Here is a 54,384-nt window from a genome sequence, read left to right on the forward strand (position 1 = left end):
CTAAATTCGAAACCGGCTAAAAAAACCGTCCCATACCCACGGGGTGGGCGGAAACGGCCTGTTCAACCAATCAAAATAAATTGGTATCAATAAACTTGGCACACTATTGAGTTCTCAAACAACAGACGCAATCCGAAAATACTCGGGAAAACAATGTTTTCCTTTTCTTCTTCGCTGCAATGTTTTATATCTTATTCCATTCCGGCGTTATTTGCAATTCGCGGTTTCCGTGATCCGGACCACCGTGAAAAGCGTTTCCGCCGTTCCGGCCCAGCAAAATCCGGGAGTCTTTCCGCCGGCCCCGCGAAGGGCGCGCACCGGTTGGACTCAGGTTTTTTGGTGGGTTTGGCCGCCATGCTCGGGCGCTTTTCCAGCGTCCCGGCCGCGGCGACTTAGAAGACTTTACACAGGTTTGCCCGCCGCTGCAACTCGGATTCGGGGTGACGCCGGACACCCGTTTCCGCCTCTGTTCCACTGCCTGCTTCCTGCCCTCTTCCCGCCCCTGCCGGCCAGAATCACGTCTGCATCGCGCCAGGATTGTGCCTGCATCCGTCCTGTTCCGAGCCGGATTCCGCCCGCTGCTCTCATCAAGCCGGCATCAGGTCTTCTTCCCTCCCCTGCGGCCTGGACGCACCTGCCTTGTCGGCGGTCACAGTGACCTGCGGATGAAGCTGGAGGAGAGAGGCCGGGCAATCCGTGCACAGACCGGTCAACGCGCTCCAGGGATGGCGCCAGCGGCAAGGACCTCGTGGCCACCCCAGCGCGGGGTCCGGCCGCTCCCGATGAGGACCTCTATGCATCCGGCGGCTCCCGGATGAGCACCTCTACAAGGAGGACCTCTATAAAGGAGGCGCCAGAGGCGCCAAGCCCAGTGTCGTCGGGGACTGTATATAGAGGGCGAGGTTAGCCGTAGCGCCGCCGTCCGGGGGTCTCGCTGCCGGGGATGCTGTATTCGGGCAGCCTGTGATGGGAGTGCTTGTGTTTGGGGCTGCCTGTTGTCGGGGTGCCTATCGTTGGGGTGCCTATCGTTGGGGTGCCTATCGTTGGGGTGCCTATCGTTGGGGTGCCTATCGTTGGGGTGCCTATCGTTGGGGTGCCTATCGTTGGGGTGCCTATCGTTGGGGTGCCTATATAGGGAGGAAATCATCGGCTTCCTTTCACCACGCCCACAGCGAGAGGCACTGCCTCGGGAACCGCCGTCGGTCTGCGCAGCATAGATAGGACGGCGCTGCACCCGCTCTCCGTCACCAGGCTCGCTTCTCCGGCGGTTGTCCAGTTTGGCCTCCCGCCGGGTTCGAGGCTCCCCTTCCCCTGGAAACTGGCCGGAATCCGCTACGAGTCAGTGCCCGGAATTTTCGGGTAGACTGGTTCCCGGCCCCTCATGTGGTGTCATCCTGTGAACTCCCCCAGGACCGGAAGGTAGCAAGGGTAAGCGGGCTCTGGCAGGTGCATGGGGGGTCTTTAATTTTTTGTGGAAGTGGTGTTTCCGCCGTGCCGGCCGCCGGAGGAAAAACCGTCAGTGCCAACCGATAGGCTTCTATCTGTGAGTACAGCCCTTTACCGCCGCTACCGTCCCGAGAGTTTCGCAGACGTGATCGGCCAGGAGCACGTCACGGAGCCGCTGATGGCGGCCCTGCAAAAGAACCGCGTGAACCACGCGTACCTCTTCTCCGGCCCCCGCGGCTGCGGCAAAACCACCTCTGCGCGCATCCTGGCCCGCTGCCTGAACTGCGCTGAAGGTCCCACCCCGGTTCCCTGCGGCAAGTGCGACAGCTGCGTCGAACTTGCGCGCGACGGTTCCGGAAGCCTCGATGTGATCGAGATTGACGCGGCCAGCCACGGTGGCGTCGACGACGCCCGTGATCTCCGGGAGCGTGCCACCTTTGCACCGGTCCGGGACCGCTACAAGATCTTCATCATCGACGAGGCCCACATGGTCACGTCTGCCGGCTTCAACGCCCTCCTGAAGATCGTGGAAGAGCCGCCGGAACACATCAAGTTCATCTTCGCCACCACGGAACCGGACAAGGTCATTGGCACCATCCGGTCCCGGACCCACCACTATCCCTTCCGGCTGGTTCCCCCGGAGCCGCTGCTGGCGTATCTGGAGAAGCTTTGCGCCCAGGAAAACGTCGCGGTGGCACCCGGCGTACTTTCGCTGGTGATCCGTGCCGGAGGCGGTTCCGTGCGGGACACCCTTTCCGTCCTTGACCAGCTGATGGCCGGCGCGGGACCGGACGGCCTGGATTATGAACTAGCCGTGTCGCTGCTGGGCTACACCCCCGTGTCCCTGCTCGACGACGTCGTCGACGCCGTGGCCGCCGCAGATGCGGCCACCGTGTTCCGCGCCGTGGACCGGGTTATCCAGACCGGCCAGGATCCGCGCCGGTTTGTTGAAGACCTGCTGGAGCGTTTCCGTGACCTGATCATCGTCAACGCCATGCCGGACAGTGCAGCCTCCGTGCTCCGCGGCATGCCCGAAGACCAGATCAGCCGCATGCAGACACAGGCCGCACAACTGGGCGGCAGTGAACTTTCCCGCGCTGCAGATATCACCAACACGGCGCTCACCGAGATGACGGGCGCCACGTCGCCCCGGCTGCACCTTGAACTGCTCTGCGCCCGCATCCTGCTCCCGGCCGCGGATCAGGCCGAGCGCGGAACGGCTGCCCGGGTGGACCGCCTGGAGCGCCGCCTCAGCTATGCAGGTGATCCCACCGAGGCGATGGGCCGTGCCGCCGCTGCCGCATCCCCGGTGAACACCATTCCCGCAGCCGCGCCCACAGCATCGCAGGCGGGCTCGGCACCTGCTGTCGACGAAGCCCCGTCAGCACCCCGGGGTATCGACGTCGCAGCCACTCCTTCCCCCGACGCAGCACCGGCAACGGACAGTCCCGTTCCCGCAGCCGCCCGTGAGGACAGCAAGCCGGCGGGCAGTTCCCTGGACTGGGGCGGCACCTGGTCCACTCCTGCCCAGACACCTGCACCGGCTGCACCCTCCGAACCGGGCTCAATCGGTTCCCGTCCCGCCGCCAGCCGCCCTGCCGAGGCTGCATCCGCAGGGGCGCCGGCCGCCAATACGGCGGCAGCCTCTGCCGCCTCAGCGTCCCGTCCGGCCGCATCGCCGCAGGGTCCGAATCAGCAGCAGCAGGCGCCCGCACAGCAGGCGCCTTCGCAGCAGCCCCCCGCCCAGCAGAGGCCGGCGGCCTCCGGTGCGCAGGGTGCCGCCGCCGGACAGGGTGCCGCCGCCGGAACCGGGCAGATCGAGATGATCCGCCGGGCCTGGCCGGAAATCATGGATGCCCTAACCGGCATCCGACGTGCCACCTGGCTGAACGTCAGCAAGAACTCCAGCCCGCGCGCCTTCGACGGCAAGGTCCTTGAACTTGCCTTCACCAATCCCGGCGCTGCCACCAACTTCAACCGCCCAGACCACTTGGAGAACCTGCGCAAGGCGATCCATCAGGTCCTGGCGCTGGACTGCCAGATCAATCCGATCCATGACAGCTCGGCGTCAGCGGGTGAGTCGGGCCCAAAAGCTGGTAGCCGGCGACCGCCGGCATCCGCACCGGCCGCCAAGCCGCCGGTAACTCAGGCTCCGGCTGCCCCAGGACAGCCGGCCGAGGTTCCGACAGCCCGGGAAACGCCTGCCCAGGCTCCGGCTGCCCAGCCAGCAGCCGCCCCGCAGGCACAGACGGCACCTGCACCGGCTGCAGCGCCAGGCGCTGCCCCGGCTGAACCAGTGCGCCCCGCTCGGCCCGTTCCCGCCGCGCACGTGCCCGGACCGCAAGCAACTGCCCCGGTGAATGCCGCCACCGCTGCCCTCCGGCGGCGCGCCAGCAACCCGGGCGCCGGCAACCCGGGCGGCGCCCCGGGCGGGGGTACGAAAAACGCCGGTCGGCCCGCCGGACGGCCTGCAGGGCGTCCTGAGGGAAACCGATCATCGGATGAGCCCTGGCCGGACGAGCCCAGCGACCCGTTCAACGATGCGCCGGAAAGCAATGCCTGGGAAACCGCCGAGGCTCCTGCGGATGTGTACTCCGGCGGCCACCTCTCGGATTCCGAGTGGGCCAGCACCGACTGGGCCGGCACCGGATCCATCTCCCGGCCGGTTGCTTCGGCGGCGGATACCCGCTCCGGCGGTGCAGCTGCCTCGAAGCCGCCGGAAGCAGCAGCCGGGGCCCCGGGGGCGGAATGGTCGACGTCGGCCCCGCCCAGCGGAGGTACCGCCGGGACCGGCAGCAAAACCACGCCCCGAAGCGGGCAGGGTGCATCGGCTCCGGTGCGGACTGCCGCTCCCCCGGCGTCGGCTGCTACCGGCGGCGGTACACCGAACCAGCCGCTGAGCCGTTACCAGAAACTGCTCAACGAAGCTGCCCAGCGCGGCGGCAGTGCCGCCGTCCGGGGGAGCCGGCCGGTAGACTCGCCCTACGTTGAAGACGTTCCCAGCGCAGATGACATCACGCTGGAAGACTCCGGCCTGGTCGGGCGTAAGGCGATCGAACGAATACTGGGCGGGCGCCTGATCGAGGAACGCAGCCTGGACGGACGCTGACCGCCGCGGGCCCCGCCCGGAGTACCGGCAGCAGCGGGAAAGCCGCAGCCGTCTAGCCACCATCAGCCAAAACGCAGTCCAACCCAGCAGAGAAGGTTACGTGTACGAAGGTGCCGTTCAGGAACTCATCGATGAACTAGGCCGTCTTCCCGGCGTCGGACCCAAGTCCGCCCAGCGCATCGCGTTCCACATCCTTGAGTCGGATCCCGATGACATGAAGAAACTGGCCACGGCCATCGTCACGGTCAAGGAGCGGGTCAAGTTCTGCACCGTATGCGGCAACGTCACGGAGCAGGAAACCTGCAGTATCTGCCGCGACCCGCGGCGGGATCCCACCATGATCTGCGTGGTGGAAGAATCCAAGGACGTGATTGCCGTGGAGCGCACGCGGTCCTTCCGCGGCCGTTACCACGTGCTCGGCGGGGCCATCAATCCCATCGCCGGCATCGGCCCGGACCAGCTGCGCATCCGCGAGCTGCTGAGCCGGCTGTCGGATGAACAGATCTCCGAAATCATCATCGCAACGGACCCGAACCTCGAGGGCGAAGCCACGGCCACCTACCTGGTGCGGATGCTCAAGACCCTGGGAATCAAGGTCACCCGGCTGGCCTCCGGCCTGCCCGTGGGCGGAGACCTCGAATACGCGGACGAGATCACCCTCGGCCGTGCCTTCGAGGGCCGCCGAAGCATGTCCTAACCGGAACCGCGGAGGCCGGCCCGGAACCCTAGGCGATCCGGGTTCCGGCGGTGAGGCTGCGGACCGGCGTCCGGAGCCTACGCCGGCCCAGTAGCACCAGCAGCGCTGCGAGCGCCCCCTGCAGCCCGAGCCCCAAGGGCCAGATAGGCGGCACATCGAGCTCGCCGGTGTTTCCTGCCTCGCCGTTGAGGCACGGCATGGTGTGCTCGGGTCCGGCCTGGGCCTGCCGCACCAGGGTGCTGATCCCTTCCATGACGCCCGTAGTGCTGAACCCGTTTTCGTCCCGCACCGGTGCGGTGGGAATCGAATCCGCCACCACCACGAAAGGGTTCGCGGCAAGGATCCAGGCGATCCGCTCCGTGCGGGCAACGGAAACATCGGTGAGTGGACCCGAACAGCTGTACTCCTCCACGCCGTTGCTGCCATAGGAATAGCTGGTCGAGCTGCTGGCCTTGACGGTCTCTATGGTGAGGAAGCTGCTCAGCCCAAACGTAATCAGTGTGCCCAGCCCCAGCAGCGCCACCAGCATGTAGGTCACCACAATGGAGAACAGCGGACGGGCCGCCAACGCGGACATTCCCACGCCCACGGCACAGACAATCCCCAGCTCGACGCCGAGCATCACCACCGCCACCACCGCCGAAAGCGGCTCGACTCCCCCAAGGGCCAGGGCCCACAGCAGGAAGGGAAGGCTGGCCACCAGGAACCCCATGGACGCCACCCAGGATGCCAGCCACTTACCGGCCAGGATCTGCCCGGGGCGCAGCAGCGTGATCTGCAGGATGGCCAGGGTTCCGGCGGCACGGTCCCCGTTGACCGCATTGGCCGAGAGTGCCGGCGCCAACAGCAGGCCGAAGAACAGAATGAACCCCACCATCAGCTCATAGAGCACCGGCCCCTGCGGCCCCATGGCAGCGGAGGAGCTCAGGGCAGTGAGCGCAGCCACCAGCCCGATCACTACAAACCAGACAACGAGCAGCACATACCAGCCGCGGGAACGCAGCCGCTGTTTGATCTCCAGGGCGAAAACCGTCCGCACGCCGGTCCAGTATCCAAGCGTCCGTGCCTCGGGGGAAAGCGCCTGTGTACTCATCGGCGATCAGCGTCCAAACTCATGTAGGTCTCTTCGAGGGCGCCGCCGGCGGGGGCGAACGCGGTGACGGCGACGTCGGCCTGCACAAGGGAGCGCAGCAGCTGTGCTGCGGCGGTTTCCCCGGCCAGCCGGACCTGCACCTCGGGCCGGTCCGCGCCGCCCCGCTGCCGGTAGGGGATGCGCAACTCATCGACCTGCCGCAGCAGGGACCCGGTGTTCAGGGACCGGATGGAGTACCAGCGCTCCTGCGCACCGGCGTCGGCCAGCGACTGGGTCTTGACGGTTTCACCGCGGGCAACGAACACCGCGCCGTCCACCATTTCATCCAGTTCCGAGAGCACGTGCGAGGAGACCACCACGGTCTTCCCTTCGTCCGCGAGCCGGCGGAGCAGCGCCCGAAGGTCCACCCGTGATCCGGGATCAAGGCCCGACGCCGGTTCATCCAGCAGCAGGACCGACGGGTCATGGATCAGCGCCCGGGCCAGGCTGAGCCGCTGCTGCTGGCCGCGGGAGAACACCCGGGCCGGCTTGTCCGCGAAATCGGTGAGATGCACGGTTTCCAGCAGCCCGGCAGCCCGCACTCCGGCCACGGACCGCTCTATGCCGTACAGGCCGGCCACCGTGACCAGGATTTCCCGTGCGGTCAGGGATCCCCAGGTGCCCAGTGTGTCCGGCATCCAGCCGATACCCGCCCGCACCTCAAGCGGATTTGCCACCGGATCGTACCCGTTGATCCGCACCGAACCGGCGTCCGGGGCCAGCAGGGACGCGAGGATCAGCAGCAAAGTGGTCTTGCCGGAGCCATTGGGCCCAATCAACGCGGTGACCTCACCGGCGGGCGCCGTGAAGTCCATCCTGCGGACGGCTTCGACACTTCCGAAGCTACGCCTGATGCCCGCTGCGACCACGCCGGTGCCGGCGCTGTGGTCCCCCGCACTGTTGTCCATGGGGCCACCATAGGAACAGCGGCTCCCCCGGCGCCGCAGACTCGCCGGAAAAGCAGATTAAGCACCGATGTCCTCGACATTTCGGGAGTTCCCGGCGGCGGCGATAGACTTTCGGAACGGGGTCCTGCGGATATTACCGCCAACTTTCCCGGGGACACCGTTTCTGCCGCGCCGAGGATGCCGGACCCATTACAGTCACAACTAGATTCGAGAAAGCGTACGCATGAGCCTGATAGTGCAGAAGTTCGGCGGGTCCTCCGTGGCCGACGCCGAAGGTATCAAGCGCGTCGCCAAACGCGTGGTTGACACCCATGCCGCCGGAAACGAAGTAGTAGTTGTCGTCTCTGCCATGGGAGACAGCACAGATGAACTGCTGGACCTCGCCGGCCAGATCACCACGCTGGGCAATGCCCGCGAAATGGACATGCTCCTCAGCGCCGGAGAGCGCATTTCGATGGCACTGCTGGCCATGGCCATCAACGAACTCGGCGGGTCAGCGCAGTCCTTCACCGGCAGCCAGGCCGGCATGATCACCGACGCCTTCCACGGCAAGGCCCGGATCATTGACGTTTCCCCGCACCGCATCAAAACCGCCATCGAGCGGGGCGACATTGCCATCGTTGCGGGTTTCCAGGGCGTCAGCCAGGACAGCCATGACATCACCACCTTGGGCCGGGGCGGTTCGGACACGACGGCGGTGGCCCTGGCCGCGGCACTGGATGCCGATGTCTGCGAGATCTACACCGACGTCGACGGCGTGTACACCGCCGATCCGCGGGTGGTGTCGAGCGCCCAGAAGATTGAGAAGATCTCCAGCGAGGAAATGCTGGAACTGGCAGCCTCGGGCGCCAAGATCCTGCACCTGCGCTGTGTCGAGTACGCCCGCCGCTTCGGCGTTCCCCTGCACGTCCGCTCGTCCTTCAGCGCACATGAGGGAACCTGGGTGCTGCCCAGCCCCGATGACAAGATCAAGATTCAAGAGGGAGAACCCTTGGAACAGCCCATCATCTCCGGCGTCGCCCATGACCGCTCTGAAGCCAAGGTCACCGTGGTGGGCGTGCCCGACATCCCCGGCAAGGCCGCGGAGATTTTCGGCATTGTGGCCGGTGCCAATACGAACATCGACATGATCGTGCAGAACGTCTCCACCAAGGGATCCGGGCGGACGGACATCTCCTTCACCCTGCCCATCATTGACGGCAAGGAAGCGATTGACGCGCTCAACGCCGCCCAGGCCGTGGTGGGATTCGACACGATCCAGTACAACGAGCAGATCGGCAAGCTCTCCCTCATCGGGGCCGGCATGCGCTCGAACCCGGGCGTCTCGCACCGCTTCTTCGAAGCGCTGCACAACGCCGGGGTGAACATCGATATGATCTCCACCTCCGAGATCCGCATCTCCGTAGTCACCAGTGCCAAGCTGCTGGATACGGCCGTGCGCGCGGTCCACGCTGCCTTCGGACTCGACGGCGAAGACGCAGCCACGGTCTACGGCGGCACCGGCCGCTAAGCCCGGAGCCTACTCGGGCTTGCGCGAAACGATGTAACTGCTGCCGTCAGGCCGGGTGACGGTTTCCCACATCGCTTTTTCCTGTGCCTGCTGCGCCTTGAGCAGGGCCTGGTTCTCCTCCGTCATCGGATGATCCAGCGATCCCTGCTGCGCGGGTCCGAAGATCAGCCGCACCTTTCCCGTGGCCCGCATGAACCGGGTTACAAAGCTTTCCTTTTCAACCATGCTGCACCTTTCCAAGGCATCCGGTTCCTATGGTACTAACGAGCGGCCGCTGATTTCTCCGGAACGGATTCTCCTGCGCCGCCGGGTGCCGGCCGGGCGGCCGTCCGCGATAATGGAACCGTGATTGCTTCCGCCGCCCGCCCCGCCGTCCTGACCGAGGACCAGTGGCTTCCCCGCCAGGCGGCGCATGAAAACCGTGTCCGGCCCTTCACCGAAGGATTCCTCGCCCGACGCTCGGCCGGGCAGAAACACCCGGTGGAGGATTTCCTCTTTACCTACTACTCCCAGAAACCGGGGCAGCTGCTGCGCTGGCACCCGGGCGCCGGCGTCGTCCTCACCGGTGAGGCCGTCCGCGAGCGCGCAGCCTGGAAGTTCTACCGGACTCTGACGGATCCGGAATGGGAAGCCGCGGGAATCGGCCCCGGTACACCGGCGGTTGCCGTAGATGTGGACGGGTTCGCCGCGGTGCGCGGCGATGCCCTGGGATTCACCACCATGCTGCTTTCCCGCACGGCCGCCCGGAAGCCCGTGCTGGGCTGCTTCGGGATGCATGAGTGGGCCATGGCCTACAAATCGGAGGAGAACGGCATCCGGCACGACTACCTGCAGCTGCGGCTGGGGCCTCAGGGCACCGATGACCTGGTGGAGCGCAGCAAAATCCGTTGCACCCATTTCGACGCCTTCCGGTTCTACACCCCCGAAGCCGTTCCCCTGAACGAACTCACCCCGACCCGTGAGAACCAACGGGACCTGGAGCAGCCCGGGTGCCTGCATGCCAACATGGACCTGTACAAGTGGGCCTACAAACTGGTGCCGCTGCTTCCCAGCGAGGTGGTGATGGATGCCTTCGAACTTTCCTGGCGCATCCGGGAAATGGACATGCAGGCTTCCCCCTATGACCTGGCCGATTGGGGCTACACCCCGATTGCGGTGGAAACTCCCGCAGGACGGGCCCGGTACGCGGCCGCACAACGGGGCTTCGCCGAGGAATCCCAGCAGCTGCGGGCCCGCATCCTGGGCCTGCTGGCACCCTTCGGAGGACAGCTGCAGGAGGCCGCGGACCGCGCGGCTTCGGCCATGCCTTGACGGGGGAACTAGGCTGGGTGCCACCCACAGCTGGAGGTCTCACCGTGACACGCACCCGCCGTACCGTCTTCCCCCTGCTCCTGCTCTGCTCCGTGCTTGCCCTGGCGGCCTGCGGCACCGGTTCCGGTTCCGGCAGTGATCCCGATCCCTCTCCCTCGGTCACCGACTTCGGCTATATCGGCTCTTCACCCCCCGCAGGCCCCCCGTCCTCGGCGGCCCCGGCCGCGGCGCCCGTGTCCCTCACTGTTGGGTTCAAAGCGGACGGAACGGCGACGAGCAGCACCTGGACGCTGCTGTGCGACGGCGCCGAGCCGTTGGACGGATCAACTGTTCCAGACGCGGCCGCGGCCTGTGCCCTGCTTGCGGAACAAGGCGCGGCTGCCCTCGCCGAGCCGGCACCGGACCAGATGTGCACCCAGCAGATCCGCGGCATGCAGCGCGCCCACGTCACCGGCACGGTCAACGGAGAAGCGGTGGACACAACTTTTTCGCTGACGGACGGCTGCCAGATTTCCCGGTGGGAACGGCTAACCGCGCTGCTGGGTCCCGCCGACGGAGCCCTCTAGCTTCGGCCGCGCTTTTCCCCGCCGGTCCAGCAGCACCAACGTGCACACCGGCCCCAGCACGGGGAACATAAGACAGAAAATCAACAGTCCGAGCCGCTCGCCGGCGGTCACGACCCTCGACCGGGCCAGCCGAATCACTGCCCACACCAGCAGGAGCACCAGCACCGCGGCAATGCCCGAAACCAGGAAGGTATCCGCCGCCGGGACTAACGGGTTGGCACCGTCATTCATGGGTTGCCTCCAAAAGGTTGGGCTCCGGCAGGACGTTCGGGTCCCGCTTTTGCCGCACGTAGACCTGCTTGCGGACCCGCGCCACCACATCGCCGGTGCTGTCGACGACGTCGGCGGAAAACCATTCCAGCACCTTCGCCCCGCCCGAAGCCAGCGTGCGCAGGCGTTCGACGTCGGCCGGGTCCAGGGCAAACTCAACCCGGACCTCGCCCTTGCCCGGCTTCAGGAACTCCACCTCCGCCGCCCGGTCCCACACCACGTGGTCCCGTCCGAGGTGATGGAGCAGCAGCATCATCCAGAACGGATCCGTCATGGCGAACAGCGACCCGCCGAAATGCACGCCGGCCACGTTCTTGTTCCACCAGTAAGACCGCAACCGGACACAGGCGCCCCAATAGCCGGGGTCCAGACGCGTGATCCGGATGCCGGTAAAGGCAAAGGGCGGCCACACATTCATGAACCGGCGGACGGTGGCCGGTTTTGCTTGCAGGAGTCTCACGGGCCCACTGTAACCGGAATCACACCGGCCCTGCGGAAAGCGGCCCCTGCACAACGTGCGCCCGGCGGTGCCCTAGTATTGAGTAAGTATGCTTACTATTTCCGGGCAATCATGTTCCGGGATTCAACCCGAAAGCGAAGAATGTCAATCGAAGCAAGCCCCGAGGACCAATACCTCTGGGCACGCGGGCTCTTTGAGGACGCCGACTACATGCACTGCGGCGAAGCCATGCAGCCCAGGGACACCCGGCAGCGCTCGATCTTCGAACCCATCACGGTGGACTCCATGCCGCACGAACCTGCAGAAGTGCAGCTGGACATCACCGTGCTGCGCTGCGCCTGCGGGTTCCAGCTGGAGATCCCGGCCTAAGCGGGGACCCGTCCGCGTAACATACGTAACGCCGCTAGAATGAGTCGTGCAAGCTCGCGGAGCGCTGAATCAGCGTGAGACGGCAAGGTCCGCGGCCACCCATCTCGTTCACAGGAGTTGCCGGATGCCCCGGATCGTTGTTGATGTCATGCCCAAGCCCGAAATCCTCGATCCGCAGGGCAAAGCCATTGCCGGCGCCCTGCCCCGCCTCGGACTGACGGGATTTTCCGCAGTCCGCCAGGGCAAACGCTTTGAACTCACCGTGGACGGTGACGTGACCCCCGAAGTCCTGGAACAGGCACGCACTGCTGCCGCGACTGTGCTGTCCAATCCCGTGATTGAAGATGTCACCCGCGTTGAAGTAATCCCGGAGGCCTGATCTTGAGCACTCCCCTGATCGGCGACTTCTCCGTCGCCCCGGAAAACGACGCGCTCCGCGCCGTACGGATCGGTGTCATCACCTTCCCCGGCACGCTGGATGACCGCGACGCCGCCCGCGCCGTGACCATCGCCGGCGGCACCGCCGTCGGGCTCTGGCACGCCGAAGCAAACCTGCAGTCGGTGGATGCCGTGATCATCCCCGGCGGATTCTCCTACGGGGATTACCTGCGGGCCGGCGCCATTGCCCGCTTCGCGCCGCTGATGGAAAAGGTAGTGGACGCTGCGGCCGGCGGCATGCCCGTGCTGGGCATCTGCAACGGCTTCCAGATCCTCACCGAAGCCCATCTGCTGCCCGGATCCATGGTCAAGAACAACCACCTGAAATTCTCCTGCGCGGACCAGCTGCTGCGGGTGGAGAACAACAGCACCGCCTGGACCTCCGCCTATGAACAGGGTGCGGGCATGGTTGTTCCGCTGAAGAACCAGGACGGCCAGTACGTCGCGGACGAAAAGACCCTGGACGAACTCGAAGGTGAAGGCCGGGTGGTCTTCCGTTACGACGGCGACAACCCCAACGGCTCGCGCCGCGGCATTGCGGGCATCACCAACGCTGCCGGAAACGTCGTCGGCCTGATGCCGCACCCCGAACACGCCGTGGAGCCCGGCTTCGGCCCGGATTCCTCCGCCTACGGAGAGGTCGGGCTAGGCTACGGCACCGACGGGCTCCGCATCTTCAGCTCCGTACTCAACTCGCTCGTTGCCGGAGGCAAGTCATGACCGTTTCCCCCAGTGCTGCCGCTGAGCAGAAGAAATTCCGCATCGACACCGTCGAGCACGCCGCCGCCACCCCCGGCACCGAGCTGCCCTGGGCCGAACTCGGCCTGAAGGAAGACGAGTTTAACCGTGTGGTGGAGATCCTGGGCCGCCGCCCCACCGCTGCGGAACTGGCCATGTACTCCGTCATGTGGTCCGAACACTGCTCCTACAAGTCCTCCAAGGTGCACCTCAAACAGTTCGGTGAGAAAGTCACCGACAAGATGAAGGAACACCTGCTGGTGGGCATCGGGGAGAACGCCGGCGTCGTCGACATCGGCGAGGGCTGGGCCGTGACCTTCAAGGTGGAATCCCACAACCACCCCTCCTTCGTGGAGCCGTACCAGGGCGCCGCGACCGGCGTCGGCGGCATTGTCCGCGACATCATTTCCATGGGAGCCCGGCCGGTGGCCGTGATGGATCCGCTGCGTTTCGGCGCCATCGACCATCCGGACACCGCCCGCCTGGTGCACGGCATCGTCTCCGGCATCGGCGGCTACGGCAACTCCCTCGGCCTGCCGAACATCGGCGGTGAACTGGTCTTCGACTCCGTCTACCAGGGCAACCCGCTGGTCAACGCCCTGGCCGTGGGTGTACTGCGGCACGAGGACATCCGGCTGGCCAATGCCTCCGGTGCCGGCAACAAGGTGGTGCTCTTTGGCGCCCGCACCGGCGGCGACGGCATCGGCGGCGCCTCCGTGCTCGCCTCGGAATCCTTTGACGCCACCAAGCCGTCCAAGCGCCCCGCCGTCCAGGTGGGAGACCCGTTCGCGGAAAAGGTGCTCATCGAGTGCTGCCTGGAACTGTTCAAGTCCTCCGTGGTGGAGGGCATCCAGGACCTGGGCGCCGCCGGCATTTCCTGCGCGACGTCGGAACTGGCCTCCAACGGCGACGGCGGCATGCACGTGGAACTGACCAACGTGCTGCTGCGCGATCCCACCCTGACGCCGGGCGAAATCCTGATGTCCGAGTCGCAGGAACGCATGATGGCCGTGGTCACGCCGGAGAACGCGGACGCGTTCGAGGCCATCATGGCCAAGTGGAACGTGGAGTACTCCTGGCTCGGTGAGGTCACCGACACCGGCCGCCTGATCATTGACTGGGCCGGTGAAACCATCGTGGACGTGGATCCGCGGACAGTGGCGCACGAGGGCCCGGTCTACCAGCGCCCCATGGCCCGTCCCGCTGCGCAGGACAGCATCGAGGCCAATTCCTTCAACGCGGAACGCCCCTTCGGCAGCGCCGCGGTCAAGGACGCCATCCTGGAACTCATGGCCAGCCCGAACATGTGCGACAAGTCGTGGGTCACCAACCAGTACGACCGTTATGTGCAGGGCAACACCGCCCTGGCCATGCCGGACGACGCCGGGGTGATCCGGGTGGATGAAACCACCGGACTCGGCGTGGCCATCTCCACCGATGCGAACGGCCGCTACTCCTACCTGAACCCGTATGAGGGCGCGAAGCTGGCCCTGGCCGAGTCCTACCGCAACGTGTCCACCGCCGGCGCCACCCCGCTGGCCGTCACCGACTGCCTCAACTTCGGCTCCCCGGAGGATCCCGGGGTCATGTGGCAGTTCGCCGAGTCCGTCCGCGGGCTGGCCGACGGCTGCCGCGAACTCGGCGTGCCCGTCACCGGCGGCAACGTGTCGCTGTACAACCAGACCGGCGGCGTCGCCATCCATCCCACCCCCGTGGTGGGCGTGCTGGGCGTGTTCGACGACGTCGCCCGGCGCACGCCGTCGGGGTGGCGGCAGGACGGCCAGGCCATCTACCTGATGGGCACCACGCAGGATGAGCTGGACGGCTCGGAATACGCGAACCTGCGCGGACATCTGGGCGGAAAACCGCCGAAGGTGGACCTGCAGGCGGAAAAACTGCTGGGTGAACTCCTGGTCAACGCCTCCCGCGACGGCATGATCGACGCCGCGCATGACGTCTCCGAAGGCGGCCTCGCCGCGGCCCTGTCCGAGATGGCTCTGCGCTTTGGCGTCGGCGCCCGGATTGGCCTCGGCGAGGTCTGCGAGCGGGACGGGGTGGACCTGTTCACCCTGCTGTTCTCCGAGTCCCAGGCCCGCGCCGTCGTCGCCGTGGCCCGCAGCGAGGAAGTCCGGTTCAAGGACATGTGCTCGGCCCGCGGTTTCGCCCATGCCCGGATCGGCGTGGTGGACACGGAGATCGGCGCCCTGGACTTCCAGAGCAACTTCGTGCTGCCCCTGGACGAATTGAAGGCGGCCCACGAGGGCACCCTGCCCCGGCACTTCGGCTAGACGCTCACCTGCACGGGCGGACCGGCTCCCCCGCCCGCCCGTGTAGGCTCCGGGGTATGGAGAAGACTAAGCAAACCCTCCGTGCCCAGGTGCTGTGCGGGCTGGTGCTTCTGGCGATGGGCGCAGTGCCTCTGGTGATGAATGGCCGGTATCTGTTCGGCTCAGGCACCGAGGACGGCATTTCAGCGTGGCTGGCCGTTGCCGCGGGTCTCGCCGTCATCGGCAGCGGAATCCATCTTCTGACCGGTCGGCGGCGCCGCGGCGAGGCACGGGTGTTGACGGACGAGGAATCGCGGCGCACCTATGCACTGGTTATGTCCGGCCTTTGTGTGCTCCTATTGATCGGCGCACTTTTCGTGCAGCAGCCATCTGTCAGTACGGCCGTCCCGGGACTGCTGCTGGCCGGCACTTTCCCACGTCTTTTCGTCACCGACCAGAACAAAAGCGGCTAGCGCCCGCGGGTCGGGAGCGACGAATCATGCAAACCCCGGAGGTGTGTGCAGAATTGTCTCGTGAGCATAATTCCCGAAAACCGTGCTGCAGACGCAGACGCAGGCATCTCCACCGAGCGGCTATCACTGGACCTGATGACAGTTGCCGAGGTGGACGCCCTCATCATCCAGACACGGCGGCCGGACTGGGCGGAGGACTTCCCACGGCCTGAGGATTACGACGCCGCACGCCGGGCTTTCGAAGCCGGACTCCTGACCCCCGCGGCAGCCCGGTTCGGCATGCGAATGATCCGCGAACGTGCCACGTCCCTGGTGGTGGGAACCATCGGTTTCGACGGCGTTCCCCTGGAAAAGGCCGTGGAGGTCACCTACAACGTGGTGCCGTCCCACCGGGCACAGGGATATGCCGCGGAGGCCCTGAGAGCCATCACCCGCTTCATCCTGGCCCAGCCTCACGTGGACGAAGTCATTGCCTACACGGAACCCGCGAATGAAATCTCCCAGTCCGTCCTGCTGGCTGCAGGTTTCATCCCCCAGGAGGAAAGCGACATAGTCCTCCGCTTTACCCTGAGCCGGTCTCAGCTCCCGGACGCCAGCGCGTAAGCAGCCGCGAAGTACCGGGTGGTGTAAAACTGCTGGACCCGCACGTTGACGGGGTTCGCCGCAGCCACCAGCCGGTTGCCCGGCCGGCTGTACGCCGCGATCCGGAAATACAACCCGCCGTCCTCATCGAGCTCGGCATAAAAACCCTCTTCACCGCACTCCGGGTGTCCCGGCAGGGTGCCGTAGCCAAAGCCGCTGCGCTGGCCGGGAACCGGTGCCCCGGCGTCGTCAAGCACTGCCTCAGCAGCCCAGATGACCCGGCACGGCGCCCAGTAGCGCAGCCGGCGGAACCCCACCCCCGAGGCCATCTCCACTCCAGGGGCGGCCCGCGGCGTTCCGGGGGCCACGGCCAGTCCCGCCCGGCGGTGCAGGTCCCAGTCCAGCAGGCCGGAGGCCAGGCGAAGAAACCCCGCCCGGGCCTCGTCCACCTTGAGTTCCTCCTTGCGCAGTACCAGCCGGTAGCCGTCCGGCCAGCGGTCCGTCATGGGCGCCGGATAGGGGCGTTCGGTTTGCCCCTGCTCGGCATAGGTAAATCCGGCGTGTCTCTTCATCTGCCCGCCAACCCCTTCCACGCAAGGGACTCCCGGTCTTTCCGGGGAAGTGACGCCACTACCAAGTCGTAGGAATCCTCCACCAGGTCCCGGATCATGCCGCGCGGCAGTCCGGATTCAACCTCCACCTGGTTCCAGTGCCTCTTGTTCATGTGCCAGGCCCCGGTGATCTCCGGATGTGCCGCCCGCAGCTGAAGAGCCAGCTCCGGCTCGCACTTCAAACTGATCATCAGGGGCCGGCCGGCAAGCGCCGCCAGCGCGAACATCTTCGCCTTACCGCCGGCGGCACGAACCTTGAACACCGACGAATCCGGCCCGAAGGGGAAATCCTCGAAGGCCCCGGGCAGGGCAAGGCACAACCGCCGAAGTTCACCCGCATCCATAAGGCAAAGCCTAGCGCCGCCGCCGGGGCCATGGCACGGCTGCTGCCCGGGGATGGGAGGATGGGCGGAACAGATTCAGTGCTGCGGGCATACCGGCAGCGGAGCGAAGGACAAACGGTTTGAATTCGAACAGCCGCAGCGGCCGGCCCGTCAGCGAGGCGGCGGAACGCGCCGCCGATTCCACGGCCTTCGAGCGGTTCGCACGCGTTGGCTATGTGGCAAGCGGCCTTGTGCACATCGTCATCGGGCTGATCGCCCTGCAGATTAATTCCGGTGGTTCCGGCAACGCGGATACCAGCGGAGCTGTTGCCGCCGTGGCCGAGCAGCCCGCAGGCTATGCGCTGGTCTGGTTCTGCTTCCTCGGCTGCTACGCCCTGGCCCTGTTCCAGCTCAGCCGCATTTTCCTCGCCGGGCAGCAGCTTCAGGATAAGGAGCTGTGGAAGGACCGTGCCCGCAATGCGGGACAGGTGCTGGTGTACGGGGCCATCGGCACGTCCTTTGCCTCCTTCGCCCTCGGCCGCGGCAGCAACAACGGCAGCTCGTCCTCGGTCGGCTGGACGGCCCGCCTGCTCGCCGTTCCCGCTGGCCAATGGATCCTGGGACTCACCGGCCTGGTGGTGGTGGGAGTCGGCGGTTACTTCATCTTCAAGGGGGCAACCCGCCGCTTCCGGCGGAACCTCACCGGCGTCCCGTCGGGCCTCTGGCAACGGGCCGTGGACATCACCGGCGTGGCCGGTTTCATTGCCAAGGGGATCTCACTGGGCATTCTGGGGGTGCTGATTACGGTGGCCGCCGTACGCGCAGATCCGGAGCAGTCCACCGGACTCGACGGGGCGCTGCACACCCTGCACAACCAACCCTTCGGCCCGGTGGCGCTGGCTGCGGTGGGAATCGGTCTGACGCTCTACGGACTGTACATCGGGATCATCCGCGCGAGGTTCGCCAAACTCTAGAGGCCAAACCGCGGTGCTTCGATCACCGGACAGCGGTCCATCACGACGTCGAGCCCTGCCGCCGCGGCACGGGCAGCGGCGGCTTCGTCCACCACGCCGAGCTGCAGCCAGACGGCCTTGGCCCCCGCCTCAATCGCCTGGTCCACAATGTCCCCCACCCGGTCGGAGTTCACGAAGCAGTCCACCACGTCAATGCTTCCCGGGATCTCGCCCAGCTTCCGGTACCCCTTGTTGCCGTGGACGTCATCGCCTTTCAGGCTGACCGGAATGATCTCCATGCCGAGCTGGTCCTGGACAAAGCGGGAGACGCCGACGGCGGGGCGCAGCGGATTGTTCGACAGGCCCACTACCGCCCACCGTGCCGCCCTGTTCCGGAGCAGCCGTTCGATTACCGCAGGGTCATTGACGTGTGCCACTGTTTCTTCCTTCGCCGGAGACGGTGATTGGCAACCAGCTTACGCTCCCGCCCCGCGGCGGACGGGGCACCGCACGCCCGCGACGTGCAGGGCCCTAGGCCAGGAAAGACTCGATGGCATCCGTCAGCGCCGCATCCGGAATTCCCTGCGTATCCGATTCCACCAGCAGGAACTCTCCGGAATCCAGGGCGTCGGCGGTCTGCCGTGCCAGGTCCTGGGCCTCGTCCCCGCTGCCGGTCCCCGCCATCACCAGGACGGGGATACGGACTCCGGCAAGACCCTCGATCTCGGTCTGCAGGACCATTAGTTCATCATCACCGTCCGCGAGGGAAAGTGTGGGTTCCAGAGCCACCACTCGGCTGACCACCGTGGATTCCTCCGCCGCGCGGAGGGCCAGGAAAGCCCCCTCATCGAAGCCGTACAGGTCAGTTGATTCTCCGGCGATTTCGAGGACGGCAAGCAGGTCATCCACGTCCGATTCCGAGGTGTATTCCTCTCCCATGCCGCTTTCGCCGATCCCCCGGCGGTCATAGGTGTAGACAGTGTGGTTCTGCGAAAGGGCATCCGCAAGGACCACCGTTGCCGGGCTGCTCCGGTGCGCGAGCAGGGGGCCGACAATCGCCAGCGGCGGCCCGCTGCCCTGCCGGGACCACGCAATGGGTGTTCCGTCGGCGGAAATCGCTTTCCCTGATGCGGCGTCTGATGTGGCCATAACAACCCCTTGAACGGTGGGATGGGACAGGACCCGGCCGGACCCGGTGTACAGGGCCCTTATGGCAGGTTAGGAGTGCCCCTCCGCGGGGGTCAACGGGTACCGGCCGCACTCCTGCCGGTAACTGACATACGGGGCGGCGGACCTTGGGATCTGACCGCTGTCCAGGTCTCCACGGCAGCGTGCTGCCTCTTTGCGGGCATTCCGGGCGAAGGCGGCATCGGCCGTAATATTTCCCGGAGGGCTTGTTGGACGAGCTCTTGGCGGAGTTTAGTAGTGCCTGACCATCCCGAGCGGCTGAGAGACCTGGATCGTTGAAGCCGCAGCAACCCCGCCTGCCGGATGTCCTCCACGAAGGAACGGCGATGACGAGGCTGGTGCCGCAGGACGCCGTTACCCCGGCTCACGGCACCTTCCGTTGGGTGCTACTGCCAGGATCGATGGAGATGCTTCTATGACCTCAGTCCTGCGTACGCCCACGTCCGGCTCCGGCACAGCCCTGCCGGTGTCCTTCGCCGGGCTCGGCCGCAGTTTCGGCACCGGCCCGGACGAACAGGTGGTCCTTCGGGACATCAGCGTCGACGTCCGTCCCGGGGAGGTCCTGGCTGTCCTGGGACCGGTCGGCTGCGGCAAGTCCACCCTGCTGCGGGCTGCCGCCGGACTGGACCTGCCTACGGCCGGAACCATCCTCATCGACGGGAAGCCGGTTTTGGGCGCCGATGACCGCTGCGCCGTGGCCGGGCGGGAACCCCGGCTGCTTCCGTCGCAGACGCTGCAGGCCAACATCGCCGTCGGGTTGCCGAAATCCTCGAGCGCCAGCCGCGGGAAGGCCAAGGTTGCCGAGCTCCTGGACCTGGTGGGACTGGCCGCCTTTGCCAAGCACCTGCCGCGGGCGGTCTCCCGTGGCCTGGCCCAGCGGACCTCGCTGGCGCGGGCCTTCGCACGGGAACCGGGTGTCCTGCTGCTGGATGAACCCTTTGGCGCCCTGGATGCGCTGACGCGGCTCAAGATGCGGGAGCTGCTTCAGTCCCTGCACCGGGCGGCGCCCGCCACCGTACTGCTGGTCACCGATGATGTGGATGAAGCCCTGCAGCTGGCGGACCGCGTCGCGGTCCTTGGCACGGAGGACGGCGTTCCCGGCGCAACCGTCACCGAGGTGCAGAATGTTCCGGGCGGCCGGCCATGGGACCGGGACCGGGCTTCGTCGGAGCTGGCCCGAATACGCGGACATCTCGTCGCCCTGCTGGGCGTCGGGCACCGCTAACCCTCCGACGTCCTTCACCACCCGGTCTCTCCGGTTGGCTGGGGATCAGCGCAGGCGGCGCGTCAGGGTCACCCGGTCCAGCACCACGGCTCCTCCCATGGCCTGATGGACCTGAATAAATTCCGTGGGAGAGACCTCCAGGATGGAGCTATCCGTCCGGGACGGCAGGAGATCCTCGCGCTGACCCTCCCTGATGTCAAGAAACAGCCGGGTGGCCTCGCGCAGGTCCATCGGCTCGGTGAAGGCCACCCGGTGGGCGGCGGAAGCCATCTTGTAGCCCGTCTCCACAACAATCACGTATTCGTCCACTGCGGCCTCCTGAGTGCCTGCGGAGCACGCGTTCCACCTGCAACCTAAGCCCATGCCCGGCGCCCACCGCAACGGTGAAGGACGGATTCGTCGCCCCGGCGCCGGAGAAGAAGGAGCGTCTGCCTACCGGTCCCGGCCGGACAGACCGCGCCCGGGAGCGCCGTCGGCGCCCCACCCCTTGCCGCGGCTGGAATCCCCGTGCGGGGCGCCGCGTCCACCGGGCATGCCCGCGCCCTTGGGATTCTGCGTGCCGTCGTCGGCGTGCGGGCCGTCGTCGTGCAGCCCAGGTCCCGGCGGCGGGCCTTGGACAATTCCTCGACCTTTACCGCCCCCGGCGCCCGGATCGGCTCCGGCTCCCGGCGGCATCCGGCTGCCCGGCTTTGCGACCGGAGCGGGGGCGACGGTGATTGCTTCCGTTTCCGGTTCAGGCTCCGGTGCCGGTTCAAGGTCCGTTGGCGGTGCCGGCTCGTGGTCAGGATCAGGCTGCGTTTGCGGCCCGGTTTCCGCTTCCGGTACCGGTACGGGGTCCGGGCCGGCCTCTGCCACCGGCTCGGGTTCGGGGTGCGGTTCGGGGACCGGTTCCGCTTCGGCCGCTGGGGCAGCAGGATCCGCAGGCTCTTCTTCACCCTCGGCCGGGTCCGAACGGTCCATGCTGGAGGACTCCGGCAGAAAGCTGACGGTAGGATTCGGCTCGGCCTGAACCAGGAAATCGGGAGCGGCTGCCACGCCCCCGGCGCCGACCGCCATGGCCCCGATGAGGGCAGCACCAAGGACAATCCCCCGGCTGCGCTTCCTCCGGGGGCGCAGGGGCACCGGGGCTCCCGATAACAGGGCGGCGAGTTTTCCTTCCGGCTCCGGCGCGGGTGTGCGGGACTCACAGCACAGGGCCAGCAGCGCCTCAACCAGCTCAGGGGTTTCCTCGATGCCTGCTTCCGCCAGGAGGCCGCGGACGTAGAGTCGGTCCTGCGCATCAGGATGCTCGCTCATTGTGCGGTGCCTCCTTCCGTTCCAATTGGTTTCTGAGTTCCCCGAGTGCACGGCGCTGGAGCTGCTTCACGGCTCCGGCACTGCGTCCCATGATTTTCGCCGATTCGTCCACGGAGAGATCGGCTACCACGCGCAGCAGCAGGACTTCCTGCTGCTGCGGTGTCAGGCCCCCCAGGAGGGCAGCAACTCCGGCACCGCCGCCAAGCACGCTTTCCTCCGCGGATTCCGTGGCACGCCGGTCCAGCTCCGGATCAAACACGGCTATTGCCGGCTCGCGCTCGCGCCGTCGGGCGTCGTCCACCATACGGGCGTGGGCAACGGAGAAGGCAAAGGTGCGGGCTCCCCGGAGTCCGCCTTTGAGCGTGTCCAGCTTGGAGAACAACGTCAGGAAGACTTCCTGCGTCAGTGCTTCGGGGTCTTCACACCCCTTGGAGCGGAGGTAGCCAAGAACGGCCGGTGCGAAGTCGTCATAAATGTTGCGCAGAGCCGCCGGTTTCCGGGCGCGCGCATCACTGAGCGTTTGCTCAGTAAGCGGTGGTGCCAAGGCGGAATCGCTTTCCTCAAGATACGGAGTGGTCCAAATGCTACCGTGTCCGGCCTTGGTGCGTTGCCGCGAAACGCTCGTACGCAACGGCCGCACCGATGCCCGTTGGGGGGATAGGCCTCGGCGCGGCCGTTACACACACGTAATCGACGGCGGATAGGAGAAGGTTACGCGGCGGCGGAAATACTTTCCGCAGGTTTCCCCGGGCCCTAATGTGCCTCCACGATCCGCGTGTTTTCCGCGAAGCGGCGGTTCCTGAGGACCGGCAAGAACTGCCGTACGTCCTCGATCCGCCGGCGGGTGACGTCCGCCGTCACCACAGCCTCGCGTTCCTCCTCCAGCGCAGCCTGGGGCACACCCATCGGGTCCAGGATGGCCGAGTGCCCCACGGTATGCCGGCTGGAGGTTCCTGCAGCCGCCACCCACACCGTGTTCTCGATGGCGCGGGCCTTCAGCAGCGTCTCCCAGTGGTCAATCTTGTGCTCACCCCGGAACCACGCCGCGGGAACGGCCAGCAGATCGGCGTCAAGGTCGGCGAGCGCCCTGGCCAGTTCCGGGAAGCGCAGGTCATAGCAGGTCATGACCCCCACCAACAGACCGCCCACCTGCATCACCTTTACGCCGCCGTCGCCCGGCTTAATCCGGTCCGACTCGGCATAGCTGAACGCGTCATACAGGTGCAGCTTCCGGTACGTGTCCACAATCCGGCCGGTCGCATCGATCAGGACCAGGGTGTTGAAGGGCCGCTCCTCGCCGCTGGACTCATAACCGCCGGCAATCACCGCGATTTCCAGCTCCGCCGCCAGCAGGGACAGCTGGGAGACGAAGGTGGTCCAGGAGGCGTCGACGGCGGAGGCCAGGGGACCTTCCACTTTGCCGATGCTGAACATGGATTCTTCGGGAAAGATGATCAGCTCGGACCCCTCGGCCCTGGCCTTGCCGGCAAGGGAGCGCATGGTGCCCAGGTTTTCCCGGACGTCCCCGGAGGGGCTGAACTGACCGACGCTGACTAACACTTTTGCCCCACCTTCGTCCGTACCGGAATTTCTTCCAGCCTAGACCAGGTCCTCGAAGTGCAGCACGGGCTTCAGGACGCTGCCGCTCTTGGCGGCCGCCGCGGCGTCGTTAATGTCCCGGAAGGAATACCGGGTGATCATTTTCTCCAACGGGAACCGGCCCTGCTGCACCAGATCCACCAGGGCTGGCAGGAACAGCTGCGGGTTGGAATCTCCTTCGGTAATCCCCAGGATCTGCCGGCCGTTGAGCATGAAGTTCACGTCCAGGCTCATGGTGCTGCCTGCCGCAGGCGCACCGATCAGGCCCAGCTTGCCCAGCGGCGCCAGCACGGCCGCCGCGGTTTCCGCCACCTTGGTGCTGCCGGTGGTTTCCAGGGCATGGGTGACGCCCAGCCCGTCGGTCAGACCCATCAAGGCCTCCACAGCGTCAGTGCTGCCGGAGTTCACGACGTCGGTGGCGCCGAGTTCCTTCGCCAGCTCCAGACGGGAGTCCACCAGGTCCATCACAATGATCCGGGTGGCCGGGGACAGGGCCGCGGCCATGACTGCTGCCAGGCCCACCGGGCCGGCACCGAAGACCGCCAGCACGGATCCGGGCTCGGGTTTCAGCACGTTCAGGACAGCCCCGGCACCTGTCTGGATGCCGCAGCCCAGCGGGGCCAGCAGGGACAGGTCCGCTGCCGGATCCACCTTGGTGACGCCGCGCTCATCGGCCAGGACCAGAGTGGAGAAGGAGGACTGGGCAAAGAAGTGGCCGTGCAGGTCACTGCCGTTTTCGGTGATCGTGGTGCTGCCGTCCGCGCGTTCCCCGCCCAGGAGGTTCCGCGGCAGGAACTCGACACAGTAGGCGGGATGGCCGCTGCGGCAGTTTCGGCAGATGCCGCAGCTGGTGAAGGTCAGCAGCACATGGTCCCCCGGCTGAACGGACGTCACCGCGTCGCCCACGGCTTCCACCACGCCGGCGCCTTCATGGCCCAGGACACCGGGAAGCGGGAAAGGAATGTGCCCGGCCTGGACGCCGAGGTCGGTGCCGCAGACTCCGCTGGCAACCATCCGGACCAAAACTTCATCCGGGCGCGGGGCGTCCAGCGTGACTTCTGCGAGTTCAAAGGGCTCGTTCACTCCGCGCAGGACTGCCGCGGTGGCGGTGGTGGTCATGACTGTCCTTTCCGGCCGGGGCAGGACAACGGGTGCGGCAGGGGATACTGCACCGGCGCTCCGGCACGGTCTTCACCCTACGCTCCCCTACACTTGGGCGGCATGGATGAAATCACCTCCCCCGTGGACCTCGGCTCTACCGCCGGACTGCTGAACCCCGCAGCCGTCGGCTATGCACGCAGTGCGCTGCACCGGCCGGTGGTTCCTTGGGGCCTGCGGGGCGGCTGGCGGACCAAGCGCTGGGAATACTGGGGCATCATGACCCCGGATCTGGTGCTGGGGATGACCATTGCGCACCTGGATTACGCGTCCACCCTGCAGCTCTATGTCCTGGAGCGCGGCACCGGGAAGGAAACCGCCGCCGAACCGCTGAAGCTGCTGCCCACCTACGCGGATGTCTCCGTGCCTGACGAGCTTCCGCCGCTGACCGCGTTCGGCTCCTTCGGGGGATCCACCCTGCGCTTTCACGACGCCGACGGCGGCACCCGGCTGTCCGCCTCGTCTTCCCGGATCTCTGCGGACCTGTTTGCCGAAGCGGACGGCGACGTCCTCGGCGTCGTCGTTCCGTGGTCAGCGAACCGTTACCAATACACCCTCAAGGATGTAGCCCGCCGCGTTTCCGGCACCGTCGCCGTGGACGGGCGGGAGTACAAAATCGGCGGCGAGGAAGCCTTTGCCGTGCTGGACCGCGGCCGCGGGCGGTGGCCGTATTCGCGGCGCTGGAACTGGGGCGTGGGCTCCGGCACGGTGGACGGCACCCGGCTGGGACTTCAGTTCGGCGGCAAATGGACAGCTGGAACCCCGGCCACGGAGAACGCCCTGATTGTGGACGGGCACCTGCACCATTACGACGGCGAACTGGAGTTCGCTTACGATCTGGCCGATCCGGCGTCGCCCTGGCGGGTGACGGGGCCGTGGATCGATGCCACCCTCACCCCGTTCCACCGGCGCGTAGCCGCCACAAACGCCGTCGTCATCAGGGCACAGACCTGGCAGGCGTTCGGCACCTGGACGGGAACCGCGCGCACACCGAACGGGACCGAATACCCGCTGGACGGGCTGACCGGCTGGGTCGAGGAAGCCCGCAACCGCTGGTAGGCACAGGTTTCCGGGCCGGCGCCGGGCCCAGAAACCGGCCGTTGACCGGAAACCGGCGTCCCTGCTAGCTTCGGGAATCATTTTCCCCACCGTCAGGAGCGCTCCATGAGCAGTGTCATTTCGTCCATCGCCCTCGACGCAGCCGATCCGGCGCGGCTGGCGCAGTTCTGGACCGGGGCGCTGGGGTACCGGATCCTGGAGACCAACGACGCCGACGTCATCTCGCTGGTCCGGGCCGACGGCGGCGCCGGCCCGGATATTGACATCATTCCCGTCCCCGAGGACAAGACCGTCAAGAACCGGCTGCACCTGGACCTGCGGGCCTCGGAGGGCAGTACGCAGCAGGAGGAAGTGGAACGGCTGCTCGCCCTCGGCGCCGTCCTGGCCGACGTCGGCCAGGGACCGGATGTGTCCTGGGTGGTGCTGGCGGATCCGGAGGGCAACGAATTCTGCATGCTGAGCGCTACCGCGGAGGAGGCGGCCCGGGGCTAGCCGGGGAAGGCGTGGCCGGGGTGGCCGGGGTGGACGGCGTGGCCGGGGAGCAGGCGTAACCCGAGGGGAAGCCGGGCCCGCTGCCCCGCCCGCCTCCCCGGAGGGGGGCAACCGTGTGCCCGGAGACACGAAAGCCCCGCAGCCACGGGGCTGCGGGGCATTCGAGGGGGACCTACTCGTTGATGAGGTCCCGCACCACAATGGTCTGGTCGCGGTCCGGGCCCACGCCGATCGCGGAGAACCGGGTGCCGGACATCTTCTCCAGCGCCAGCACATAGTTCCGGGCGTTCTCCGGCAGGTCCTCGAGGGTCTTGGCGCCGGTGATGTCCTCGGTCCAGCCGTCGAAGTACTCGAAGATGGGCTTGGCGTGGTGGAAGTCGGTCTGCGTCATCGGCATCTCGTCGAACCGCACGCCGTCGACGTCGTACGCCACGCAGACCGGGATCTTCTCAATGCCGGTGAGGACGTCCAGCTTGGTGACGAAGTAGTCCGTGAAGCCGTTGACGCGGGAGGCGTGGCGGGCCAGGACGGCGTCGTACCAGCCGCAGCGGCGCGGCCGGCCGGTGTTGACGCCGAATTCGCCGCCGGTTTTCTGCAGGTACAGGCCCATGTCGTCAAACAGCTCGGTGGGGAACGGTCCGGCGCCCACGCGGGTGGTGTAGGCCTTGATGATGCCCACGGCCCGGTTGATGCGGGTGGGGCCGATGCCCGAGCCGACGGATGCGCCGCCGGCCGTGGGGTTGGAGGAGGTCACGAAGGGGTAGGTGCCGTGGTCCACGTCCAGGAAGGTGGCCTGGCCGCCCTCCATGAGGATGACCTTGCCCTCGTCCAGCGCCGTGTTCAGTTCATAGGTGGAGTCGATGACCATGGGGCGCAGCCGGTCCGCGTAGGAGAGGAAGTACTGCACCATTTCTTCGGCGTCGACGTCGCGGCGGTTGTAGACCTTCAGCAGCAGCTGGTTCTTCTGCTTGAGGGAGCCTTCGACCTTCTGGCGCAGGATGGACTCGTCAAAGATGTCCTGCACGCGGATGCCGAGGCGGGCCACCTTGTCCATGTACGCCGGGCCGATGCCGCGGCCGGTGGTGCCGATGGCGCGCTTGCCCAGGAAGCGTTCCGTGACCTTGTCCATGACCTGGTGGAAGGGGGCCACCAGATGGGCATTGGCGGAAATGCGCAGCTTGGAGGTGTCCGCGCCGCGGGATTCGAGGCCGTCGATTTCGGCAAAGAGTGCCTCGAGGTTCACCACGCAGCCGTTGCCGATGACGGGAATGGCGTTGGGGCTGAGGATGCCTGCAGGCAGCAGCTTGAGTTCGTATTTTTCACCGCCGACAACGACGGTGTGGCCGGCATTGTTGCCGCCGTTGGGCTTGACGACGTAGTCGACGCGCCCGCCGAGCAGATCGGTGGCCTTACCTTTACCTTCGTCGCCCCACTGGGCGCCGACGATGACTATAGCTGGCATGGGATCCTCCCCCATTAGTTACGGGGCCGAGCTGCGAGGTTGCAGATCCGCCGCCGTGCATGAGAACGCCCCTGAACTCGCCGGCCAGCCGTCACGGCGGACCTTGGTGCAAGTTGCGGGGCTCTTACCTGCCAAGTTTAGCCGATCATGCCGTTGCTCACTTGGGAATGCGCCGGACGGAGGGAGTATCTGCGGTGCCGCGCAGGTAGCGTGGGCGCATGGACCGATTCCGCGGCTATATTGCAGGCCTGGGCACCTCCTCCGGCACGCGGCTGGTGGTTGGGCACTGGCTCCAGTCTCCGCTGGGCGCCTTCACGGATGTCATGGTGGAGGACGACGCCGGCGTGCGGACACTGCTGGCCCCCTCCGACGCGGTGGCACGGTATGTCGGCGGAACCTACCGGTTCGACCGGACGGTGGTGTCCCCGGTGGACGCGGCCCTGTCCCCGGAGTTCCTGCGGGTGGCTGCCGGTCCGCTGCGGCTGGAGGCCAGGCTGGGGCCGGTAACGCTCCTGGGCCGGCTGCTGGAGCATGTGCCGGGTCCGCTCGCCGTCGCTCCGTGGTGGCTGCGGCTGGTTAATCCGTTGGCCGGGCTGCTGGTTCCGGGCGTCCGGACCGCGGGATCGGCCGGCGGCGGTCGGCGGGAGTTCTACGGCGTCCGGTCTCTCCGGACGCTGGCAGGTGTGACAGCCAGGTGGGACGGCAGTGACCTGGGCGGGCTGCGTCCGGTCCAACCTCCGGTGAAGTTTGGTTTCAGCTCCGTTCCGGCCGCCCCGCAGATTGTTGCCGTCACCACCACGATCCTGCCCTGAGCGAGTACGGGCATTCGCGTTCGGTGCCGGCAACCGACAGATTGGGGGCACCGCGGGCACAGTTCCACCAATTACGCTGGTTTTGCGGGTCAATGCTGTTGTAAAAGGGCAACCTTTGCTTCTGCGAACTAATTCGATGGCGCCAGACCCAATTTCGTACTTAGGGGGCGCGCACCGATTACCTGGATCCCTACGCTTTCAGAGTCATCCAACACCCGGGTGCTGGGGGTGCCCTTCTTTACTCAGGAAGCAGGAATCACATGAAGAAGACAACAGCAGGCCTCACTCTGACTGCCGTCACCGGATTCGGACTCCTCACGGTAAGTCCGGCCTTCGCCGCGGAACCGGCCGGGCCATCCGTGTCCATCCCCGCGTACGCCACCTGCGCAGAAGCGAGGGCCGCCGGCAGGACGAACATTCCCTTCGGTGACCCGGAGTTCACCCCCGGCCTAGACGGAGACGGTGACGGTATCGGATGCGATGACCCCTCCAGGCCCATGCCGCAACCGCAGGGACACATGGACAGTAACGGGACGTGGACGCCCACCCAAGTGGACCAGATGCCCGCACAGGTGGGCCGGATGCCGAACGGCGGGGCCAACACGGGCATCGCCCAGGAGCCGGAGGGCTCCAACGCCGGAGCCCTGGCACTGGGTGGCGGCCTGGTCCTGGTTGCCGCAGCCGGAGGCACGTTCGTCATACGCCGTCGTCTTGCCGGCCAGGAATAGGCAGAACCTGCTGGGCGCATTGATATGAGGAACACTGACAGCGGCCGCCGCAGACGCCTCGCCGCGGCTGCGGCGGCCGCACTTCTCCTCCTTGCCGGCGGCAGCAGCATGGGGCCTGCGGGGATGCGGGACACCGCATCAGCAACAGCACTCACCCCGGCCCCGGGTTCTCCCGCTCCGGACACCCCGGAACCAACCGTTTCGGATGCTGCCGCGCCCGCACCGTCGCCGACGACGGCGGAACCCCCTTCCGCCGCGGCCCTCCGCTCTCTGCCGGAATCCGTGCCTGAGACCTTGAGCATTCCCTCGATAGGAGCACGATCGACGCTGATCCGGCTGGGACTGGATGACGACGGTGCCCTGAGTGTCCCGCCCGGGGCGCCCGGTTCACCGGCAGGCTGGTATGAATATTCCCCCACGCCAGGCGAGACAGGTCCAGCCGTGCTGCTGGGACACGTCAACGCCGAAGACGGCGGCCCCGGGGTTTTCGCCGATCTGCGCAGGCTCTCCCGCGGCGACCGGATCGAAGTGAGCCGGGAGGACGGCAGCAGGGCTGTTTTCAGGGTGCTCAAAGGCGAGCAGTACTCCAAGGACAACTTCCCCACGCAGAAGGTGTACGGAAACACTGCCGGTGCGGAGCTGCGCCTGATCACCTGTGACGGCTACGACCCGAAGACCGGGCACTTTGACGACAATTACGTGGTCTATGCCGAACTCGCACCGGCCGGACCGTAACCCGGAAGTCCAAGGCCCACCCCTCGGTTTGCCTTTACCGCAATATGTACGGTCTTCTATCTGATCTGGTGCTGCATGTTGGTCTTCGACCTGGAAACGGACCGCAACATCATTAATCACGGCGTACGAGCCGAGGGAACCGTCGAAAGCGTGGATTTTCACCATGATAAAAAATCCATCTATGAAACGGTTATCCAGGTGCGGTACGCCCATCCGGACGGCACCCCGATGCGGTTCGAACAGAGCATCAAGGGAACCTATGAGCAGGGACCGAAAGCCAACAAACGCGACATCGTTACCGTTTACTTAGATCCCGCTACGCGTCCGGAACAAGCAATCGCGGAATAGCGGCGCGCACGGTACGGGGCTGGTCCGCTCGTCTTCGCCGTCCTGCTCCTGGTGACGGGGGTGTTCGAGTCACTCTACAGAGCGGCGTCGGTCCCCGAACCGTAGCCACCACAGAAGAATGCTGACGCCTAGGCCGCCACGGGACGGACCGGCTGGCGCAGCACGGTCCGGAGTTTTTCCGGCGCCACCCGGCGCGGGTCGCTCAGATAGACCTCGTGGTGGTCCCCGTTGAAGGTGAGGCGCCGCTCGGGCATCCAGGAGTCGTGCAGGCGGCGCAGGACGGGAGCCTCCGAGTCATAGGACCCGAGGTGCAGGATCTGGGCGGACAGCCCTTCACTCAGGGTCAGCAGCCGGACCTGATCCAGCCCGGGGACCTTCTTCTTCACGGAGACCGAGGACAGGGCCGAGTCCACCATTTCCGGCGTGATCCACTCCGGCTGGGCAATCAGCATGGTCCAATCCCAGGTGCTCTTTTCCCCGCGGGTGAAAACCCGGGGATCCTCGGCGCGCCAGAGTCCTTCCAAGGGACCGACCGTGAAATCCGCGTCCAGTTCGTCCTTGGAGGAAAACTTCAGAGTGTACGCCACCGGATACAGGCATTCGAGCGCCTGTGTGTATTCGGGCGAGGTGTTGGGATCCCCGTGCCCGTCCACGGCCAGGTAGTGCATGATCGGCACGTCCACCAGCGTAAAGTCGCTGCCGCGGGGCGCATAGAGCTCCGGGTAGGACCGTTTCAGATCGAACTTCTCCACAAGCCACCCACCTTCCGGCCGGCTTTCAGCGTAGGCGTCCGGTGGCGGCTACCGGGAGGCTTGCCTTCTCCGAACAGCCCCCGGACCGAAAAAGAAACGGCGGCCCCCGAACCGGGGACCGCCGTCGTTCTTCAAGCGCGGGAGCCTACAGGGCTTCGATGGCTGCCTTGGCCTGGGGATCGGAATCGTCGAGGAACTTCCGGATCCGGTCTACTTCCTCGGTCTCGCCAATGGCCGCCGCCGCGCGGCCGAGGGCATACAACGAGCGGAGGAAACCGCGGTTGGGTACATGCGACCACGGGATGGGGCCAATGCCGCGCCAGCCGGCGCGGCGCAGCGAGTCCAGTCCGCGGTGGTAGCCCACCCGGGCGTAGGCGTAGGACTCGACGTTCCTGCCCTCCTCGAACGCCTCGTCGGCGAGCGCGGCCCACACCTGCGAGGAGGTGGGGAACTGTGCAGCGAGGTCAACCGGTTCGTCGCCGGCCTCCAGGCGGGCGACGACGTCGGTTTCCTCCGGCAGGTAGGTTGCGTCCGGGCCGAGCAGGTTCTTGCGGAATTCATCGGACATTAGAGTGCCTTGCCTGCCGATCCGAGGTTCTGTGCAGCTTCCACTACGCGGGCTGCCATGCCCTTTTCGGCCGAGGCACCCCAGACGCGTGGATCGTACTGCTTCTTGTTGCCCACTTCGCCGTCCACCTTCAGCACGCCGTCGTAGTTGCGCAGCATGTGGTCCGCTACCGGACGCGTGTAGGCGTACTGGGTATCGGTGTCGATGTTCATCTTGATGACGCCGTAGGAGACGGCGTCGGCGATCTCCTGCGCGGAGGAACCCGAGCCGCCGTGGAAGACCAGATCAAACGGTCGTTCCTTGCCGATGGATCCACCCACCGCGTCCTGGATTTCCTTGAGGATCTCCGGGCGCAGCTTCACGCCGCCGGGCTTGTACACGCCGTGCACGTTGCCGAAGGTCAGGGCCGTGATGTAGCGGCCCTTGCTGCCGTCACCGAGGGCCTCGATGGTGGCCATGCCGTCCTGGACCGTGGTGTAAAGCTTGTCGTTGATGGCATTCTCCACGCCGTCCTCTTCACCGCCCACGGTGCCGATCTCCACCTCGAGGATGATCTTGGCGGCCGCGGTGCGGGCCAGCAGTTCCTGAGCGATGCGGAGGTTGTCTTCGAGGGTTTCGGCCGAGCCGTCCCACATGTGCGAGTTGAAGATGGGATCCTCGCCGCGCTTGACGGCTGCTTCGGAAGCGGCCAGGAGCGGCAGGACAAAGTCGTCGAGCTTGTCCTTGGGGCAGTGGTCGGTGTGCAGCGCGATGTTGACGTTGTAGCTTTTGGCTACTTCCTTGGCGTAGGCCGCGAACGCGAGGGAACCGGCGACCATGTTCTTCACCGTGGCGCCGGACCAGTAGGCCGCGCCGCCGGTGGAGACCTGCACGATGCCGTCCGACCCCGCTTCGGCAAAACCTGCCAGCGCGGCGTTAAGCGTCTGCGAGGAAGTGACGTTCACTGCCGGATACGCGAAGCCCCCTGCCTTGGCTCGGTCAATCATCTCGGCATAGATCTCCGGGGTTGCAATAGGCATGCTGACTCCAAGGTCGATTGCGGCAGGGCCGTAGCCCTCGTTGGCTCCTTACATCCTAGCCACAAGTGCCCTGACGGCATCAGGTACTCCGTCGGATTACGACGGCGGTGTCCGGCACCGCGCCTAGTTCACCTTCTGGCCGAACACGTGCCGGCGGATCCAGCCGTGCATGGCAATGGCGGCGGCGGATCCGGCGTTGATGGACCGGGTGGACCCAAACTGGGCAATCGACAGGGTGGCGTCGGCTGCAGCGTGGACTTCGGGGCTGAGGCCGGGGCCTTCCTGCCCGAACACCAGGACGCAGTTTTCCGGCAGCTCATAGGTCTCCAGCGGCACGGAGTCGGGGAAGTTGTCGATCCCGATGATGTGCAGGTTCTCGCTGCGCGCCCACTCGACGAAGTCCTCCACCGTCGGGTGGTTGCGGATGTGCTGGTAACGGTCGGTGACCATGGCGCCGCGGCGGTTCCACCGGCGTCGTCCGATGATGTGCACTTCCTTCGCCATGAAGGCATTGGCGGTGCGCACCACGGTGCCGATGTTGAAATCGTGCTGCCAGTTCTCGATCGCCACGTGGAACGGATGCCGCCGGGTGTCCAGGTCCGCCACGATCGCGTCATGCGTCCAGTACCGGTACTCATCCACCACGTTGCGGGTGTCGCCGTGGGCCAGCAGTTCCGGATCCCAGTGTTCGCCTTCGGGCAACGGCCCTTCCCAGGGGCCTACGCCGACCTGGTGCGTCGGGGCCGGGGCTTCATCGGGGGTGTCATCACGAAGTTCTGAGGGGCTGTCTATCACCCTTCCAGCCTAAGGTGAAAGACTGGCAGGGCCCGCCGCGGCGTCCCCGGTCGGGGCCGGTTGTGGGCGGGGCCACCTGGGAATGCTGCGAGAAATGGGAGAACGTGGGCGAAAACGAGAATATTGAATGCTGGCTGACGGACATGGACGGGGTTCTGGTCCACGAAAACCACCCTATTCCGGGCGCCGCGGAGCTCATTGACCGCTGGGTGTCCACGTCCAAGCGCTTCCTGGTGCTGACCAACAACTCCATCTACACCCCCCGCGATCTTGCGGCTCGACTGCATGCCTCGGGGCTGGAGGTGCCGGAGGAGAACCTGTGGACGTCCGCGCTGGCGACGGCAGAGTTCCTGAAGGACCAGGTAAAGAATTCCGGCGCTCCGGGACGCTGCTTTGTGGTGGGCGAGGCCGGGCTGACAACGGCGCTTCATGAGGCGGGAATGATCCTCACGGACACCGCTCCGGACTACGTAGTGCTGGGCGAGACCCGCACCTATTCCTTCGGCACCATCACCAAGGCCATCCGGCTCATCCTCGGCGGCGCACGTTTCATTGCCACCAATCCCGACGTCACGGGTCCCTCGCAGGAGGGTGTGATGCCCGCGACCGGTGCCATTGCCGCCCTGATCACCGCGGCCACCAATATGGAGCCGTACATTGTGGGCAAGCCGAACCCGATGATGTTCCGTTCCGCCATGCGCAAGATCGATGCCCACTCCGAGACCACTGCCATGATCGGTGACCGGATGGACACCGACATTGTGGCCGGCATCGAAGCAGGACTGCACACCGTGCTGGTGCTGAGCGGCATCACCCAGCGGGAGGACATCAACCGGTATCCCTTCCGGCCCACGCAGATCATGAACTCGGTGGCGGACCTGATCAACACCATCTGACCGCCGCGGTCCCCGGGAGGCTATTCCTCGGGCCGGAGCCGTCCGGCGTAGTCCGGCGGGTCGAAGAGCCTGAGAACCTCCAGCACCACGTCCTCGTACACTCCCGGGTTCCACTGCGGGCTGGCATGGGCCGGAAGGGCACCCTCCGTGACCAGGGAGCTGGTCAGCAGGGCGTCCCCGAACGCGTTTTCCCAGCCGGCCCTGGCCGTGGCGTAGTCCACCGTTTTATCCCCGGGGTTTCCAATGAACGCCAGCTTGGTCCGGCCCAGCGTTCCCGCGAAACGGGAAACCGCGAAGTGGTAGATATAGGACGCCTGGGACTGGATGAGCCGGCTGGAGGGGGCCAGGGGTGAAAGCTGCTCCAGGGTCTGTTCGGCGACGGTCCGCCAGGACCGTTCGTTCTTATGCAGCACGCGTTCACCCAGTTCGTAACCGCCGCGCAGCCCGGAGGTGATCCGGTAGCCGTTGTCGTACAGGAACACCGCGCCCTTGAACATGGCCTGGTCACGGACGGCACTGCGTCCGGACGGGCTGGAGTCCAGGACAATCAGGTCAACCGCGACGCCCCTCTCGGCCAGCCCGGCGGCCACCTGCACGGCGAGCATCCCGCCGAAGCTGTGCCCGTAGAAATAGATCCGCCTGAGCTGGTTGTCCCTGACGGCGGCATGTACCGCATCAAGTATCCGGGCAACGTTCAGGCCCAGGTTTGAATAGCCGATTCCGGCGAGCCGGCCGTGCGTGGCGAGTGCGGGGCGGAGGGAGCGCAGCAGCCAGCCGGTTTCCTCCCAGCTGGTTTTGTATCCGGGAAACAGGAACCACATGGCGTGCGGAAACCGGGAGTCGGCGTCGTCGTCGGGCACCTGGAGGATCTCCAGCTGCTCCCGGTAGTGCTGGATCCGGTCGGTGGCCGCCAGATCGGCGGCCAGGAGGATTCCGGCGAGCGAGCCGGCCAGGAAGGAGCGCCGGGAGACCCGGTGCAGGTCGAACACGGTCCGGAGGAGGTCCCCCGGATCGCTGGGTTCCGGCCCCGCCGGGCCGGTGCCGCGCCGGCTGCTGCGGCTAGTCGAGTCCGAGTTCATCCTTGCCGAACGCGAACAGGTAGGGTATCCCGGCTTCGGCCTCGATACGTTCCTTGGCTCCGGTGTCCCGGTCCACAATCACGGCCACCGCCACCACGTTGCCGCCGGCCCTGCGCACGCCCTCGACGGCGGTCAGCGCCGAGCCGCCGGTGGTGGATGTGTCTTCCAGGACCACCACGTTGCGTCCGGCGACGTCGGGGCCTTCCACCTGCCGGCCCATGCCGTAGGACTTCTGCGCCTTGCGGACCACAAAAGCGTCCACTGCGCGGCCGGCGCGGGTGGCTGCGTGCATCACGGCCGTGCCCACCGGATCCGCGCCCATGGTCAGTCCGCCCGCGTTGGTGAACTCGATGCCTTCACTGTCCAGCAGTTCCAGCATCACGTCGCCTACGAGCACCGAGGCTTCGTGCTGCAGCGTGACGCGGCGCAGGTCAATGTAGTAATCAGCCTCGGCGCCGGAGGAAAGCACCACCTTGCCGCGCACCACCGCCAACTCCATGATCAGTTCGAGCAGCCGGGCGCGGGACGGGGCAATCGCGGGCGATGTCATGGCTCAATCCTAGCGACGGGCAGGGGAGGACCGCGTTTTGCTGCCCATTGCTACGCCGGTCCGGTCCTCCTCCCGCCCCTCCCCTGGCGTGCCGGGCGGACTTGCCAGGGAAAGTGCCGGGCGGAATTGCTAGGCGGCGTCGTGGTCGGTCTCGATGACCTTTGCCAGCGTATCCAGGGCTTCTTCCGCGCCGACGCCTTCGGCGCGCAGCACGAGTACCTCGCCCTGGGCCGCTCCGAGAGCCATCAGGGACAGGATGCTGGCTGCATCCATCGCGTCTTCCTCCGGCTCGCCTTTTCTTCCGATGGTGACCTCAACGCCGGTGTTCTGCGCCGCCTCGGTGAAGATGGCAGCCGGGCGGGCGTGCAGGCCTGAGCGGCTGGCAACGGTGGCAATACGTTCGGACATTTTTCTCCTTGTTAAGTGATGACGTTGTTCAGTGGTGACGTTCGGCTTACAAACCTAGCTCAGCCAGGGTGGGAAGAGCGGCACGGACGGCCTCCCGGGCAGCCGCAGCGCTCGGCGCCGCCAATGCCGCCGCCGCCAGTTCCCGGGCCTGGCCCATGGTGACACTGCCGAGCACGGCGGCAACCGGCCCAAGTGCACGGGCACTCATGGACAGGGTGCTGATGCCCAGGCCAACCAGGACGACGGCGAGGGCAGGGTCCGCAGCAGCTTCGCCGCAGATCCCCACGCTCTTTGCCGTTCCGGCGGCCGTGCCTGCCGCCGCGGCACCGTCGACAGTGAGCTTGGCCAGCCGGAGTACGGCCGGCTGCCAGGGATCGTTCAGCGCGGCGAGTGGACCGAGTTGCCGGTCTGCTGCCATGGCGTACTGGGTGAGGTCATTGGTGCCGATCGAGGCAAAGTCCACTTCCCGCAGGACCGTGGACGCCATCAGGGCGGCGGAGGGCACCTCCACCATGATGCCCGGTGTGGCCAATCCGGCTGCGGCGCAGAGGGAAGCGAACAGGGCCGCTTCTTCCGCCGTCGAAACCATGGGCGCCATGACCCACACTTCAGCACTGTGCAGCGCCGCAGCAGAGGCGATCGCCTGCAGCTGGCGCTCCAGAACCCCCGGGGAACCGATATGGGTGCGGTATCCGCGAACCCCCAGGGCAGGGTTGGGTTCATCCAGGTTTGTCAGGAACGGCAGTGGTTTGTCCGCTCCCGCGTCCAGGGTGCGCACCACCACTTTCTTTCCGGGGAATGCCTCGAACACCCCGCCGTATGCCTCCACCTGCTCGGCAACAGTGGGCTCGGCATCCCGGTTCAGGAAACAGAACTCGGTGCGGAGCAGGCCCACGCCTTCCGCTCCTGACGCAGCGGCCTGAACCGCGTCCGCGGCGGTACCCACATTGGCCAGCAACGGGACGTGGACGCCGTCTGCCATGGTGTTGCGGCCGCTGAATGCCGCCAGGGTGGTGGCTGACAGTGCCCACGCCTCGGCAGCACGCCGCTGGTCCTCCCCCGGCTCGGCCACAACGGTGCCCGCGGCGCCGTCGACGTAGATCTCCTGGCCTTCCGGGATCCGGTGGACCCCGGGAGCAGCGACTACGGCCGGAAGTCCGAGCGCGCGGGCCAGTATCGCGGTATGGGACTGGGGACCGCCGCTTGAGGTGACAAGAGCAATGACCTTTTGGGGATCCAGCATTGCGGTGTCCGCCGGTGCCAGGTCTACAGCAATGAGGATGAAGGGAAGCTCGGAATAGGGAATGCCCGGGGCGGGCTCACCGCGGAGTTCGCAGACAATGCGTGCACGCACGTCCAGGATGTCCGCGACGCGTTCAGCCATGTACCCGCCCAGGCTCCTCAGTGTTTCCGCTACGCCGGCACCGGCCTCCCAGATGGCACGCTCGGCGCTGCGCGCACCGCCTTCAGTACCTGCGGAAAGCAGCTTGACGGCGGATTTCAGCAGCATGGGGTCAGTTGCCATGAGGGCGGTTGCGGAAAGGATTTCCTTCGCTTCGCCGCTTGCCGTCGCGGCGCGGGCACCGAGCTGGGCCTGCACCGCCTGCGCTGCCTCCTTGATGCGCCGGGTCGAGGATTCCAGCGTTTCACCGGCCGGAATCCCGCCGCCGGCCGGCGGCTCCTGTACCGCCCCGGGCATCTGCCGGACGGTCCCCAGGACCCGTCCCGGGACCACTCCTACCCCGGTGTAGAGGGAACCCGCCGGGGTGGCTGCCGCACCCGGGCCTGGAAAAGTGGAACTGGTTTCAAGCACTGCGTGTCCTTTTTCGAGTTGCCGCATACCGCGGCTGTCTACAGAGAGATGGATGCCGCGTCGGCGAGGATTTTCAGGCTGTGTTCCACGGTGCCGGCAATGGCGTCCCTGGAAGGCATGAGGTATTTGCGGGGATCGACCACCGACGGATTGCTGTCCAGGAACCGGCGCGTGGCTGAGGTGTAGGCAATGTTCAACGCGGTGCCGATATTGATTTTGACCATGCCGGCCCGGGCTGCCAGTGTCAGCTCCCCGTCCGGCACTCCTGAGGAACCGTGGAGAACCAGGGGGACGGGAAGCATGGAGCTCAGCGTCCGGATCAGCTCATGGTCCAGAGCCGCTGATTTGGAGGTCATGGCATGGCTGGACCCGACCGCCACCGCCAAGGCCGCCACCCCCGTGGCCTCGACGAATTCCAGTGCTTCACCGGGGTCCGTCCGGACACCGGGGGCATGGGCGCCGTCTTTTCCGCCCACCCTGCCCAGCTCGGCTTCAATCCAGATTCCGTGCTTCCGCCCCCATTCGACGGCTTCACGGGTGTTGTGGACGTTCTCCGCGTAGCCGAACTCGGAGCCGTCATACATCACGGAACTTACGTCCAGCTCCGGAGCCATATGCAGAAGGGAAACGTCCGTGATGTGGTCCAGGTGCAGCGAAATGTCTGAACTGGAATTCCGGGCCACAGCGGCACTCGCTGCCGCGAGGGCATGGGGAAACCCGTGGAACCGGACCGCATTTTCACTGAGCTGCAGAATGACCGGCAGGCCGGCGCGTTCCGCTCCCAGAGCAATGCCTTCGGCGTGCTCAAGCGTAATGACGTTGAACGCGGCGACGGCACGGCCGGCGGCACGCGCCTGCTCTACGAGGTCTCCGGTGGGGACAAGCGGCATTGCAGGCCTCCTAGGCAAACGGTGATCCGGCTCACCTAAGATGTTGACACAAATCCAAGAAAGCGCAAGTATGTCCATGCAATGCCAACGTGATTACGCAGGACCTCGACCTTCCCGGCTTACGGCCGGTCCGGGTTGGCGTGCTGTTCATTTCCGCCGATCCGGACCGATAAATCCCCCGGTCAAGACCCCCACCCGCAGCGGACGCTGCCGGGCGCCGGGGATTCGCCCAAGTTGAAAGTGGAGCCAGCGTGATAGTAACGGTTACCCCGAGTCCCTCCATCGACTGGACCGTCAACGTGAATTCCTTTGAATTCGCCGCGGTCAACATCGTGGCGTCCAAAAGCCGGGAGGCCAGCGGCAAGGGAATCAATGTCTCCGTGGCCCTTCACCGCAACGGAGTGGACACCGTGGCCGTGTTTCCGGCAGGACAGGAAACCGGCCGGTTCTTGGTGACCGAACTCCAGGCGCAGGACGTCCGGATAGCGAGTGTGGAATCCGGGCACGATGTCCGCACCAACATCACCCTGCTGGTTCCCGGCCATTCCGGAACCAAGATCAACGAGACCGGCACCGCGCTCCCCGGGCACATTCTCGATCAGATTCTGTCCACCTGCCGGGCCACCCTGGAACAGGGGCTCGAAGCGGGCCGGCCCGTCATGATGGCCATCTGCGGCAGCCTTCCGCCGGGAACCCCCGAGCACTTTCACCGGAACCTGATCCGGCTGGGCCGGGACCTGGGTGTGCCGACGGTAGTTGACGCATCCGGTGAGGTTCTGAGCGCGGCCATCAGCGAGCAGCCCGACCTGATCAAGCCCAATGTGCATGAACTCGCGCATGAGGCGGGACGGAACATTGAGACCCTGGGCGACGTCATGGCCGCGGCGCAGGACCTGCGCGGCCGTGGCGTGGGTTCCGTCCTGGCAAGCCTGGGCGCGGACGGCATGATGCTGGTTGACGGCGCCGGAGCTCTCCACGGGCAGGCTGACGGAGTGAACGTGGTCAACACCGTGGGAGCAGGGGATGCGGCACTGGCCGGGTTCCTGGCCGGGCTGGCAGCCGAAGGCGGGCGCACAGCCTGCCTGCGCAGTGCACTGCTCTATGCCTCCTCCGCCGTCGGACACGAAACGACATTGTTCGAAGTTGATCCGTCCATTGCTGGAAGAATCTCCGTCGACGCAGATTTCGACACCGCTCTCCGGCTCACGGAACCCTCCGTGGGACCGGCCCCCTCAGCTACCCAGTCGACCAACCGCACCGTCGCGGCCAACATTTAAGGAAAGACATGGCACCTATCCATATCGTCGCCGCCACCGGTTGCCCCACTGGTATCGCGCATACATTCATGGCCCAGGAAGCGCTCCAGCAGGCCGCCGAACGCCTCGGCGTCAGCATCAAGGTGGAAACCCACGGCCAGGTCGGCATTGAGAATGCCCTGACCGCGGAAGAGATCGCTGCTGCTGACGGCGTCATCATTGCAGCGGACAAAGACGTCAATGCAGCCCGTTTCGACGGAAAGCGCGTCGTGGACGTCGGTGTGAAGGCCGGCATCAGCAGGCCCGAGGCGCTGATTCAGGAAATCATCAACGGAACAGCACCTGTCCGTGGAAAACGCCCCGCGGCCCCGGTTGCTGCCGAGGACACCGAGGACCACGGACTCTTCGGCGACACCACCGTGCAGAGCGGAGGCGGATTCCAGGCCCGTGACCTCTACAAGCACCTGATGAACGGTGTTTCCTACATGCTGCCGTTCGTTGTCGGCGGCGGCGTCCTGGTGGCCCTGTCCTTCCTCTGGGGAATCTACTCGGCGGATCCCGAGCACCCGGAGCAGTACAACGAATTTGCCGCGATGCTCAAGACCATCGGCGGAACCGCCATGGGCCTGATGGTGCCGGTTCTTTCCGCCTTCATTGCCGATTCCATCGGGAAGCGTCCAGCCCTGGTCGTCGGCCTGATTACCGGCCTGATTGCATCCAACGGCGGCACCGGTTTCCTGGGCGGCATCATCACCGGTTTCCTCTCAGGCTACGGCATGCTGCTGCTGGCCAAACTGCTGGATAGGCTCCCCCGCGCCCTGGCCGGCCTGAAGGCAATCTTCATCTTCCCGGTCCTGGGTACGTTCATCTTCGGGTCCATCACCTACCTGATCGCATCGCCGATGAAGGGAATCAATACTTCCCTGCAGGACTTCCTGTCCGGTTTCCAGGATTCGAACCCGATCCTCCTGGGCCTGATCATCGGAGCCATGTGTGCCTTCGATATGGGCGGCCCGGTCAACAAGGCTGCGTACGTCACCGGCGTGGCGCTTCTCGGAGACGGCAACTTCTTCTTCATGGCTGCTGTTTCCGCTGCCTGCATCACCCCGCCCCTGGTCACCGGCTTCGCTGCTCTGTTCTTCCGCAAGGGCTTTGATGCCAAAACCCGGGATGCCGCCTATGTGAACTTCGCGCTGGGAGCAACCCACATCACCGAAGGCGCCATTCCCTTCGCCGCCCGCAACCCCCTGCTTGTCATTCCCATCCTGATGGTTTCCTCCGCCGTCTCCGCCATCCTGACCTTCCTGTTCCAGGTCCAGGTACCGGCTCCGCACGGCGGGTTCCTGGTCCTTCCGGTGGTCACCAACGGGCTGCAGTGGGTCGCGGCCATCCTGGCCGGATCAATCCTCGGCGGGCTCATCTACGGTTACGCCATGCAGCGCCGTATTAACACTCAGCAGCCGCAGCCATCTGTCGAAAACGAAAAGGAAGTTCTTGTATGAGCAGCATCCTCGCTCCCGAAAACGTCACGCTCAACGCATCTGCCTCCACCCAGGCGGAGGTCTTCAGCCTCATAGCCGCAAAGGCCGTGGAGCTCGGAATCGCCGCTGACGCCGCCACGGTGGTTGCGGGACTGGAAAGCCGTGAGAAACAGGGCACCACCGGGCTGATGGACGGCATTGCCATCCCCCACGCCAAGTCGCCCGGCATCACTAGCCCTGCGTTGGTCATTGTGCGTCTGCGCGAGAGTGTGGAATGGGAAAGCCTGGACGAACAGCCCATCATCATGGCGATCTCACTGCTCATTCCGGAAGGCGAAGCCGGGACAACCCACCTGTCGCTCCTGTCGCAGGTTGCCCGCACGCTCATGAAACCGGGGGTTCGGGCCGAGCTTCTGGCCGCTGAATCCCCGGACGCGGTCATCGGCCTGCTCAGCCAGCACGTGATGTCCGGCAGCTAGGCCTCCGGAACAGGTTTTCCAGCAGGCGTCAGGGAAGAGGCGCTCCGCCAGCACGGCGGAGCGCCTCTTCCGCGTCCGGGTGCTAGACGCACTCCACGTGCACGCCGGCGGCCCGGAGGGCCCTGAGGTCCTTGTTCGCGATGCCCGTATCCGTAATGAGCACGTCGACGTTGGACAGCTTTGCGTGCTGAACGGTGCTCACCACATTGATTTTGCTGTGGTCGCAGAGGAACACCCGGCGTCGTGCGCTGGTGAGCATGGCCCGCTTGATCTGCGCCTCCGCCGCGTCCGGCGTCGTCAGGCCGCGCTCGATACTGATGCCGTTGGTACCCAAAAAGGCAACGTCCGCGTTCATCTCGGCCAGCGAGCGCAGCGCCCATTCGTCAACTTCGGCCAGCGTGCGGCTGCGCAGCCGTCCGCCAAGGGTAAACACCGTCAGCAGCGGACGGTTCACCAGTGCCAGGGCAATCGGCAGCGCATTGGTGAACACCGTCAGTTCACGGTCACCGGGAAAGGTGTCGGCAAGTTTTTCGGTGGTCGACCCCGCTTCGATCAGCACCGCACCCTGATGGGGAAGGTATTCCAGGGCAGCCCGGGCAATCCTGGCCTTTTCGCTCGCATATTCGGTGCGGGCTGACACCGCCGGCTCAAAGGACAGCGAATCGGCGGGAATGGCACCGCCGTGCACCCGTTTGAGCTGCCCGTGACGCTCGAGATGGATCAGGTCCTTGCGGATACTTTCTCCGCTGACGCCAAACGCGGCGGCGAGTTCCGCGGTATCCACCCGTTGTTCGGCGCGCAGCTTGAGCAGGATCTGCTGGTGCCGCTGGACGGCGTAGGCTGTGCGTGCCACCGCATCTTCATCGGAGGCCGTGGCCATGTTTCCTACTCCTTTAAACCGAACCTGCTGCTGGCGGCACGGCAATCCGCGGCTCCGGCTTCGGCAGCGGTTCCGGGATTACCTGCCCTCCGTCTTGTATAGCATGCCGGGCACAGCGCAACGGCGGATATAGGCTGAGGTCCATGCGGAAACTACAAGCGGAAATCATTGCCGAACTGGGTGTTCAGCCCACTATTGACGCGGCCGCGGAAATCCGCCGCCGGGTGGACTTCCTCAAGGACTATCTGCACGCCTCACACTCCCAGGGCTATGTGCTGGGGATCAGCGGCGGCGTGGACTCCTCGCTCGCCGGCAAACTGGCCCAGCTCGCCGTGGACGAGCTGAAGGCCGAAGGCACCGAGGCAACCTTCATTGCGCTGCGCCTGCCTTATAAGGTCCAGCATGACGAAGAGGACGCCCGGGCGGCCCTGGAATTCATTTCTCCGTCCGAGTCCCTGGTCTATAACGTGGGACCGGCCGTGGACGGATTCGAAGATGAATACGTAAAGATGACCGGCGAGAAGATCACCGATTTCAATAAGGGCAACATCAAGGCCCGCGTGCGCATGACCGCACAGTACGCGGTGGCCGGCCAGCACAACCTGCTGGTGATCGGCACCGACCACGCCGCGGAATCCGTCACGGGATTCTTCACGAAGTTCGGCGACGGCGGCGCGGATCTCCTGCCCCTTTCCGGCCTGGACAAACGCCAGAACCGGGCACTGCTGGCCGAACTGGGCGCTCCGGAAACGCTCATCTCCAAGGCCCCCACCGCGGACCTCCTGGATGACAAACCCGGCCAGACCGATGAAACCGAGCTGGGCCTGAGCTATGACACCATTGACGGCTACCTGGAAGGCGAGGACATTCCCGCCGAAGACGCCGAAAAGGTCGAGGCACGCTTCCTCATGACCCGGCACAAGCGCACCGTACCGGTCACCCTGTCCGATTCCTGGTGGAAATAGGCCCGGCCCGTCATCCCTTCCCCGCTGCGGGCGGTCCGTCCCGGCCGTCCGCAGCGCCGCGCTGCCGGTGCGCAGTGTGGAGCCGGACCGGATTCGGTAACGTAGCAGTGTGAAGATAGCTACCTGGAACGTGAACTCCATCCGCGCCCGCGCCGACCGCATCGAGGCCTGGCTGCAGCGCTCCGACGTCGACGTCCTGGCAATTCAGGAAACCAAGGCGAAGGACGAGAATTTCCCCTGGGAACTGTTTGAAAAGAACGGCTACGAGGTGGCGCACTTCGGGCTGAGCCAGTGGAACGGCGTGGCCATTGCCTCCCGCGTGGGGCTCGACGACGTCGAACGCACCTTCCCGGACCAGCCGAAGTTCGGCAAGACCGAAGAGACCACGGTGGCCGAGGCCCGCGCCATCGGTGCCACCTGCGGCGGTGTGCGGGTGTGGAGCCTGTACGTCCCCAACGGCCGTGCCGTGGATGATCCCCACATGCCGTACAAACTGGAATGGCTGAAGACCCTCAAGAACCACGCCGCGCAGTGGATCACCGAGAACCCGTCCCTGGACCTGGCCCTGATGGGTGACTGGAACATCGCTCCCCAGGATGACGATGTGTGGGACATTGACTGGTTCCGGGCCCAGAACGCCACGCACATCACGGACCCCGAACGCCAGGCATTCGCCGAATTCCTCGACGCCGGGTTTGTCGACGTCGTCCGCCCGTTCACTCCCGGCCCCGGCGTCTACACCTACTGGGACTACACGCAGCTGCGGTTCCCGAAACGCCAGGGCATGCGCATCGACTTCGTGCTGGGCTCCCCGTCCCTGGCCAAGCGGGTTACCGGCGCCGTGATCGACCGTGAAGAGCGCAAGGGCAAGGGCGCCTCGGACCATGCCCCAGTGATTGTGGAACTGGACTAGCCGTGGCGCGGCATCCGCAGCAGTCGCTGTACCGCACTTTTCCGTTCGTCTCCTATCTCCGCGTCTACGAGCCGCTGGATGCCTTTGATGACACCCAGCAGCTCGCCATCATGGAACAGCGCGCCCGCGGACGCCACGAAACCGAGGTCCTGGAACGTACCGACGCCGTCCGCCGGCTGGTGAGGGTGGTGTCGGATCCGTTTCCGCACAACGCCACGGACCTGGTCCGCGTCCTGCATTATCCGGCGCAGGAAGGGGTCACCACCCGGTTGTACTGCCCGAACCAGCTGGCAGTGCGCACCTCCCTCGCAGCGGAATCCCTGGGCGAGTCCATCCGGGGCCCGCTCGTGGACGTGCTGGTTCCGGAAGTAGCACGCGAAGCACACGCTGCCCGGCTGGATCCGGATTCCTTCGCGGACTCGCTGGCTAAGCTGCATACCCGGTCCGCCACCTGGGGCGTGCCGTTCGGCTGGTTTGTCCTGCTGCATGAAGAGGACCACACGGAGGTGGTGGAGGATGACGGGCACGTCCAGACTGTCCGGCTGTCCGCCCCGGTGCTGCAGTGCATTGACCGCGCGCGGGCAGCCTCGGCCGCCCTGGCCATGGCCGCTCCGGAGCTGGACCTGCTGGATGAACTGGCCGAACTGACCGCCTGGCTGGAGGTTTTTGATCCCGACGCCGTCCTGGAACTGGACTACGGCCCGGTGGCGGACCTGGTGTTCCCGGATGACTCGCCTTCGGATGTGAGGCTGGGCATCGAGTCGCTGGCCGACGGCGACATGACGGGCGCCGCCGCCGCGTACCGTCGGCTTGCCTCCCGCTGGATCCCCATCCGGCAGCTGGCCAGGGCCTCCTAGGCGGAGCTACCGGACCCGGTCCTCCCGGCTGAAGCGCAGCCGGCGCCCGGCCTCCAGGCTCAGCAGCACCGGCGTCTGGTGCCCGAGGACGGTGTCCAGGGTTTCCACCAGGGCGGTGGCGTCGGCGGCCACCAGATGCGGAGCCGCGCCCTGGCGGAGTGTGATCCGCACGCGCAGGGCGGTACGGCCCTTTACGGAGTAAGTGCTCACGGCGGCGGCCGTCACGTCCGGGTTCTCGCGAAGCGCAGTGCGCAGGGCCTGTTCGGCAACCGTTCCGCTGATCTCCACGCGGCCGGGAGCGCCGTCGTCGTCATATTCGGAGACAAGGGTTCCCGTCCGGCCGCCGCCCTGGCCGGCCATCCACCCGGTCATCAGCACAATGCCCAGGAAGCTCAGCAGCGCCAGCAGCGCCCAGATCCAGCTGCCGCTGCCTCCGGGCAGTGCCGTGGAGGAAAGGGCTGAGGCAACGCCCTCCCCCGCATCCGCTGCGAACCCGTTCCAGCTCCGCGCGGCAGCGGGCCAGACGGAGATAAGCACCAGCCCGCCGCCGATGCCCATCAGCACCAGCCCGAGCACACCCAGCAGGAACCGGTTCAGTGTCCGCGGTGTGGCATTCACTGTCCGATCACCCCCGCGTCGGCAACCCGCACCCGGACTGCGGGCTGCGGATCCAGTTTGGTAAGCGTCAACTCGTCCTCCACAGCAGCCCGCACCGCCTCGGCATCCACGGGCGTGCCCGACGTCGGGCGGATCTGCACTTCCACCAGGGTCCGTCCCACTGTCACCAGCACCTGCTGCGGCGTGACGCCGGCCTGCATCCTGGCGCACCGGGCCAGCGACGCTGCCAGCACTTCGCCCTCCACGACGACGGCGGCACGCGGGTTGGGCAGGGCGTAGCGGGCGCGGCGGCCGGGAAGCACCGCGGGCAGGAAGAACAGCAGCCCGGCAAGGAAGACAAGGGCTCCGGAGAGCCCCAGAATGACCGGGTCCACCTCCGCCGGGAGGTCCGCGAGCCAGTGGCCGAAGGTTGGCGGATCAATCAGCCACGGCTGCTCGCCCAGTACCTGCAGCACGGACTCCAGCAGGACGTACGCAAAGAAGAGGATGCCCAGAACCGCGGCAACTGCCGACGCGCCGGTGCGTGCCGAATGGGTTTCGCGCCGGACGATTCTTGTGGTGACGTCCTGGTCCGCCTGCTTCACCGCACCCGCCTGCCCTCGGCCGGCAGGGCGCCGGTGATGCGGATATCCACGCGCGAGAGCCGGGAGCCGGTGAGCTCGGCCACCCGCCGGAGCAGAACCGGCTTCGCTGCATGTGCCCGCTCCCAGACGGTCCCCCCGGATCGCTGCAGCATGGCAGGGGTAAGGGTCTGAAGCGGCGGCAGGGCGATGGGCAGGAATACCGAGAGTGCGAGCAGCCCCCGCTCATCGGCCCATTGAACCCGCACCTGCTGGGCGGGGACGCCGAAGTATTCGGCCGCGGCGGCCTGTGCGGTGCTGGTCAGTGCCTGGGTGCTGATCCGGTTGTGGCCGGCCAGCGGGGCACCGGTCATCCTCGACGGCAGCGCGGTCATGGCGCCGCTGCTCACGAAGAAGAGCGGCGGCCGGTTAGCGCATCCGAAACGCTGCGGAAGTCGATTTTGCCTTCCGCAGCGCGGCCCAGCAGCGCTCCAACTGCAATGAACAGGGCGGTCAGCAGAAAGCCCCAGAAGTCGAATATCAGTGCGGCGAAAGCCAGTACGGCTCCGGTTGCCATTCCCACCACTGTTGGTTTCATTTCCCCTGCCTTGTTTCCTGCCCCATAATTCCCTGCCCCGCAGTTCCCTGCCGCTGCCCCGGCTGTAGCCTGTGCGTCCTGCAGGGAACGTGTTCTGAAGCCTATACCGCTTTGGCGCCGCCAACAGGTGCGGTGCCGGTTGGCTCGGACGGAAGGTGGACGTCGGTGATTTCCACGTTGACTTCGACGACGCTAAGCCCCACCAGTTCCTCCACTGCACCGTAAACGGCGGCACGGACATTGTTCGCCACCACGGTCAGGGAATTGCCGTAAACGGCCACCAGGCTGACATCAACGGCCGCTTCGCGTTCGCCCACCTCCACGTGTACGCCGGAGGTGGCGTTTGTTCCGCCCACGGCGTCACGCACTGCGCCCAGCGCCCGTCCCGGAGTGTTGCCGAGGCTGAAGACGCCGGGCACCGCCCGGGCGGCCACGGCGGCGACCTTTGCCACGGCCTGTTCGCTGATGGACGTGCGTCCGCCGACGGTGGCCGGAACGCCTGCGCCGGCCGCGGCATGCGCCGGAGCAGCGGGTGCGGTGGTGACTGAAGCGGTAGCGGCGGGCGCGGTGGCCGCTGATGTGTTCCGGAGCTCATCCATGGGTTCAGCGTATCCCGCGGACCGGCGGTTTTGCAGGGCACCGCCGCCGGGCAGGACATGCGGTGTTTTCGGCCGCGGCATTCCCGGCGGGCAGTGTCCCCGGCGGGCAGCCACAGTCCCGGGACAAAAAGAAAAACCCCGTCCTGTCTCCTGCGAGACAGCTACGGGGTTTTAGCTGGTGGCTCCGACCGGCGTCGATCCGGTGACCTTTCGATTTTCAGTCGAACGCTCTACCAACTGAGCTACAGAGCCTGGCATCATCAACTGATGATCACCGAGATCTTCCAAATCGCTTCAGAAAATCTGAGCGACCCTGACGGGACTTGAACCCGCGACCTCCGCCGTGACAGGGCGGCGCGCTAACCAGCTGCGCTACAGGGCCTTGCTTTTCACGAGTGTAAACTCTACCAGACTCTCGCCGGTTCATTTACCACTCCTGAGTACCCCCAACGGGATTCGAACCCGTGCCGCCGCCGTGAAAGGGCGGTGTCCTAGGCCGCTAGACGATGGGGGCCAACAGAACACACATAGTTTGAAGCGGCTGGTAACCAGTCGTTTCTCGCCGTTGTGGACCTCTAAAACTATAGGGCCTATTTCCGGAATATCCAAAACGGTTCCGGTGAGGCGTACGCCACTACAGTGGAGGGGTGCCAATCGAGATGAACCCGGATGACTTTGAAGCCTGCGTGGAAGCTGCACTGGACTCCATCCCGGAGGACCTGTCCCGCGCCATGAACAACGTGGCGGTCTTCATCGAGGATGAGTACATACCCGGCCCGCACGAGGATCCGGACACCGAACTGCTGGGGGTCTACGAAGGCACCCCGCTGACCGAACGGGACTCCTGGTGGGACGCGGGATCCCTGCCGGACCGGATTGTGGTCTTCCGCGGGCCGCTGCTGCGGATGTGTGAAAGCCGCGGGGAAGTAGTGGACGAGGTCCGCATCACCGTCATCCACGAGGTGGCCCACCACTTCGGCATCGATGACGAGCGGCTGCACGAACTGGGCTGGGGCTAGCCTTTAAGCATGAGTGCGAATCACGGGCACAGCCACGGGCTGGGCACAGTCACCGCTACCGGGAAACACCGGCGGCGCCTCCTGATCGTTTTCCTCATCACCCTCTCGGTGGTCCTGATCCAGATTGCCGGCGCCCTGCTCTCGGGGTCACTGGCACTGCTTGCCGATGCCGGCCACATGCTTTCCGATGCGGCAGGGGTCTCCATAGCCCTGTTGGCGGCCTGGATAGCCGCCCGCCCGGCCACCGCGAAACGGACCTACGGCTACCAGCGCGCCGAGGTTCTGGCCGCGCTGGCCAATGCCGTGCTGCTCATCGTTATTGCCGTGGTGATTTTCGTCGAGGCGGTCCGAAGGTTCGGCAGCGGGCCCGACGTCGATACCTCACTGATGCTGCCGTTTGCCATTGTCGGGGGCCTCGCGAACCTCATCTCCCTTCTGGTGCTGCAGGCAGGGCGGAAGGAATCGTTGAACGTGCGCGGCGCCTACCTGGAGGTGCTGGGCGACCTGCTGGGCTCGGCGGCGGTAGTGGTCTCCGCCGTCGTGATCATGACCACCGGCTACCAGCAGGCGGACGCCTGGGCCTCGATCCTGATTGCCCTGATGATCCTCCCGCGGGCCTGGTCACTGCTGCGGGAGGTGATTGACGTGCTGCTGGAAGCCACCCCGCAGGGCGTGGACGCAGGCATGATCCGGGACCATATTGTCTCCGTGGACGGGGTGGCCGATGCGCACGACATCCACATCTGGACCATCACCTCGGGCGTCCCGGTGTTCTCCGCGCACGTGGTGGTTGAAGGGGAACACCTGACGCCTGCGGGTATGGACCAGATGCTGGACAGGCTGACCCGGTGCCTAAGCAGCCACTTCGACACCGAGCACTGCACCTTTCAGCTGGAGCCGGCCAGCCATGCCGTGCATGAAGGCCAGCAGCACGCCTAGCCCTACGCGCGCCCGCTATTCGGCAACCATGGGCCCGAAATTCGCCCGATCGAGCAGGCGGGGATCGTCATGGTCCGGAACCACCATCACCGGCCCCTTGGCATGGTGCAGCACGCTCTGGCTGGTGGAACCAAGCAGCATCCCGGTGAAGCCGCCGCGGCCCCGGGTGCCCAACACGAGCAGTTCGACTTTTGCGGTGCGTTCTACCAGGATCTCCCCCGGAGCGCCGTCCACCAGCTCAACCGTCATCTCCAGACCCGGGAAGTGGCTCTGCAGCCAGTCACGGCCGGCGTCGAGCTGTTCACGCAGCTCTGCATGCAGCGCCTCGATGTCCAGTGGTGCGGGCACCCAGGCCAGCGACCCGGTGAACGGCGGCAGCGAGCACAGGATGCGCAGCGGCAGGTTCATGCTCTGCGCCTGCTCGGCGGCGACCAGCGAGGCGGCGCGGCCCTGTTCGGAGCCGTCCACGCCGACGACAACGGCGTGGTGCACGGTGTCCGGGTCAGGGGAGTTTGCCGGGGGCCGTATTCCCGAGTCGGGCAGCCGCCCCGCAGTTCGCAGCGGAACCACCACCGTGGGGCACTTCGCATGCGCCGGCAGGGCGCTGGAGACGGATCCCAGCAGGCGTCCGACGAAACCGCCGCGGCCGCGTGAACCCACCACCATCAGGTCAGCGTCTTCGGAAAGCTCCAGCAGGACGGCGGCAGCGTCACCGGTTTCCACGCGGGGAACCACCTCCACCCCGTAGTGGCTGATCCGCTGCACGGCGTCGTCCAGCACCTGCCGGGCACCGTCCCGGATCAGGGCGTCGTCAATGGTGGTGTACCCGGCATCCATCGAGGAGGCCGCGAAAATGGGCACCGTGTATGAGGTCACCACATGGAGCGGGGAGTTCCGGCGCCGCGCTTCGCGGGCTGCCCAGAACAGGGCGCAGATGCTCTGGTCGGAGCCGTCCACGCCTACGACAATGCCCGCAGGCCCGTCCGTACTGCCTGCACCGCCGCCTGCACCCCAGGTCGAATCAGTCATGTGCCGCTCCTTCGGGTCCCCAACCGGCAGCTTCCGGCTGTCCTTGGCAGTAGCGTACCGCGGCGGGTACCGGGCTACACTACCGCCGCGGGACAAGTGGCCGGATGGTCCCGCCTTGAAGCCTGCCGGGGGGTCCTCCCGGAGGCGGGAGCTCAGTCCTCCCGCAGCCGCCGGCGGACAATGAGGGCAATCAGCACGGCCACGGCAAGCAGCACCACGACGGCCGGAATAATCACCGTCCACGGCGAGCCGGCGTCATTGGACCGGTTCAGCACCGGGCTTTGCGAGGGGTCGGCCAGGGGCGCGGCAGCGGACGGAGCAGCGGACGGAGCAGCGGACGGAGCAGCGGAACCGGCGTCGGACGGGGCAGCGGAACCGGCGTCGGACGGGGCAGCGGAACCGGCAGCGCCGCCGCCGGACACAGTGAACCCAAAGCTGTTCTCGATCGGGTGGGCGTCGGCAGACACCACACGCCACTGAACGGTGTAGCTCCCGGCAGGTGCTCCTGAACGGAGTTTCTGCGTGACGGTGTTGTCCAGGATCCGCACCTGGCCTTCGGCCCAATCCGTTCCTGATTCATCCAGGATCCGCACCTCGGAGCCGATGGCCGCCGGAACACCGGAGAAGGTGAGCTCAACGGCGTCGGGGGCCGCCTCCAACACTGCACCGTCGGCCGGACGGCTGCCGGTCAGCTCGTCATGCGCGGCAGCAGGCGGGGCTCCGGCCAGCAGTCCGGCGGACAGCGCCAGCAGGAACGCCGCAGCGGCGGCGGCGAAACCTGAAGCGGTGAGGAGATTGCGCACGAAATATTTCACCGTTTCAGCCTAGCCGCCCCCGGGGCCGGGGCACTGCCCTGCGGCCCCGCGATAAGATCGAAGAGCAGGCCCCCCACCATCCCATCGTCAGTCCAGAGGACGAGTCATGCTCAAACCAGGTTCCAAATTGGACCGCTACTTCGAGATCACCAAGCGTGGCTCCTCCGTTTCAGCTGAAATACGCGGCGGTCTGGCCACCTTCTTCGCGATGAGTTACATCGTGGTCCTCAACCCGCTGATTCTCGGCGGCGAGGATTCGATGGGCAACACCATGCCCGGCCCTGCCATTGCCGCAGGCACCGCCCTGGTTGCCGGTGTGCTGACCCTGATCATGGGCATTTGGGCCAAACATCCCTTCGCGATCGCCACCGGTTTGGGCGTCAACGCCTTCGTGGCCGTCACGGTTGCCTCAAATGATGGATTGACCTGGCCGGATGTGATGGGCCTGGTGGTGATCGCGGGCCTGGCGATGGTGATCCTGGTGCTCACCGGATTCCGCACAGCGGTCTTCCGCGCCGTGCCGCCCAGCCTGAAGACCGCCATCGTGGTCGGCATCGGCTTGTTCGTGGCACTGGTGGGCCTGGTCAATGCCGGATTTGTGCGGCGTAATCCGGATGCGGCCGGCACCACCGTGCCGCTGGGCCTGGGCAACGGCGGCCAGCTGCTGGGCTGGCCCACGCTGGTGTTTGTCTTCGGCCTGCTGCTGACCATTGTGCTGATGTCCCGCAAGGTCCGGGGTGCGATCCTCATCGGCATTGTCGCCTCGACCGTTTTCGCCGTCATTGTCGAATGGCTGGCCGATCCGGGCACCCAGGGTGCCGGAGTGGCTACCGGCTGGTCGCTGGTGACCCCGAGCATGCCCCAATGGGCCGCTCCGGATCTCTCCCTGATCGGCGATGTCAGCCTGGTCGGTTCCTTCCAGACCCTGGGCGGAGTTGCCGCCACGCTGCTGGTCTTCGTGATCCTGCTCAGCATCTTCTTCGACGCAATGGGCACCATGGTGGGCCTCGCCACCGAGGCCGGCAGCATCGACAAGGACGGGAACATCCCCCGCGTGGAGCGCGTCCTCCTGGTGGATGCCGCGGGTGCGGTGGCCGGCGGCGGTGCCGGTGTTTCCTCCAACCAGATTTTTGTGGAGTCCGGCGCCGGCATCGGCGAAGGTGCGCGCACCGGGCTCGCCTCCGTGGTGACCGGCCTGCTGTTCATCGTGGCCATGTTCCTGACACCGCTGATCTATCTGGTGCCGTTCGAGGCCGTGGCCCCTGCCCTGGTGGTCGTGGGCTACCTGATGGTCTCCCAGGTGGGCAAGATCGACTGGAGCGACATCGGGCTGGCTCTGCCGTCCTTCCTCACCTTCACGCTGATGCCGTTCACCTACTCGATCGCTGACGGCCTGGGGGCCGGGTTCATCTCCTTCACCATCATCCGCCTCTTCCAGGGCCGGGGCCGTGAGGTCCACCCCCTGATGTACGTGGTGGCAGCGGCATTCGCCCTGTTCTTCGGCATAGGTCCCATCCGGGAGATTGCGGGAATCTAGACGGGAGCGATTCCGCGCTGTACTGCTAAACAAGAAGGGATCCGCGGCTGCGGATCCCTTCTTGTTTTATCCGGTTTCGGCACCGGCAACCGCGTCAGCTAGGCAGTGGGAAAACGCTCCCATACCCGGTGGTTGGCGAGCAGTCCGGTAATACCGGACGCAACCTCGGCAGCACCGCCCACAACAACGCCGGGCGTCTCGGCGGGAATGCCGGCCGCCGCCAGGACAGAAGCTCCGTCACCCCAGGCGCCAATGGCCTTGACGTGGCGGAAGGCCTCGGCCAGGAGGATGGTGACCCGCGGGTCCAGGGACGGATGTCCGCCGGGATTACCCGCCTTGGCGTCCAGGCTGTCCGCCGCGTCCGGTGCCGCAGCACCCGAGGCCGCTACAAGCACGGCGTCGAATTCGGTGGAGCGGGCCGTCAGGTAGGTCCGCTGGACCGTGACCTGTCCGCCCAGCTTGCCGCCGTGCGGGGCGACCACGAGCGGGACCATGCCCTCCGCATTCAGGGACGTGAGCACATCGGACAGTGCTCCCAGATCGGTGGAGTCATCGGCAACCACGCCCACCACGCGCCCTGCCACGGGCCACGAAGAACCGATCTGGCTCAGCGCGGGGCTGGGTGCCGTGTCTTCGACCGCGGTGTCGGGGGCAGGCGCTTCTAGTCCCAGTCCGGTTGCCACTTCGGCAGCCAGCCGTTCGTCGATGTTCGCCAGGGACTGCAGCTGGCGCAGGCGGATGTTCTCCTCGTAGCACTTGCCCAGTTCAAACGTATACGCCTGGACCACGTGGTCCTGCTCCACC

Annotated in this window: 62 protein-coding genes, 3 tRNA genes and 1 other RNA gene (1 of these 66 only partly in view); 30 read left to right on the forward strand and 36 right to left on the reverse strand. The window is 66.2% G+C overall.

Annotated elements, in window-relative coordinates:
- Positions 1–1,370: 1,370 nt before the first annotated feature.
- The 3 genes from ffs (at position 1,371) to recR (ending at position 5,252) form a co-directional block, all read left to right on the forward strand.
- Positions 1,371–1,466: signal recognition particle sRNA small type (gene ffs / locus GD627_RS00005), an RNA gene on the forward strand.
- A 77-nt stretch (positions 1,467–1,543) separates the two neighbouring features.
- The gene (locus GD627_RS00010; RefSeq protein ID WP_152270852.1) at positions 1,544–4,555 is read left to right on the forward strand and encodes a DNA polymerase III subunit gamma and tau; all 3,012 of its coding nucleotides are present in this window, start codon (positions 1,544–1,546) and stop codon (positions 4,553–4,555) included.
- Positions 4,556–4,655: 100 nt separating this feature from the next.
- Positions 4,656–5,252, forward strand: a complete 597-nt coding sequence (gene recR, locus GD627_RS00015) for a recombination mediator RecR (RefSeq protein WP_146359247.1) — start codon at positions 4,656–4,658, stop codon at positions 5,250–5,252.
- Between the two features lie 28 nt (positions 5,253–5,280).
- Here the strand turns inward: recR and GD627_RS00020 are convergent, their stop codons facing one another.
- Together GD627_RS00020 and GD627_RS00025 are read right to left on the reverse strand one after the other, a co-directional pair.
- Complete coding sequence (locus GD627_RS00020) at positions 5,281–6,345, reverse strand: ABC transporter permease (protein ID WP_152270853.1); 1,065 nt, start codon at positions 6,343–6,345, stop codon at positions 5,281–5,283.
- On the reverse strand, positions 6,342–7,292 hold the full coding sequence (locus GD627_RS00025; protein WP_152270854.1) for an ABC transporter ATP-binding protein: 951 nt from the start codon (positions 7,290–7,292) through the stop codon (positions 6,342–6,344). The genes GD627_RS00020 and GD627_RS00025 overlap by 4 nt, the downstream gene beginning before the upstream one ends.
- Positions 7,293–7,515: 223 nt before the next feature.
- On the opposite strand from GD627_RS00025, the gene GD627_RS00030 reads away from it, so the two are divergent.
- Positions 7,516–8,802, forward strand: a complete 1,287-nt coding sequence (locus GD627_RS00030; RefSeq protein ID WP_152270855.1) for an aspartate kinase — start codon at positions 7,516–7,518, stop codon at positions 8,800–8,802.
- Between the two features lie 9 nt (positions 8,803–8,811).
- Here the strand turns inward: GD627_RS00030 and GD627_RS00035 are convergent, their stop codons facing one another.
- Entirely contained in the window at positions 8,812–9,027 is a 216-nt protein-coding gene (locus GD627_RS00035) for a hypothetical protein (RefSeq protein ID WP_152270856.1), read from the reverse strand.
- Between the two features lie 120 nt (positions 9,028–9,147).
- Here GD627_RS00035 and GD627_RS00040 point away from each other — a divergent pair, with 120 nt between their 5' ends.
- Positions 9,148–10,113 carry a 3-methyladenine DNA glycosylase gene (locus GD627_RS00040; protein WP_152270857.1) on the forward strand — a complete coding sequence of 322 codons (966 nt, stop codon included), beginning with the start codon at positions 9,148–9,150 and terminating at the stop codon, positions 10,111–10,113.
- Between the two features lie 44 nt (positions 10,114–10,157).
- Positions 10,158–10,679: a hypothetical protein gene (locus GD627_RS00045; RefSeq protein ID WP_194265910.1), complete on the forward strand. Its 522-nt coding sequence runs from the start codon at positions 10,158–10,160 to the stop codon at positions 10,677–10,679.
- Here the strand turns inward: GD627_RS00045 and GD627_RS00050 are convergent.
- Entirely contained in the window at positions 10,641–10,910 is a 270-nt protein-coding gene (locus tag GD627_RS00050; protein WP_152270859.1) for a hypothetical protein, read from the reverse strand. The genes GD627_RS00045 and GD627_RS00050 overlap by 39 nt on opposite strands.
- The gene (locus GD627_RS00055; protein WP_246165209.1) at positions 10,903–11,409 is read right to left on the reverse strand and encodes a DUF4442 domain-containing protein; all 507 of its coding nucleotides are present in this window, start codon (positions 11,407–11,409) and stop codon (positions 10,903–10,905) included. The genes GD627_RS00050 and GD627_RS00055 overlap by 8 nt, the downstream gene beginning before the upstream one ends.
- Before the next feature lie 141 nt (positions 11,410–11,550).
- On the opposite strand from GD627_RS00055, the gene GD627_RS00060 reads away from it, so the two are divergent.
- From GD627_RS00060 to GD627_RS00085, 6 genes are all read left to right on the forward strand, one after another.
- The gene (locus GD627_RS00060; protein ID WP_152270860.1) at positions 11,551–11,778 is read left to right on the forward strand and encodes a hypothetical protein; all 228 of its coding nucleotides are present in this window, start codon (positions 11,551–11,553) and stop codon (positions 11,776–11,778) included.
- Positions 11,779–11,902: 124 nt separating this feature from the next.
- Positions 11,903–12,157 (forward strand): phosphoribosylformylglycinamidine synthase subunit PurS, encoded by a 255-nt coding sequence (purS, locus tag GD627_RS00065; RefSeq protein WP_152270861.1) that lies wholly within the window; start codon positions 11,903–11,905, stop codon positions 12,155–12,157.
- Positions 12,157–12,936 (forward strand): phosphoribosylformylglycinamidine synthase subunit PurQ, encoded by a 780-nt coding sequence (gene purQ / locus GD627_RS00070; RefSeq protein WP_425481886.1) that lies wholly within the window; start codon positions 12,157–12,159, stop codon positions 12,934–12,936. The genes purS and purQ overlap by 1 nt, the downstream gene beginning before the upstream one ends.
- Positions 12,933–15,242, forward strand: coding sequence for a phosphoribosylformylglycinamidine synthase subunit PurL (gene purL / locus GD627_RS00075; protein ID WP_152270863.1), 2,310 nt, complete (start codon positions 12,933–12,935; stop codon positions 15,240–15,242). Before purQ ends, purL begins: the two co-directional genes overlap by 4 nt.
- Positions 15,243–15,298: 56 nt before the next feature.
- A complete protein-coding gene (locus GD627_RS00080; protein WP_152270864.1) occupies positions 15,299–15,694 on the forward strand; it encodes a hypothetical protein in 396 nt (131 codons plus the stop codon).
- Positions 15,695–15,754: 60 nt separating this feature from the next.
- A complete protein-coding gene (locus tag GD627_RS00085) occupies positions 15,755–16,297 on the forward strand; it encodes a GNAT family N-acetyltransferase (protein WP_152270865.1) in 543 nt (180 codons plus the stop codon).
- Here the strand turns inward: GD627_RS00085 and GD627_RS00090 are convergent.
- Both GD627_RS00090 and GD627_RS00095 read right to left on the reverse strand, forming a co-directional pair.
- Complete coding sequence (locus GD627_RS00090; RefSeq protein WP_152270866.1) at positions 16,273–16,848, reverse strand: DUF1990 domain-containing protein; 576 nt, start codon at positions 16,846–16,848, stop codon at positions 16,273–16,275. The genes GD627_RS00085 and GD627_RS00090 overlap by 25 nt on opposite strands.
- The gene (locus GD627_RS00095; RefSeq protein WP_152270867.1) at positions 16,845–17,231 is read right to left on the reverse strand and encodes an MmcQ/YjbR family DNA-binding protein; all 387 of its coding nucleotides are present in this window, start codon (positions 17,229–17,231) and stop codon (positions 16,845–16,847) included. The genes GD627_RS00090 and GD627_RS00095 overlap by 4 nt, the downstream gene beginning before the upstream one ends.
- Before the next feature lie 119 nt (positions 17,232–17,350).
- Between GD627_RS00095 and GD627_RS00100 the strand changes: the two genes are divergently transcribed.
- Positions 17,351–18,184 (forward strand): DUF1206 domain-containing protein, encoded by an 834-nt coding sequence (locus GD627_RS00100; protein WP_152270868.1) that lies wholly within the window; start codon positions 17,351–17,353, stop codon positions 18,182–18,184.
- Here the strand turns inward: GD627_RS00100 and GD627_RS00105 are convergent.
- Positions 18,181–18,600, reverse strand: coding sequence for a CoA-binding protein (locus GD627_RS00105; protein ID WP_152270869.1), 420 nt, complete (start codon positions 18,598–18,600; stop codon positions 18,181–18,183). The two genes, GD627_RS00100 and GD627_RS00105, sit on opposite strands and share 4 nt — an antisense overlap.
- A 94-nt stretch (positions 18,601–18,694) precedes the next feature.
- Positions 18,695–19,312 carry an alpha/beta fold hydrolase gene (locus GD627_RS00110; protein ID WP_152270870.1) on the reverse strand — a complete coding sequence of 206 codons (618 nt, stop codon included), beginning with the start codon at positions 19,310–19,312 and terminating at the stop codon, positions 18,695–18,697.
- 454 nt (positions 19,313–19,766) lie between these two features.
- Here GD627_RS00110 and GD627_RS00115 point away from each other — a divergent pair, with 454 nt between their 5' ends.
- Positions 19,767–20,576 carry an ABC transporter ATP-binding protein gene (locus GD627_RS00115; protein ID WP_152270871.1) on the forward strand — a complete coding sequence of 270 codons (810 nt, stop codon included), beginning with the start codon at positions 19,767–19,769 and terminating at the stop codon, positions 20,574–20,576.
- A gap of 45 nt (positions 20,577–20,621) precedes the next feature.
- Here GD627_RS00115 and GD627_RS00120 read toward each other — a convergent pair whose 3' ends face one another.
- The 5 genes from GD627_RS00120 to GD627_RS00140 all read right to left on the reverse strand — a co-directional run bounded on the left by GD627_RS00120 (position 20,622) and on the right by GD627_RS00140 (position 24,590).
- The gene (locus GD627_RS00120; protein ID WP_146359303.1) at positions 20,622–20,885 is read right to left on the reverse strand and encodes a hypothetical protein; all 264 of its coding nucleotides are present in this window, start codon (positions 20,883–20,885) and stop codon (positions 20,622–20,624) included.
- A 123-nt stretch (positions 20,886–21,008) separates the two neighbouring features.
- The gene (locus GD627_RS00125; RefSeq protein WP_152270872.1) at positions 21,009–21,872 is read right to left on the reverse strand and encodes a hypothetical protein; all 864 of its coding nucleotides are present in this window, start codon (positions 21,870–21,872) and stop codon (positions 21,009–21,011) included.
- A complete protein-coding gene (locus tag GD627_RS00130; protein ID WP_146359309.1) occupies positions 21,856–22,416 on the reverse strand; it encodes an RNA polymerase sigma factor in 561 nt (186 codons plus the stop codon). The genes GD627_RS00125 and GD627_RS00130 overlap by 17 nt, the downstream gene beginning before the upstream one ends.
- Before the next feature lie 209 nt (positions 22,417–22,625).
- A complete protein-coding gene (locus tag GD627_RS00135; RefSeq protein ID WP_152270873.1) occupies positions 22,626–23,432 on the reverse strand; it encodes a carbon-nitrogen hydrolase family protein in 807 nt (268 codons plus the stop codon).
- A 39-nt stretch (positions 23,433–23,471) separates the two neighbouring features.
- Positions 23,472–24,590 carry an NAD(P)-dependent alcohol dehydrogenase gene (locus GD627_RS00140; RefSeq protein ID WP_152270874.1) on the reverse strand — a complete coding sequence of 373 codons (1,119 nt, stop codon included), beginning with the start codon at positions 24,588–24,590 and terminating at the stop codon, positions 23,472–23,474.
- Positions 24,591–24,692: 102 nt separating this feature from the next.
- Here GD627_RS00140 and GD627_RS00145 point away from each other — a divergent pair, with 102 nt between their 5' ends.
- Together GD627_RS00145 and GD627_RS16425 are read left to right on the forward strand one after the other, a co-directional pair.
- Positions 24,693–25,688, forward strand: a complete 996-nt coding sequence (locus tag GD627_RS00145) for a DUF2804 domain-containing protein (protein WP_152270875.1) — start codon at positions 24,693–24,695, stop codon at positions 25,686–25,688.
- A 105-nt stretch (positions 25,689–25,793) separates the two neighbouring features.
- Positions 25,794–26,180, forward strand: a complete 387-nt coding sequence (locus tag GD627_RS16425; protein ID WP_153297114.1) for a VOC family protein — start codon at positions 25,794–25,796, stop codon at positions 26,178–26,180.
- A 172-nt stretch (positions 26,181–26,352) separates the two neighbouring features.
- On the opposite strand, the gene GD627_RS00155 is transcribed toward GD627_RS16425, so the two are convergent.
- Positions 26,353–27,642, reverse strand: a complete 1,290-nt coding sequence (locus GD627_RS00155; protein ID WP_146359322.1) for an adenylosuccinate synthase — start codon at positions 27,640–27,642, stop codon at positions 26,353–26,355.
- A gap of 218 nt (positions 27,643–27,860) precedes the next feature.
- Here GD627_RS00155 and GD627_RS00160 point away from each other — a divergent pair, with 218 nt between their 5' ends.
- The 4 genes from GD627_RS00160 (at position 27,861) to GD627_RS00175 (ending at position 30,265) form a co-directional block, all read left to right on the forward strand.
- Entirely contained in the window at positions 27,861–28,454 is a 594-nt protein-coding gene (locus GD627_RS00160) for a hypothetical protein (RefSeq protein ID WP_152270877.1), read from the forward strand.
- 260 nt (positions 28,455–28,714) lie between these two features.
- Positions 28,715–29,182, forward strand: coding sequence for an excalibur calcium-binding domain-containing protein (locus GD627_RS16710; RefSeq protein ID WP_246165211.1), 468 nt, complete (start codon positions 28,715–28,717; stop codon positions 29,180–29,182).
- 24 nt (positions 29,183–29,206) lie between these two features.
- Positions 29,207–29,917, forward strand: coding sequence for a class F sortase (locus GD627_RS00170; protein ID WP_152270878.1), 711 nt, complete (start codon positions 29,207–29,209; stop codon positions 29,915–29,917).
- A 75-nt stretch (positions 29,918–29,992) separates the two neighbouring features.
- On the forward strand, positions 29,993–30,265 hold the full coding sequence (locus GD627_RS00175; RefSeq protein ID WP_152270879.1) for a hypothetical protein: 273 nt from the start codon (positions 29,993–29,995) through the stop codon (positions 30,263–30,265).
- Positions 30,266–30,393: 128 nt separating this feature from the next.
- Here GD627_RS00175 and GD627_RS00180 read toward each other — a convergent pair whose 3' ends face one another.
- The 4 genes from GD627_RS00180 to GD627_RS00195 form a co-directional block, all read right to left on the reverse strand.
- Positions 30,394–31,017, reverse strand: coding sequence for a GyrI-like domain-containing protein (locus GD627_RS00180; RefSeq protein WP_152270880.1), 624 nt, complete (start codon positions 31,015–31,017; stop codon positions 30,394–30,396).
- Positions 31,018–31,162: 145 nt separating this feature from the next.
- The gene (locus tag GD627_RS00185) at positions 31,163–31,585 is read right to left on the reverse strand and encodes a DUF3151 domain-containing protein (RefSeq protein WP_146359337.1); all 423 of its coding nucleotides are present in this window, start codon (positions 31,583–31,585) and stop codon (positions 31,163–31,165) included.
- Entirely contained in the window at positions 31,585–32,604 is a 1,020-nt protein-coding gene (fbaA, locus tag GD627_RS00190) for a class II fructose-bisphosphate aldolase (protein WP_152270881.1), read from the reverse strand. The genes GD627_RS00185 and fbaA overlap by 1 nt, the downstream gene beginning before the upstream one ends.
- A gap of 123 nt (positions 32,605–32,727) precedes the next feature.
- Entirely contained in the window at positions 32,728–33,396 is a 669-nt protein-coding gene (locus GD627_RS00195) for a TrmH family RNA methyltransferase (RefSeq protein WP_246165332.1), read from the reverse strand.
- 146 nt (positions 33,397–33,542) lie between these two features.
- Here GD627_RS00195 and GD627_RS00200 point away from each other — a divergent pair, with 146 nt between their 5' ends.
- The gene (locus tag GD627_RS00200; RefSeq protein WP_146361592.1) at positions 33,543–34,295 is read left to right on the forward strand and encodes an HAD-IIA family hydrolase; all 753 of its coding nucleotides are present in this window, start codon (positions 33,543–33,545) and stop codon (positions 34,293–34,295) included.
- Positions 34,296–34,315: 20 nt separating this feature from the next.
- Here the strand turns inward: GD627_RS00200 and GD627_RS00205 are convergent, their stop codons facing one another.
- The 5 genes from GD627_RS00205 to GD627_RS00225 form a co-directional block, all read right to left on the reverse strand.
- Complete coding sequence (locus GD627_RS00205) at positions 34,316–35,374, reverse strand: alpha/beta fold hydrolase (protein ID WP_152270883.1); 1,059 nt, start codon at positions 35,372–35,374, stop codon at positions 34,316–34,318.
- Positions 35,355–35,924: an orotate phosphoribosyltransferase gene (gene pyrE / locus GD627_RS00210; RefSeq protein ID WP_152270884.1), complete on the reverse strand. Its 570-nt coding sequence runs from the start codon at positions 35,922–35,924 to the stop codon at positions 35,355–35,357. The genes GD627_RS00205 and pyrE overlap by 20 nt, the downstream gene beginning before the upstream one ends.
- A gap of 129 nt (positions 35,925–36,053) precedes the next feature.
- Positions 36,054–36,332: an HPr family phosphocarrier protein gene (locus GD627_RS00215; RefSeq protein WP_146359350.1), complete on the reverse strand. Its 279-nt coding sequence runs from the start codon at positions 36,330–36,332 to the stop codon at positions 36,054–36,056.
- Between the two features lie 46 nt (positions 36,333–36,378).
- On the reverse strand, positions 36,379–38,067 hold the full coding sequence (locus GD627_RS00220; RefSeq protein WP_281349968.1) for a phosphoenolpyruvate--protein phosphotransferase: 1,689 nt from the start codon (positions 38,065–38,067) through the stop codon (positions 36,379–36,381).
- A 116-nt stretch (positions 38,068–38,183) separates the two neighbouring features.
- Positions 38,184–39,035 carry a class II fructose-bisphosphate aldolase gene (locus GD627_RS00225; RefSeq protein ID WP_152270886.1) on the reverse strand — a complete coding sequence of 284 codons (852 nt, stop codon included), beginning with the start codon at positions 39,033–39,035 and terminating at the stop codon, positions 38,184–38,186.
- A 251-nt stretch (positions 39,036–39,286) separates the two neighbouring features.
- On the opposite strand from GD627_RS00225, the gene GD627_RS00230 reads away from it, so the two are divergent.
- Genes GD627_RS00230 through GD627_RS00240 form a run of 3 tightly spaced genes read left to right on the forward strand, consistent with a single transcriptional unit; the run spans position 39,287 to position 42,251 of the window.
- Positions 39,287–40,312, forward strand: a complete 1,026-nt coding sequence (locus GD627_RS00230; RefSeq protein ID WP_194265911.1) for a 1-phosphofructokinase family hexose kinase — start codon at positions 39,287–39,289, stop codon at positions 40,310–40,312.
- A gap of 8 nt (positions 40,313–40,320) precedes the next feature.
- Positions 40,321–41,793 carry a PTS fructose transporter subunit IIC gene (locus tag GD627_RS00235; protein WP_152270888.1) on the forward strand — a complete coding sequence of 491 codons (1,473 nt, stop codon included), beginning with the start codon at positions 40,321–40,323 and terminating at the stop codon, positions 41,791–41,793.
- Positions 41,790–42,251: a PTS sugar transporter subunit IIA gene (locus GD627_RS00240; protein WP_152270889.1), complete on the forward strand. Its 462-nt coding sequence runs from the start codon at positions 41,790–41,792 to the stop codon at positions 42,249–42,251. Before GD627_RS00235 ends, GD627_RS00240 begins: the two co-directional genes overlap by 4 nt.
- A gap of 82 nt (positions 42,252–42,333) precedes the next feature.
- Here the strand turns inward: GD627_RS00240 and GD627_RS00245 are convergent, their stop codons facing one another.
- The gene (locus GD627_RS00245; RefSeq protein WP_152270890.1) at positions 42,334–43,131 is read right to left on the reverse strand and encodes a DeoR/GlpR family DNA-binding transcription regulator; all 798 of its coding nucleotides are present in this window, start codon (positions 43,129–43,131) and stop codon (positions 42,334–42,336) included.
- Positions 43,132–43,274: 143 nt separating this feature from the next.
- Between GD627_RS00245 and nadE the strand changes: the two genes are divergently transcribed.
- From nadE to GD627_RS00260, 3 genes are all read left to right on the forward strand, one after another.
- Positions 43,275–44,096 carry an ammonia-dependent NAD(+) synthetase gene (gene nadE / locus GD627_RS00250; RefSeq protein WP_152270891.1) on the forward strand — a complete coding sequence of 274 codons (822 nt, stop codon included), beginning with the start codon at positions 43,275–43,277 and terminating at the stop codon, positions 44,094–44,096.
- Positions 44,097–44,205: 109 nt separating this feature from the next.
- Entirely contained in the window at positions 44,206–45,009 is an 804-nt protein-coding gene (locus tag GD627_RS00255) for an exodeoxyribonuclease III (protein WP_152270892.1), read from the forward strand.
- Between the two features lie 2 nt (positions 45,010–45,011).
- Positions 45,012–45,866, forward strand: coding sequence for a DUF8083 family protein (locus GD627_RS00260; protein ID WP_246165213.1), 855 nt, complete (start codon positions 45,012–45,014; stop codon positions 45,864–45,866).
- Between the two features lie 6 nt (positions 45,867–45,872).
- Here the strand turns inward: GD627_RS00260 and GD627_RS00265 are convergent, their stop codons facing one another.
- The 8 genes from GD627_RS00265 to GD627_RS00300 all read right to left on the reverse strand — a co-directional run bounded on the left by GD627_RS00265 (position 45,873) and on the right by GD627_RS00300 (position 48,755).
- Entirely contained in the window at positions 45,873–46,484 is a 612-nt protein-coding gene (locus GD627_RS00265; protein ID WP_152270893.1) for a hypothetical protein, read from the reverse strand.
- Positions 46,481–47,068, reverse strand: coding sequence for a DUF6286 domain-containing protein (locus tag GD627_RS00270; protein WP_152270894.1), 588 nt, complete (start codon positions 47,066–47,068; stop codon positions 46,481–46,483). Before GD627_RS00270 ends, GD627_RS00265 begins: the two co-directional genes overlap by 4 nt.
- On the reverse strand, positions 47,065–47,439 hold the full coding sequence (locus tag GD627_RS00275) for a hypothetical protein (RefSeq protein ID WP_152271689.1): 375 nt from the start codon (positions 47,437–47,439) through the stop codon (positions 47,065–47,067). The genes GD627_RS00270 and GD627_RS00275 overlap by 4 nt, the downstream gene beginning before the upstream one ends.
- A gap of 11 nt (positions 47,440–47,450) precedes the next feature.
- Entirely contained in the window at positions 47,451–47,642 is a 192-nt protein-coding gene (locus GD627_RS00280; RefSeq protein WP_146359387.1) for a DUF2273 domain-containing protein, read from the reverse strand.
- Between the two features lie 101 nt (positions 47,643–47,743).
- The gene (locus GD627_RS00285) at positions 47,744–48,241 is read right to left on the reverse strand and encodes an Asp23/Gls24 family envelope stress response protein (RefSeq protein ID WP_152270895.1); all 498 of its coding nucleotides are present in this window, start codon (positions 48,239–48,241) and stop codon (positions 47,744–47,746) included.
- 176 nt (positions 48,242–48,417) lie between these two features.
- A tRNA-Phe gene (locus GD627_RS00290) sits at positions 48,418–48,493 on the reverse strand.
- 56 nt (positions 48,494–48,549) lie between these two features.
- Positions 48,550–48,623: transfer RNA gene (locus tag GD627_RS00295), tRNA-Asp, on the reverse strand.
- 59 nt (positions 48,624–48,682) lie between these two features.
- Positions 48,683–48,755: transfer RNA gene (locus tag GD627_RS00300), tRNA-Glu, on the reverse strand.
- A 145-nt stretch (positions 48,756–48,900) separates the two neighbouring features.
- Here GD627_RS00300 and GD627_RS00305 point away from each other — a divergent pair.
- Entirely contained in the window at positions 48,901–49,260 is a 360-nt protein-coding gene (locus GD627_RS00305; RefSeq protein WP_146361594.1) for a metallopeptidase family protein, read from the forward strand.
- A gap of 9 nt (positions 49,261–49,269) precedes the next feature.
- Entirely contained in the window at positions 49,270–50,199 is a 930-nt protein-coding gene (locus tag GD627_RS00310; RefSeq protein ID WP_152270896.1) for a cation diffusion facilitator family transporter, read from the forward strand.
- A gap of 15 nt (positions 50,200–50,214) precedes the next feature.
- Here the strand turns inward: GD627_RS00310 and GD627_RS00315 are convergent, their stop codons facing one another.
- Positions 50,215–51,228 (reverse strand): universal stress protein, encoded by a 1,014-nt coding sequence (locus tag GD627_RS00315; RefSeq protein WP_152270897.1) that lies wholly within the window; start codon positions 51,226–51,228, stop codon positions 50,215–50,217.
- 152 nt (positions 51,229–51,380) lie between these two features.
- Positions 51,381–52,043 (reverse strand): copper resistance CopC family protein, encoded by a 663-nt coding sequence (locus GD627_RS00320; protein ID WP_246165215.1) that lies wholly within the window; start codon positions 52,041–52,043, stop codon positions 51,381–51,383.
- 106 nt (positions 52,044–52,149) lie between these two features.
- Here GD627_RS00320 and GD627_RS00325 point away from each other — a divergent pair, with 106 nt between their 5' ends.
- A complete protein-coding gene (locus GD627_RS00325) occupies positions 52,150–53,580 on the forward strand; it encodes an NCS2 family permease (RefSeq protein WP_152270898.1) in 1,431 nt (476 codons plus the stop codon).
- A gap of 98 nt (positions 53,581–53,678) precedes the next feature.
- On the opposite strand, the gene GD627_RS00330 is transcribed toward GD627_RS00325, so the two are convergent.
- Positions 53,679–54,384: the end of a catalase gene (locus GD627_RS00330; protein ID WP_152270899.1), read on the reverse strand. 1,508 nt of this gene lie beyond the right edge of the window; 706 of the gene's 2,214 nt are visible here — the last part of the coding sequence; the start codon falls outside the window, past its right edge; it ends in the stop codon at positions 53,679–53,681.

The organism is Arthrobacter yangruifuii, from assembly GCF_009192775.1.
Classification (GTDB): Bacteria; Actinomycetota; Actinomycetes; order Actinomycetales; family Micrococcaceae; genus Arthrobacter_B; species Arthrobacter_B yangruifuii.

What these genes read in the sequence shown, in the direction of transcription:
- GD627_RS00145 (WP_152270875.1), top strand. Translation starts at nt 24,693, where the DNA reads ATGGATGAAATCACCTCCCCCGTGGACCTCGGCTCTACCGCCGGACTG.
- GD627_RS00305 (WP_146361594.1), top strand. Translation starts at nt 48,901, where the DNA reads ATGAACCCGGATGACTTTGAAGCCTGCGTGGAAGCTGCACTGGACTCC.
- GD627_RS00035 (WP_152270856.1), bottom strand. Translation starts at nt 9,027, where the DNA reads ATGGTTGAAAAGGAAAGCTTTGTAACCCGGTTCATGCGGGCCACGGGA.
- purS (WP_152270861.1), top strand. Translation starts at nt 11,903, where the DNA reads ATGCCCCGGATCGTTGTTGATGTCATGCCCAAGCCCGAAATCCTCGAT.
- pyrE (WP_152270884.1), bottom strand. Translation starts at nt 35,924, where the DNA reads ATGACATCGCCCGCGATTGCCCCGTCCCGCGCCCGGCTGCTCGAACTG.
- nadE (WP_152270891.1), top strand. Translation starts at nt 43,275, where the DNA reads ATGCGGAAACTACAAGCGGAAATCATTGCCGAACTGGGTGTTCAGCCC.
- GD627_RS00235 (WP_152270888.1), top strand. Translation starts at nt 40,321, where the DNA reads ATGGCACCTATCCATATCGTCGCCGCCACCGGTTGCCCCACTGGTATC.
- GD627_RS00170 (WP_152270878.1), top strand. Translation starts at nt 29,207, where the DNA reads ATGAGGAACACTGACAGCGGCCGCCGCAGACGCCTCGCCGCGGCTGCG.
- GD627_RS00240 (WP_152270889.1), top strand. Translation starts at nt 41,790, where the DNA reads ATGAGCAGCATCCTCGCTCCCGAAAACGTCACGCTCAACGCATCTGCC.
- GD627_RS00225 (WP_152270886.1), bottom strand. Translation starts at nt 39,035, where the DNA reads ATGCCGCTTGTCCCCACCGGAGACCTCGTAGAGCAGGCGCGTGCCGCC.
- GD627_RS16425 (WP_153297114.1), top strand. Translation starts at nt 25,794, where the DNA reads ATGAGCAGTGTCATTTCGTCCATCGCCCTCGACGCAGCCGATCCGGCG.
- GD627_RS00110 (WP_152270870.1), bottom strand. Translation starts at nt 19,312, where the DNA reads ATGGCCACATCAGACGCCGCATCAGGGAAAGCGATTTCCGCCGACGGA.
- GD627_RS00025 (WP_152270854.1), bottom strand. Translation starts at nt 7,292, where the DNA reads ATGGACAACAGTGCGGGGGACCACAGCGCCGGCACCGGCGTGGTCGCA.
- GD627_RS00030 (WP_152270855.1), top strand. Translation starts at nt 7,516, where the DNA reads ATGAGCCTGATAGTGCAGAAGTTCGGCGGGTCCTCCGTGGCCGACGCC.
- GD627_RS00245 (WP_152270890.1), bottom strand. Translation starts at nt 43,131, where the DNA reads ATGGCCACGGCCTCCGATGAAGATGCGGTGGCACGCACAGCCTACGCC.
- GD627_RS00185 (WP_146359337.1), bottom strand. Translation starts at nt 31,585, where the DNA reads ATGTCCGATGAATTCCGCAAGAACCTGCTCGGCCCGGACGCAACCTAC.
- GD627_RS00325 (WP_152270898.1), top strand. Translation starts at nt 52,150, where the DNA reads ATGCTCAAACCAGGTTCCAAATTGGACCGCTACTTCGAGATCACCAAG.
- purL (WP_152270863.1), top strand. Translation starts at nt 12,933, where the DNA reads ATGACCGTTTCCCCCAGTGCTGCCGCTGAGCAGAAGAAATTCCGCATC.
- GD627_RS00095 (WP_152270867.1), bottom strand. Translation starts at nt 17,231, where the DNA reads ATGGATGCGGGTGAACTTCGGCGGTTGTGCCTTGCCCTGCCCGGGGCC.
- GD627_RS00285 (WP_152270895.1), bottom strand. Translation starts at nt 48,241, where the DNA reads ATGGATGAGCTCCGGAACACATCAGCGGCCACCGCGCCCGCCGCTACC.
- GD627_RS00155 (WP_146359322.1), bottom strand. Translation starts at nt 27,642, where the DNA reads ATGCCAGCTATAGTCATCGTCGGCGCCCAGTGGGGCGACGAAGGTAAA.
- GD627_RS00090 (WP_152270866.1), bottom strand. Translation starts at nt 16,848, where the DNA reads ATGAAGAGACACGCCGGATTTACCTATGCCGAGCAGGGGCAAACCGAA.
- GD627_RS00315 (WP_152270897.1), bottom strand. Translation starts at nt 51,228, where the DNA reads ATGACTGATTCGACCTGGGGTGCAGGCGGCGGTGCAGGCAGTACGGAC.
- GD627_RS00125 (WP_152270872.1), bottom strand. Translation starts at nt 21,872, where the DNA reads ATGAGCGAGCATCCTGATGCGCAGGACCGACTCTACGTCCGCGGCCTC.
- GD627_RS00140 (WP_152270874.1), bottom strand. Translation starts at nt 24,590, where the DNA reads ATGACCACCACCGCCACCGCGGCAGTCCTGCGCGGAGTGAACGAGCCC.
- GD627_RS00060 (WP_152270860.1), top strand. Translation starts at nt 11,551, where the DNA reads ATGTCAATCGAAGCAAGCCCCGAGGACCAATACCTCTGGGCACGCGGG.
- GD627_RS00050 (WP_152270859.1), bottom strand. Translation starts at nt 10,910, where the DNA reads ATGAATGACGGTGCCAACCCGTTAGTCCCGGCGGCGGATACCTTCCTG.
- GD627_RS00215 (WP_146359350.1), bottom strand. Translation starts at nt 36,332, where the DNA reads ATGTCCGAACGTATTGCCACCGTTGCCAGCCGCTCAGGCCTGCACGCC.
- GD627_RS16710 (WP_246165211.1), top strand. Translation starts at nt 28,715, where the DNA reads ATGAAGAAGACAACAGCAGGCCTCACTCTGACTGCCGTCACCGGATTC.
- GD627_RS00115 (WP_152270871.1), top strand. Translation starts at nt 19,767, where the DNA reads ATGACCTCAGTCCTGCGTACGCCCACGTCCGGCTCCGGCACAGCCCTG.
- GD627_RS00280 (WP_146359387.1), bottom strand. Translation starts at nt 47,642, where the DNA reads ATGAAACCAACAGTGGTGGGAATGGCAACCGGAGCCGTACTGGCTTTC.
- GD627_RS00310 (WP_152270896.1), top strand. Translation starts at nt 49,270, where the DNA reads ATGAGTGCGAATCACGGGCACAGCCACGGGCTGGGCACAGTCACCGCT.
- GD627_RS00160 (WP_152270877.1), top strand. Translation starts at nt 27,861, where the DNA reads ATGGACCGATTCCGCGGCTATATTGCAGGCCTGGGCACCTCCTCCGGC.
- GD627_RS00200 (WP_146361592.1), top strand. Translation starts at nt 33,543, where the DNA reads ATGGACGGGGTTCTGGTCCACGAAAACCACCCTATTCCGGGCGCCGCG.
- GD627_RS00080 (WP_152270864.1), top strand. Translation starts at nt 15,299, where the DNA reads ATGGAGAAGACTAAGCAAACCCTCCGTGCCCAGGTGCTGTGCGGGCTG.
- GD627_RS00020 (WP_152270853.1), bottom strand. Translation starts at nt 6,345, where the DNA reads ATGAGTACACAGGCGCTTTCCCCCGAGGCACGGACGCTTGGATACTGG.
- GD627_RS00275 (WP_152271689.1), bottom strand. Translation starts at nt 47,439, where the DNA reads ATGACCGCGCTGCCGTCGAGGATGACCGGTGCCCCGCTGGCCGGCCAC.
- GD627_RS00175 (WP_152270879.1), top strand. Translation starts at nt 29,993, where the DNA reads ATGTTGGTCTTCGACCTGGAAACGGACCGCAACATCATTAATCACGGC.
- fbaA (WP_152270881.1), bottom strand. Translation starts at nt 32,604, where the DNA reads ATGCCTATTGCAACCCCGGAGATCTATGCCGAGATGATTGACCGAGCC.
- GD627_RS00205 (WP_152270883.1), bottom strand. Translation starts at nt 35,374, where the DNA reads ATGAACTCGGACTCGACTAGCCGCAGCAGCCGGCGCGGCACCGGCCCG.